This window comes from Niallia oryzisoli (assembly GCF_043641075.1).
In the GTDB taxonomy this organism is placed as follows: domain Bacteria; phylum Bacillota; class Bacilli; order Bacillales; family Cytobacillaceae; genus Bacillus_BD; species Bacillus_BD oryzisoli_A.
Window position 1 is genome coordinate 1180883 of sequence record NZ_JBHZRC010000001.1, and the last position, 57671, is coordinate 1238553.

Consider the following 57671-nt stretch of genomic DNA (forward strand, 5'->3'; position numbering starts at 1 on the left):
ACCGCCAGGCCCTTCTTCCGCCGGTTGGAAAATAAATAATAGGTCATCCTTGATTGGATGATGGACAAAGTGCGTCAAGGTACCAAGTGCAATCGTCATATGGAAATCGTGACCGCAAGCATGCATCTCAGTCTCGTGCTTTGAGTGAAATTCAAGTCCTGTTTCTTCTTCAATAGGTAAGCCGTCAATATCTGTTCGATATCCAATTATTTTTTTAGGGTTTGTTCCGTTTATCCTTACAAAGATACCCGTTTCCCATTGTTTAATTTCTAATCTCTCTTTTGGCAATGTTTGAAGATACGACAGGAGGTAGGCCTGTGTTTTAAATTCTTGAAAGCCAAGCTCCGGAATTTGATGAAGATCACGGCGAATTTGAACAAAAGAACTCACTTTGACACCTTCCTTTCTCTATTTTTCGAGAGCTAAAAATTTTTTAAAGAAAGCGTGGACTCATACGGTCCACGCCTAGTCCTATATTACAGTTGACGAAGCTCTTGTTTAATTTCAGTTTTTGATTTTGTTTTCTCATCAATTTCTTTAATGACGCGTGCAGGTGTACCTGCTACCACTGTATATGGAGGGACATCATCAATGACAATTGCACCCGCTGCTACAACGGCTCCTTTCCCAACCGTAACACCTTCAAGCACAACGCAATTTGCTCCGATTACTACGTCATCCTCAACAATTACTGGCTTAGCGGAAGGCGGCTCAATGACACCTGCCAATACTGTACCAGCACCAATATGACAATTCTTCCCCACAGTTGCTCGTCCACCAAGAACTGCATTCATGTCAATCATAGTACCTTCTCCGATTACTGCTCCAATATTAATAGAAGCACCCATCATTATGACAGCATTGTTTCCAATTTCCACTTGGTCACGAATAATGGCTCCAGGCTCAATTCTTGCATTAATATTTTTCATATCTAATAATGGAATCGCAGAATTTCTTCGGTCATTTTCAATCACATAATCTTCAATTTGACTCTTATGATTTTCAATTGCTTGGCTGATTTCTTCCCATTCACCGAAAATAACACCACTGTTTCCAGTAATAAATGTCTTGCTGCTCGCGCCAAATTCAATACCTTCCAAATTACCTTTTATGTAAACTTTTACAGGTGTTGACTTTTTACTGTTTTGAATAAATGAGATGATTTCATTTGCATCCATCATTTTCATTTCCATTACCCCCAAATTTGATTATATATTGCTAAAATTTACTTTATCAAACAAAAGCATTGAAAACAAGCAAAATTAACTGTGCAACAGAATGCAGCAGATTACATAAAAATGCTGACAATCGCAGAATTCAATCACTGCGATTGTCAGCATTTATCTACGATTGAATAAACAATTGTACCCATGCCCCGTTATAGAAGCCTACGCCGATTGCATTATAGCTTGAATTGAGAATATTAGCCCGATGGCCAGTTGAATTCATCCAGGCGTTCATTACCTCTTGCGGTGACCTTTGCCCTTTTGCAATGTTTTCCCCGGCAGAGCGATAGGAAATTCCAAAAGTCTTTAACATATCGAATGGACTGCCGTAATTGGGACTAGTATGAGAAAAATAGTTGCTGTTAATCATATCCATTGCCTTTTTTTCTGCAACATTTTTAACATCCGACCGGTGCTGAAGTGGGCTTAGCCCTTGTTTTGCACGTTCCGCATTTACTAAGCGAACAACCTCTTCCTCAAAGGTTCCTACGGAAGCAGCACTCTCTTTTAAGCGGATAATACCCCCAACCTGCATATTATATGGATCCGTGTTTGGGTTTAACTGCATTAGCCTCTTATAATCTAATCCATAACGCTTTGCAATAAACCAAAACGTATCCCCCCTTGAGATCTTATAGAATTCAAACGGAGGTTCTTTAAACATGGTAATCGATTGAGCATTCGTTGTTGGCGTTATTATACTCATACTGATTAACATAGTTAGTAAAAAAGAAACAATTCTTTTCAATGTAATCATCTCCTCACCTTCATTAGTTTGAAAAAAACGAATGATATTATGAGAAGATAATTGTGGAAATCTTTAAATGGTCAAGCCTGTTTTCCCCGAGGCAATAATAAGATTAGCACAAAACTAATTAAAGCGATAATCAGCACCACACAATAAACGATATGGAGGGAATACGTTAACCCATCCTGAAGGAATTGCAGCAGGCCATCAGGAAGCCTATTTCGTTCATCTTGATTCAATAAACTATTGATGGAGTCTACCGTAAGATTGGTATTCAAATCATGGCCTTTCTCCTTGAAATAACGTAAAATTTGGCTGTTTAAAATACCTCCAAGCAGAGCTGCACCGATTGTATTCCCAAAGTTTCTCATAAATGAACTAGAAGCAGTTGCAATCCCTCTTTGCTCCCAGTCGACGGCACTTTGGATAACGACAATAAACGTTGTCGAGGTTAATCCCATCCCAATTCCAACAATGAAAGAACCGACAGCTGCCCAAATTGGACCAATATTAGGGGTTAAGGTAATAAAGAAAACACTTCCTAACACAAGTGCCAGTCCTCCTAATAGAGAAGTTTTTCTATAACCAAACTTTAGCATAAGCGAGCCGGAAAATGTGGAGGCAATCGGCCAGCCAATGGACATGGTTGTCAGTGTAAAACCTGCAATGATTGGTGACTGCTCCATTACACCTTGCACAAATGTGGGCAGGAAGCTAGAGATACCAATAAGCATGATCCCTGTTGTTAATGATGTCAAATTGGCGATTAAGATGGGACGTTCCTTCCAGATGGAAAAAGGCATAATAGGTTCTTCTGCCTTCTTTTCTTGAAAATAGAAAAAAAGAAAGGCGACAACGCTGACGATTACTAAGCTTAAAGACTCAATAGACATCCAGGACCAGCGAGTTCCTCCTTCTACCAAGACAAACATGAAACAGGAAACTGAGATCATAATTAATAAAGACCCTACATAATCAATTCGATGCCTCTTCTTTGTTATATGTTCATGTAAAAACAGCCCAACTCCAATTATGGCTAATATTCCAAGTGGAATATTAAGCCAAAAGACAAATCTCCAGCTTACATACTCAACGAGAATCCCACCCAGTGCAGGTCCAGCGATGGCTGAAATCCCCCATACACTAGAAAGATATCCTTGGATAGTCGCTCTTTCTTCTTTCGTATACATATCACCGACAATGGTTGTGGCAATTGGCGTGATAGCACCCGCTCCAAGACCTTGAATAAATCGAAAGACAATGAGCATCGTCATTGATTCAGCAAACCCACATAGAATGGAACCAATTAAAAAAACACTAATCCCGAATAGTAAAATGGGCTTCCTGCCAAATAAATCAGATAATTTACCATAAATTAAAACGGTGACAGCGTTCATTAATAAGTATGATGAAAATACCCACCCATATAAAGAAAAGCCGCCTAATTCACCAACAATAGCCGGCATTGCTGTTGATATAATTGTTCCTTCGATCGCACCTAAAAACATGGCAAGCATAATTGAGGCAAGAACAATCGGGCGATTTGTTTTCTTTCTTGACTGTCCTTTTGTCAGCGCTTTCTCCATTAAAACAACCCTTTCATTTTCTACATTTTAATGAGCTAGCTACTTATGAAATAAAACAGAGGATGTCACTTGACATCCTCCCTTAATCAATATCACGTTGAAGGCCGTCATTTAACAAATGTAGTACAGCTCTTCTTGTTAAGATTCCCTCAAACAATCCATCTTCATTTTCAATACATAAAAACGGATGGTCCACTAGTAATGCTATTGTATTTTGAATAGAAGCATCAATAGAAAGATGTGGAACATTTCTGTTCATAACCTGCTCGACCCTGCTTTGTGCCAGCTTTTCATATTCGATTCTTTCGAGCCCTAGAATCGATTCCATAATAATTGGGGTAGAAATAAGTCCATGCAGCTTATAATGAGGATCAAGGACAGGTATTGCCGTGTAGCCACTTTTTGTTAATACCAAAAGAGCATGCTCCAGACTATTTCCCACTTGAACATGAGCTACACGCTCAGAAGGAATCATTAAATCGCGGAGATTCATCTTTAAAAACTCATTACCAAGATTATTCATAGCTGAAAACTCCCATAACTTAGTAATTTCATAAATAATATTTTAACACAGTTTATAACTTTTCGCTTCCATAACACAACCATTTTGAATTAGAACCAAGAAAAACTGCAAAAAAGGAACCAGCATGGTTCCTTTTTAAGAATTATTGAATTAAATCAAAGATTTCAATTGTAATCATATCAATATTGTCAAATTGATATCTCTTTGGCTTTTCTTTATCAAAATAAACCTCCAACTCAAAGGTTTCAGTCTTCGGTTGATACGTTACTTGACATTTCCGTTCACCATTCACCTCAAAAAAACGTTGTGAAGGTTCTCCATTATTTGATGTTTCCTGCAGGTTTTTTAACCTTGAAATAATACCTTGAAGCTGTGACATGCTCCCTCTCCTTTCAACAAAGCCAAATATCTTACTACTAGGTTTCTCATTTGACTTATTTCTAAACCATAAATCTAAAGTCTAAATTTTCCTATGCGAAAATGATTTAGCCAATATAAACAGCATAAAATAAAGTGAATAGATAACACAAGTAAAAGATGAAGAAAAATCGAGTTTTTTTTACATTATTACTATAATTTGAACTTTTTTCGACATTAATTCACAAGGAAGCTTTCAGTTTATTAAAGCAATGTATCATTTTTGTACAGGAAATCATAGGTTAAATCAATAAATAAATATTCATGGGCATTGATTGGATAAGAAAACGTTCTCGTTATTTCACCGGTTTCAATATCACAATATAAATCAGACAAAAGCCCTTTTTTATCATTACGCATTCTAATCATGTTTTCCAAAAAGTAAGGCCGCCAGCTCCAATTTTTTCTCATATATTCCGGCTGCATCTCCCAATCAATACCTTTTTTCAGCATATTAGGAGATAATTGAAAACCATCCTCATCACAAATATACATTCTCAAAGCAACCTGATCTAATTCTTTTCCCAGTGCTTTCAACAGCAATTCAAAATTCATTGTTTTACGATTTTTATTTATTATTTCCTGAATCTTCGTTTGAAATCTTTCAGTAACCTGAAAGACGGATTCCAGCTTTTTCTTTTCATATATAATAAATTCGTGAAATTCTGCCTTTAGTTTATCTTTTAAAATATCTCTAGTAATAAAATTGGATATTGGTTTCTCCAGATAATAGCCTTGATAATATCTGGCTCCGTGCTGCCAAGCAAATTGAAGCTGATAAACCATTTCAATATTTTTAAATAACAATGTTGCACCAATTTTTCTTGCTAGAATGGATAAGGAATACAAGATATCCTTATAGGCAGGCGGGGGATTCATTGAACGTAACGGCATCAAATCAACCTTTACAATATCAGGCTTTAACTGACCGATTTGATCTAGAAAACTGCTTCCCTCCCCCAATTTATCAATCGCAATCTTTATCCCAAATGTTCTGTAATAATTCAGCAAATGATCCATCTCGTCCTTTGGTTCATCCATTGATATTTCTAATACGATTCGCTTTAGACTAATTCCCTTCTCTTGGAACTGCTGCAGGAATTGTAAAAAAGCTTCACCGCTGTCATGAATTAATAGATCTGCATCTCTGTTCACAAAAAGCAGTACATCCTTATCTAGTTCAGTTGCGAGCTCAAAAGCCTTTGTTAATACCGCATTATCAACTTCTAATCGATATTCATCCGGTATGCTCTTATCTTGAAAAAAGGATCCTAGACTAATTACTTGACCATTATCATTATATCTTCCAAATATTTCATAACCAATAACGCGATGTTCATCTGCACTGAATACCGGCTGAAAATAGGGAAAACAACGGTTTAAGTTGGTTAAGATATCCAATGCGTCCATATTGAACCTCCTCGTGGATAATGAACAATTATACCATACTTGTTTCCACAAGTTAGCAGCCTAAAATAAAATCATTAATAACGTAACACGTTTATGCAAAAAGCCATATATTTTCGCAAATGACTTCTAATCACTAAAATCGTTTGATAGTATAGAGTAAGGTAATTTCTATGATTGGTTGGATCACAATGTCGAAAAAAATTTCACGAAGAACGTTTATCAAAAAAACGATTGGCTCCTTATTCACTTTACTTGCGGCCGGTGCGGGCGGTTATTATTATGCTAGAGAAATAGAACCGAGATTACTTGATATCAACCGCTATACCATTAGGCATTCCCTCATTCCGAAAGGCTTTGATGACTTTAAAATTGTACAATTCAGTGATACACATCTCGGTTTCCAATATACGATTAAACAATTGGACAAATTAATTAATCGTATCAATCGATTACAGCCAGATATTGTGTTTTTCACTGGTGATTTAATGGACGAGCCCAATAAGTATCCAAATAGTGATGAAATTATTCCTATTCTAACAAAAGTTAATGCTCCTTTTGGTAAATTCGCTATTTATGGAAATCACGACCACGGAGGTTACGGTACTGATATTTACAAAAATATAATCGAGAAAAGCGGTTTTATGTTGCTGCAGAATGCAGCCTTTGAAATCAAGTTGCTTGATAACAGCATGATTCATTTAATTGGGCTTGACGATGCCATGCTTGGAAAGCCGGATTTAGCAAAAGCTACCGTAGATTTACCCTCTGACACTTATAAAATTCTCCTGGCCCATGAACCTGATATGGCTGAATTAGCAGTAACTGAAGGGATTCATTTACAACTAAGCGGGCATAGTCATGGCGGACAAGTTAAAGTTCCTTTTATCGGTGCATTGGTTACTCCTCCATACAGCGAGCTTTATTATGAGGGTTTTTACAAAATAGGAGATAAACAGAATCCTTTAACCCTATATGTTAATAGAGGTCTGGGAACAACCAGACTGCCCTTCCGATTTTTATCAAAGCCCGAGCTGACGCTATTCACATTAAAACAAGATTTATAACCAACTGGGTTAAACATGAAATCAAAGAGAGCAGCACATTTTGTGCTGCTCTCTATTCTTTATGCAATTCAAAGGGATTTGATTATTCTTCAACATCTTCGATAACATAGTTTGATTTTTCAATGAGAATGGCCTGGCTGTCAATATCAGGCTCATGCTCCTTCTTTTGAATATAGTGATAAACACCTTCACTGTCCTGCTCCCGAGCCTTTAGATTATCCGACAATTGGAGAGCAAGTAACTCCTTTAATTTTTTCTTTAATTCCTCTTCAAAAATAGGGAACAAAATTTCTACTCTTTTTTCCATATTTCTTGTCATCATATCGGCAGAGGACAAATAAATTTTTTCTTCACCGTTAGAATTGAAGTGATAAATTCTACTGTGCTCTAAAAACCTTCCTACAATACTAATCACACGAATATTCTCACTTACATCTTTAATCCCTGGTTTTAGGCAGCAGATTCCTCGAATAATCAAATCAATTTTAACCCCTGCCGAAGAGGCCTCATATAGTTTCATGATAATTTTTTTATCCGTTAATGAGTTCATTTTGGCAATTATATGTCCATTATTGAATTGTTTGTGATTTTCAATTTCCTTGTCAATTAATAGAATAAATTCCCCTCGAATATCATGCGGGGCAACAACCAAATGATGATAAACCGGTTTTTGTGTATAACCGCTTAAATAATTAAAGAAATTTGTAGCATCAATACCAAACTTACGCTTTGTGGTAATGTAACCAAAATCCGTATATATTTTCGCTGTTTGATCATTATAATTCCCCGTGCCAAGATGAACAAATCGCTCGATCAATCCCTCTTTCCTTCGCACAACCAAGGTAATTTTACTATGGGTTTTCAAATGTGTCATACCATAAATAACGTGACACCCTGCTTTCTCCAGTTTCTTTGCCCATTGGACATTATTTTCTTCATCAAATCTTGCCTTTAATTCAACTAATACCGTAACCTGCTTTCCATTTTCTGCCGCACGTTTTAATGCTTCAATGACTGGAGAGTCTCCGCTTACTCTGTATAGGGTCTGCTTGATGGCAAGCACATCTGGGTCATTAGCTGCTTCTGTTACAAAATCGAGAATCGGCTGAAATGACTCATACGGATGGTGCAGGAGCATATCATGGTCCAACGCATTTTGAAAAATATCTTTATTACTATTGATTTCTGATGAAGGTACTGGGATAAAGGGCTCATAAGTAAGATCGTCTCTTCTCGACGCAAAAACTTTATAAAATGAAAACAAGAATGTTTTATCCAATGGACCTGAAATATAATAGACATCCTCTTCAGTAATTTCTAGTTCATCCAGTAAATAAGCTAGAATTTGTCTATCTAAATGCTCTTCCTTTAGTTCGAGTCGGACAGCTGCTCCCCATTTACGCTTCTTTAATTCTTTCTCAATAACCTGCAGAAGGTCTCTTGCCCCTTCCTCGTGTATTTCCAAGTCAGCATTCCTGGTAATTCTAAATTGTGTAACAGAAAGGATACGATAGCCATGGAAAAGTTTTGCAATAAAATAACAAATAATATCTTCAAGCAGCACAAAACAAGTCGTTCCATCAATAAATGGCACCTCGATAAAACGCTCTAATAATGATGGAACTTGTACAATTGCTAGCTGCTGTTTGAGCTGATGTTCGTTATCCTTTTCCATCTCTATCGAAACTGCAAAATTAATACTTTTATTTAATAGCATTGGAAATGGCCGGTACGCGTCAACGGCCATAGGTGTTAAAACAGGAAAGATTTGCTCATCAAAAAAAAGTTCAAGATACTTTTTTTGTGCTGCAGTTAATTCATCTACTTTCAATAAATGAATATTTTCTGCTTTTAATTCATGGAGAATTTGTTTTTGAAAGGTCTCGTCCTGAAGCGTAACAAGATGATGCGCTTTTTCAGAAATCTTTTCCAGCTGTTGCATTGGTGTCATCCCAGCTTTATTCTCTGGTTTCGTGAACCCTACCTTCACTTGATCCTTTAAGCCTGCAACTCGAACCATAAAAAACTCATCTAAATTCGAACTGAAGATAGCTGAAAACTTTATTCTTTCTAACAATGGATTTCGTTTATCTAACACTTCCTGCAGCACCCGCTCGTTAAAAGCAAGCCAGCTAATCTCCCGGTTATTATAATTTGATGGATGATTAAAATGACTATTATCCAATTAACCCACACCTTTTTTGCAATATTCGACATTTATAGCATAACAAAAAATAAAAACTTTTTGTCAATTCATTGTACGATTGAATCCTTTTTGAACATAGCGTTTAATAAGCGATCATTCACACGAAATAAAGTTGATTTGTATTGCTTTACGGAGTACCTTTTCTAACTGACGTATATGTTTTTCGGTCTCATATTGTTCCACAAAAGGGTTTCTCTGACAATAAACCATTAGCTGCAATGAATCATTGGCAGTTTCTTTTAAATGAATTTTTTTTACAATACCTCTCTTTGATGCATCTAGTGCAGCAGCCAGCTTGGCTACCGCTCCAGCCAGACGGATATCCTCCATTTCCTTTTTCGTAAACCAATCTGAAAATGGAGCAAAATATTGCTTTAATAATGTTTTATTTTTAAATGAAGCGATATATGCCAGCTTCAAGCGATCTTTATGTAGTAGTCCATTAATGGATTGGTTGGCTAACAAATAAAATGTATGCTGACTGCTGGAATCATCATCAATATACTGACCGAGATAATAAAGCTCTGCCCCTCTTATCACAAAGGTTCTTAATACTCCTTTATTCTCACAAGCATAATGTGAGCACACTTCATCAAATAATGTCTCTGCAAGCCTTGCCCGATGACTTGCATGTGCTGGGTCAACTCCATAATCAATCAGTAATTCCAAGACACTGTTATTGATTATTTGGTCAGTGGTCAGCAAGACATCATCCATCTCGCTTGTTTTCATCGAAATACCGTCCCTTAATCCCTTTTTACTAAACAAAAATGAATACGATTGACTATATTCGCAAAGTCCCACAAATACTTCTAGTGCAGGAACGATAATATCCGCACGATCCTTCGAGAGTCCCTCTACCTTTTCAAGCTGTTCAACCGTCAGCTGTCCAAGATACAATTGAATCTTCTGCAAATCAGAATAACTCATAATATATTGGTGGATCCCTGCAATCGGATATTTTTTAAAGTTTTGATCAATTTGGGCGATATTCCTTGCACTACCACCAATGGCTATCACCGGAACCTGTAAATTTTTTAACCAAGGGAGCTGTGCAAAAGAAGCTTGGATAAATTCCGCAAGTCTATTTCTTTCTTCTACTGTTATAGGATTATTTTTCACAAACTGTTTTTTTAAGGAAACAACCCCAAATGGAAAGCTATGGTATTGCATTAATTTTCTACTCTCAAAATAGGTAATCTCTGTACTTCCTCCACCCATGTCAATGGTGATACCTGTGTCAATCGGAGTAGAATGTGTAACAGCATAATAACCAAAATACGCTTCCTCTTTTTCAGATAGAATTTTCATATCAAAACCTGTTCGCTCTTTAACGAGTGATTGAATCTCAGCTTGATTCTTTGACTGTCTGATCGTAGCAGTTGCAGTACAATAGACTGTCGTGACTTGGTGAAAAAATAGGATTTCTTTAAAACCCTGTAAAATATCAATAAGGAGATTAATTCCTTCCTGACGCAATTCATTTTTTGAGGTAAGAAACTGATTTAGTCTCGCAACTGTTTTAATATTTTCAGCTTCCTTATAACTACCGCTTTGACTTTTTATATAGATTACAAGGCGTATCGTATTTGAGCCAATGTCGATCACTGCCCATTTTTCCTTCATCATCCCCATTCTCCTTCCTGGTATTTTTCTATTTTAGTGCAACTGAAGTCTTTACCAAGCACATAAATATGTTAAACATAAATATATTCAATTTAACAGAAAAAAGTAACTTTTACCTCCTTCATTCATAAGAATAATCATAACCCAAATCGTGTAGGAGGAGAATGGAACCCTTGTTAAGATTCAATAAATATTCCACAGAATTACTTTATCCACCCATTTAAACTAAGCATAATTTTTCGAGAATTTATTTTCTTTTATTGCCAAAAGGGGTATAATAAACAATAATAATTTAAATTATTTTCCTTGACATTAACAATAGATATTAATCACGCTTTGCCCTCAAAATACGGAAAGGAGACATCACATTGTCCACAAATAGGGATTACTCATCAGAGCCTCAATTAAATCCAACAATTAAAAACCTCGCTCAAGCGATCTTCATTATCAATCGTCATGCAAAAACTGCCCCAAATCCAAAATTTTTATATAAGCTTAAATATACGGCACTGCACAAACTAATAAAGGAAGGCAAAGCAAAGAAGGTCGGTCTGCATTTTTCAAATAACCCTAAATATAGCCAACAGCAGTCTGACGTTTTAATTGCATGTGAAAATTACACGTTTCACTTACCTCCTTCAAAGAGTGATTTTGCAGAACTCCCACATTTAGGCAAGTTGGACAAACAGGTTAGAAATCCAAAAGCTTCACTTTCTTTAGCCCAGGCCAAAAAGATGCTATGCTCTTATACTGGTCTTAAGGAACATGAAAATAATGCAGTTCCTCCAAGAAAGAAATATAATAAGCCAATCTTTAAAAAGCTTGGCGAAAGTTATTTTTAATTTAAAAAAACTTCCATTAAGAATTTTAATGGAAGTTTTTTTATGTACCTGTCCAGTTCCAACGTCATTCGCTTTTTTTGTTTATAAAGCAAATTGATCGATCAATAGTACTAGTTCAGCTATTTCCGGTTTGCTCACTTGTGCATCTGCTCCCACAATTTGACCTTTATGACGTAAGTCATCCGTTATGAGCGATGAGAAAATAATAACAGGAAGCTTTGATAAATCACTATGTTCCTTCACTTTTTTCGTTAAATGGTGACCATCCATCTGCGGCATTTCAATATCTGTGATTACTAGCTGTACTTCTTTATCGATGACTTTACCATTTTGCACAATGTTCTCCAAATAGGTAAATGCATCCTTACCATTTTCAAAAAACTCGATATTCATATAGCCTGCTTCCTCTAGCGTATCCTGAATCAGCTTACGCAAGAGAGGCGAATCCTCTGCAACCACTAAATGTTTATTTGATCGTTCTCGTTCACCAAGCTTTTTCAATCTATTAATATTAATCCCTGTATTCGGATTAATTTCAACGACGATTTTTTCAAAATCAAGCAAAAGAATCATTTCTCCGTTAAGCTTAATCACACCAATAATTTGGCTCTCTGACCCTTGATACATTTCAGCTGGTTTTTCAATTTGTTCCCAGGATATTCGGTGTATCTGAGATACACTATGTACATGAAACACAATTTTTTGCTGGTTAAATTCAGTTACGATAAATTTGTCCTTTTCCGGTGTTTCCGATGGTGGAAACCCGATTGCTTTTGCCACATCTACAACTGGCAAAACCTCACCGCGTAATTCAATAATCCCTTGTACATGGGGATGGGCATGGGGAACTTGAGTGACAGATACCGGATTAATAATTTCTCTTACTTTTATTACGTTTATCCCAAATTTATTTGGACCAATTCCAAATTCAACAATTTCTAGTTCATTTGTACCACTTTCGAGTAAAATCCCTTTATTATTTTCCATAGTTTCAACCTACCTATCCCAATTTATTGAATTTGTTACCTTTACTATACCACGACAACAAGCTATATTTGGATAATTTTTAATACATTTCTTCACAAAAAAATACATCTGAGAAAGCCTCGAGACGTATTTTTGTGCGAATATATGTTGTTTATTTTTTTATGATCATCGTACCGGCAATTAAATCGTGCAATCCCTGTTTTTTCTCCGTTATACCTACCATAATATAACCAATAAATAAAATACCTGATAGAAAAGACATAGCTAAATATCTTCCTAAACCACGCCAGAAAGAAATTCGTTCCCCTTTAAGATCTGTTACCTTCAAACCTAGAGCTTTTTTTCCGATTGTCGCTTGCCACTTAGAAGCATGCAGACCAGCAAAATAAGCTACTGCAATGATAATACTAATGATCGAGGTGACAATAATCGCGCCGAGATAAGTTAAGAGGAAAGAAAGAGCTTCCTCATCTGTCATACCTGTCTCCATATACGCCGGGTCTGCCATGATTAAATATGTGATGTCTGAAGTTCCGAAAAAGAATAGTAAAATGAGGAAAGAAATGATACTCAATGGAATGCCAATGATGATAGAATCAATTAAATAAGCCGCAACGCGAATCCAAAATCCCCCATACTCCTTTTTTTCTATATCAGGGTATACTTCATTTGTTGTCTCCATCCCTATTACCCCCTTGAAGTTTTTATTAACTAAATTATAGCATTAATTCAGTGAATTCTTTCTATTTCGAATAATTGTTTAAGATATATTTTAAATGACTTACATTTATGAATAATTTATTCATGTTCAAAATTAAACAGGAACGCATAAAGATCTTTTCATTATTTTTTAAGTTTAGCACTGCCCTATTTCACATATAGAATATTTACGTTACAATAACATTATTGTTTAGGAGGTTAAACTTGTGGAACATTTAATAAATCGTAAAGTCAAAGAAATAGAAATTTCCGGGATTCGTAAATTCTTTAATCTGGTTGCTGGAACAGAAGGAATGATATCCTTAACAATTGGTCAGCCTGATTTTCCGACACCTACACATGTAAAAGAGGCCGGTAAAAAAGCAATTGATCATAATTTCACCTCTTATACTCATAATGCAGGCGATATTAAACTACGAAGCGCTGCTTCTCAGTATATGAAAGAAAAATATAGTCTTACTTATGATCCGGATTCAGAAGTAATCGTCACAGTTGGTGCGAGTGAAGCGATTGATATTGCATTCCGTACGATTTTGGATGAAGAATCTGAAGTCATTTTGCCAGGACCTGTCTATCCGGGCTATGAACCAATCATTAAGCTTTGCGGTGCTAAACCTGTTTATGCAGATATTCGCAAAAATGGATTTCGCTTCACTGCAGACGTGATTGAATCTTACATAACAAATCGAACAAGATGCATCGTGCTTCCTTATCCCTCCAATCCAACAGGAGTTAGTTTAAGCAAGGAAGAATTATTGAAGATAGCTGAACTGCTTGCAGAAAAAGAAATCTTTATTTTAGCTGATGAGATATACAGTGAGTTAGTATATGATCATCAGCATGTATCGATTGCTTCATTTTTAAGGGAGAAAACGATTGTCATAAACGGATTATCAAAATCACATTCCATGACTGGATGGAGAATCGGGCTGTTATTTGCACCAGAAGCCATTGCAAAACACATTCTAAAAGTTCATCAATACAATGTTACATGTGCTACTTCTATCTCACAAATGGCTGCATTAGCGGCTTTAACAGAAGGAAAAAATGATGCTTTGCCAATGAAAGAGGCCTATCTTGAACGCAGAAATTATGTTTATAACCGCTTAATTCAAATGGGTCTTGACGTCCAGAAGCCCGATGGTGCCTTTTACTTTTTCGTCAAGCTGCCAACCGACCAGGTTTCTTCTTTTGACTTTTGTCTTCAGCTGGCAAAGGAGGAGAAAGTTGCTGTTGTGCCGGGAAGTGCATTTTCAAGCTATGGAGAAGGATACTTTAGGCTGTCTTTTGCTTGTTCTAAGGAAACATTAGAGGCAGGTCTAAATAGAATCGAAGCATATATAAAAAAAGTGCAGGCTTAATGCTTGCACTTTTGTCTTTTTTCTATAAACCGCCTTTATATTTGCCGGCATTTTTTGATGCCTTTTCCTTTTTTGCTTTATCACTGTGAATCTTATTTGTATCGGTACTGCCAAATTCATGGGCAAACTCTTGATTAATTACAGCTGAGTCAAAGCCCTTTTTGTTTTTTTGCTGTGGGTCATTCTTTTTATTTTTCTTCGCCATGTTTAGAACCTCCTTGTATCATACACGATTAGTGTTGATTCCAAGGCAGCTCTTTATGCAATATTATTGCTGCCAATATTTATATAGCGCTTGTGTTCCGCTGTTTTCCTCTCCATTTTGCGCAAGTGTTTCATACATTTTTTTCGCTAAAGCAAGCCCTGGTGTCTCCATTCCCATTGCATCAGCCTCCTCAAGCGCAATTGTCATATCCTTAATAAAATGTTTGATGAAGAACCCCGGTTCAAAGTCCCCATTTATCATCCTTGGTGCCAAATTAGATAATGACCAGCTTCCTGCGGCTCCGGAGGATATGCTCTTTAATACGACATCTGGATCAAGACCAGCTTTTTCTGCATAAACAATTGCCTCAGAGACGCCAATCATATTGGAGGCGATAGCAATTTGATTACACATTTTTGTATGCTGCCCTGCACCTGCCTTTCCTTGGTAGACAATATTTGTACCTAGATGGTTAAACAGCGGCTGTAATGCTTCATATACTTCCTTTTCACCGCCAACCATGATTGAAAGTCTTGCTTCCTTTGCACCTACATCTCCGCCGGAAACAGGTGCATCTACAGCATACATGCCCTTTTCCTTTGCTGCATGATAGATTTTCTCAGCTAATGTAGGAGTTGACGTTGTCATATCAACCACATATGTATTTGATTTCCCATGTGTAACAATACCTTCTTCACCCAAATAAACCTGTTCAACATCTTGTGGATACCCAACGATTGTAAAAATAACATTCGCTTTTTTAGCTATTTCTTTTGTCGAATCCGCCCAGTCTGCCCCTTTTTGTAACAGTTCCTCCGCCTTTTCCTTTGTACGGTTGTATACGATGACAGGATAGCCTGCTGCTAAAAGGTGGCCCGCCATACTTTTACCCATTACACCTGTTCCAATAAATCCGATTATCGTATTTTCTGGTGTCAACACTTCTTTATCTCTCCTTTCAAAACTCATTTCTATTGTATCATTACTATTTAAAGGAGAGGAACATTCATGTACTCTTTTGCCCTATTCAATAAACGAACCAATTGAAAAAAACCGACTGGTATTTCAGTCGGTTGGAAATTAGATAAATTTTTTCATTACGCTATAACTATAAAGTACTATTTTTCAATAGCCGCTTTCACTGCTTCAATTACATCATTTGTTGTACTCATTTGTAGAGCCTTTTGCGCTAACTCTTCCATTTCCTTCTTAGAAAGACGTAGAATTTGAGAACGGGCTTTTAGGATAGAAGTTGCGCTCATGGAGAACTCATCAAGACCTAAACCAAGTAGTAATGGTATCGCTGTTTCATCTCCTGCCATTTCGCCGCACATTCCTGCCCATTTACCTTCCTTATGAGCTGCGTCAATAACCATCTTAACTAGTCTTAAAATAGCCGGACTATATGGTTGATAGAGGTAAGAAACCCGCTCATTCATTCTGTCTGCAGCCATTGTATATTGGATTAAGTCATTTGTTCCAATACTAAAGAAATCAACTTCTTTTGCAAATTGATCTGCCATTACAGCTGTTGAAGGAATTTCCACCATGATGCCAAGCTCGATTTTGTCTGAAACTGTAACACCTTCACTGATAAGCTTTTGCTTTTCTTCTTCTAAAATAGATTTTGCAGCCCTGAATTCATCTAAGTTGGCAATCATCGGGAACATAATTTTTAAGTTACCAAAGGAGCTAGCACGTAATAAGGCACGTAATTGAGTTCTAAAAATATCCTGTTCTTCTAGACAAAGTCGTATCGCACGGAATCCAAGGAATGGATTCATTTCCTTTGGTAAGTCTAGATATGGAAGTTCCTTATCACCGCCGATATCAAGAGTTCTTACAACAACTGGTTTTCCCTGCATTCCTTCAAGAACAGCCTTATAGGATTCAAGTTGCTCTTCCTCTGATGGAAGTTCATTTCTGCCCATATAAAGGAATTCAGTACGGTATAGGCCGATTCCCTCACCGCCATTGTTGATAACGCCTTCTAAATCATTTGGAGTTCCAATATTCGCAGCCAGCTCCACATGTTCACCATCAGCTGAAACTGTTTTTTCATGTAATAGCTTTGCCCATTCTGCTTTTTGTTCTTCGTAGCGAATCTGCTCTTGTTTATATTGTTCAATTACTTCTTCACTTGGATTAACATGAACTTCACCTTTTAAACCATCTACAATGATTACATCACCATTTTGAATATCCTTTGTTGCTGTTTTAGTTCCAACAACAGCCGGAATCTCCATTGAACGAGCCATTATGGCAGAATGTGAAGTACGTCCGCCAATATTGGTTGTAAAGGCTTTAACATATTTACGATTAAGCTGTGCTGTATCTGAAGGCGTCAAATCCTCCGCTACAATAATGGCTTCCTCTGAGATCATACTAGGATTGACGATCTTAACTCCTAATAAGTGAGAAAGCATCCGTTTTCTAACGTCACGGATATCTGCAGCTCTTTCCTTCATATATTCATTATCCATTTGTTCGAACATGGAAATAAACATATCTGTAACTTCTTTTAAAGCATGTTCTGCATTCACTTTATCAGTTTTAATTTTATCTTCAATTGGGTTAATTAATTCTGGATCATTTGCAATAAGCAAATGTGCTTCAAAAATAGCAGCCTTATCTGCACCAAGTTCTACATTTGCTTTTTCACGAATAGCTTCAAGCTCAGTCTTCGTAATGGCAATAGCATCCTGCAAACGCTTGATTTCTTGTCCTTCATCTGTAATGACTGTCTTTTCGAATGAAAGATCCGGTTCAACTAAACGGTAGGCTTTTGCAATTGCTATTCCGCTTGACGCAGCAATACCTTTTAAAAAGCTCATTATTCTGCCAACTCCTCTTTATGTAAAGTTTCTATTAACGAATTTAATGCGAATTCCTCATCCTTGCCATCAACAAAAATGGTGATATCCGCTCCTTTTCCAATCCCTAAGGACATGACACCCATAATGGATTTTAAATTGACCTTTTTCCCTTTATATTCAAGATGAATTTCGGAATCAAATTTACCCGCAGCCTGCACAAGCATTGTAGCAGGACGTGCGTGTATCCCTGTTTCAGCAATCACTTTAAATTGTTTTTCTATCATATAAAATCAATCTCCTTCTTAAAAAGATAAATTTAAGATGTCAGGGCAAATGGTTCTGTTGCTATTCTTGAATAACAAAGGGATAATCATATTCTTTTGTTACAGAGCAAACTATACACGTAATTTCCTATTTAGTATTATGCACCATACTAATTTTACTCCTGTAAAATTAATGTATCCCCTTTTATTATATTATTTAACTATACTGAACATCTCCTTGTAGTAGGATAGCATTTTCAACAAAAGCTATAAAGCTTTTTGATGCATGTTCTAATTTTCAATTATTAAACCGCTTTCATATGCTGTATAATATGGAAAAACTATAATAGCCTGTTAACTTCTCGCTTCTTCTAAATAATGATATAAAACGTCACCGCCCCTTTGCGCAATTCCTCGGAAATGTTTAAAATCATCTCGTTGCACTATAACCTGCCGGAAAGCTAGGAAATCTTCTTTCTTAACCATAAACTCACTAAGTTCTCCGTTCCTTAATCCATCTAAAATTTGAGACACTTCTTCAGCAGTCATTTGATTCACTCCATCTAGTTAAAATTAAGAAATAATCGTATGGTCATTTCGAACATCATTATCATAGAAATATAATTAAATAAAATCAATGTAAAAAGGAATAAAAATCCTTTACGAATAATAAAAAGTAAGGCAAAATAGGTAGTAAATTCGTAAATGAAGGAGAGATAACAATTTTGAGAATAGCAGAGGTTGGCAATATCATTGAATTCAAAGAAGGATTACAGGGAATTGTTGAAAAGGTAAATGAAAATTCCGTTATTGTGGACTTAACCTATATGCAAAACTTTCGAAACCTAGAATTAGATGCACGAACCGTCGTAAATCATAAAAACTATAAGATTATTAAGGAATCAGTGAGTTGATATTCAGAATTTTCGTTCAATGAAATGAAAATGTTTTCATTTTTTTTATTTACTTCGTTGACTTAATCCTCCTGCTAATTTCCGATTTATATGCAGGAGGATTGACATGATGTTCTAATAAAAATCGTGGAACAAGCCTATCAGATCTTTAGCTGTATATTCCTTGCAGATGCGATTAGGATTCCTCCCCTTTATTTGCCAATTCCTTAAATGATTTGACTTTCCCGTGAGGATTTTGATCTTGCTTTCTTACGGTCCATGCTCTTTCTTTCTCCCTTTTTGCCCTAGTCATTTTGAACTCCCCTTTATTCATATTCCAACAACGTAAAATTTCGCTGTTGTTATCACTATCATTTGCTTTTATGTCCTAATTTATCACGCAAAGGCAGCAACGAAAGAATAGTAACTCTTTCTATCCCTTTTCTACCCACACTGCGTTATTTTTGGTAAAATAATGGAGGTCAATATGAAAGGAGCCTTGATGTGAGAAAAATTACGATCGATTACCGCATCCTATTTGGTTTAATTCTTGCCCATTTTTTTATGTATATAACTTTTCAAGATAAAGCAATTTTTTGGTATATGTTCACAGCAACGATGTTAATCTTAATGAGTTATGCTATCCTTCATGAAAAATCTGATCAACAGGCATCTTTTTTAACATTCAGTGTTTATGGAATCCTCTCCGGTCTTATTCTCTTTGCGTTTTTTTGGACAGGTAATTTCCTTATTCACTTTTTTCATTTACCATTTAATCAAGAAGTTTCAAGGCTTTACTTACATTTTGCGCCAAAACAAATTTGGCACTATATTGTTCTTTTACTCTTTATTGTTCCTGGAGAAGAGCTGTTTTGGCGTGGATTTATGCAAAAAAGAATGTCCAAATTAATGAATGTAAAATACAGCGTCCTGTTAGCTTCTGTATTTTACGCGTCTATTCAAATCTATTCAGGCTATTTTATCCATATATTAGCAGCACTTTTTGCAGGATTATTTTGGGGTGCTCTCTATGCGTGGAAAAAAAGTTTATCATTGGTCGTTGTATCACATTTGACCTTTGATGTTCTTATTTTTATTCTTTTGCCATTCCGTTAATAAAAGAAGTAAGGTAACATGAAGCTGTGCCGATAAGCTTATTACACATCGGATGAAACTTTATACATACTGAGGGAGGAGCATACATATGCGTCGATTCATACAATTCTTTATGATAATAGGAGTTCTTTCACTGTTATTATCTGCTTGCGGGACATCTGGTTCGGAGAACACAACTGATACAGCAAACAATTCTGAACCGGCTAAGGAACAAGATATGCAAGTCGAAACAAATGATAACCATATTGAAAAAGATGATAAAACGAATGAGCCATCACAAAAGAATGAACTGGAGCAAAATAAAAGTGAAGCTGGAAACAATAATAACGGAATAACAGAGGATCAGCTTCCAAATGATCAGAAGCTCGTGTATACGTTAAATGGAGAGGAAAAAGAAGAAACTGCTGTGTTTACCAATAGCGAAAACCAGGATTTCTCTATTTACATTCTGCCTGCATATGAATTAACAGCAGAGGAGCCTTACAAGGATTCTCTTTTCTTAAAAGAAAATGATCATGTTTTTATGAGAATTGAACTTTTATCACCCAACACTGATATTACATCGTTAAAAGAAAATACAACAGCACAGCTTAAAGTTGTTAATGAAGATGTTAAAAACATTGCTCCACCTGCAGATGATATGCTAAAAGATGCAACAGTTCTAGAAGCCTCAAAAGACGGAGAAATCGTAACTGCCTATTTAATTAAACAAGAAGAAGCCATTGTCAAATTAACTCTATTTACAACAGAGCAGTCTGATCACCGAGATGCTCTGCTGCAAATGGCAAAAACGATTAAAGCTGGAAAAGCAGTTGAATAATAGACTCATTAACTTTAAGGGTGTCTCCTAGACACCCTTATTATGATTATCCTCCGGTTTCATCCACAATAAGATAATAAACACTAAACTGACATATCCAAATAAGGGATATAAATAGGAAAGAAGCCGACTGTACTCAATTAGACTTAACAAATATGAAACAATAAAAATGCCCGCTACAATGACCATTTTTGGGAAAGGTAAGTACTGCTTTAATTGTTTTTCCAAACCGAAAACATTTCCAATCACAGAAGTGAAAATTTCCCCATAAATAATCAAGACAAAGATCCAATGTAAACCTGGTATTAAATTTTTCATAATGATTGCCATAGGAATTTCATATGAGGAAAAATTAGGCAGCATGATTAAAGTGAAGTGCCCGGCAATTAGGATAGCTGTTAATGCAGCACCTCCTAGTATTCCTCCCCATTTAATCGTTCGTTCATCTTTTACCTCAGATGCTACAGGCACAAGTACTGCCTGGGCCAGTGATAAATTCAAAGCGGTATACAAAAATGGGGAAGCAACTGCTGACCAGCCATCCTTTACATACGGAATATATAATAATTGCTCCATGAAGTTAGGAATTCGTAATGAACATACCATTAATATCAAACTAAATAATATCATTAGCGGAACAACAAACGTATTTACCGCAAACAGGCCTTTAATTCCCACTAACATAACAAAGATTGATAAGATGATTGTTATAAGAACACCAAGTACTCTCGATAACCCAAGCTGTTCTTCAAATACAGCACCTGCCCCTGAGAGCATCACAGCACATACTCCAAGCAGCATAATTAATAATAATAAATTGATCACTTTTGCTAACGTTTTTCCAAACAAATATTCATTGAATTCTTCATAGGACACCGCGTTAATTCGTGCTGAAATCACCATTAACTTAGAACCTAAAAAGATAAGAATGTAACCTGACATCAACATACCTATTAATCCTATAAAACCGAATCTGGAGAAAAACTCCACAATTTCCCTTCCTGTTGCAAAGCCAGCTCCTACTACCGTCCCTACATAAACGGCGGCGATTTGGACAGCTGCTCCCCAATTTGTCTTCAAATGACTCCCTCCCTTCATTCACTATATGATGGAAAGGACAAACTATGCCTTCCTGAAATTGGATTGACAAAAATCCACAAATTATTATGCAAACCTCTTGAAAGTCAAAATTGGTCAGAGTATAATCAAATCATCAAAGGTCAAAGATAGTCAAAGTCAAATTGAAAGGAGAATGTTTATGCTTTGTCAAAATTGTGAGCAGCGTATCGCAAATATCAATATGAGATTAGTATTTAATGGAAAGGAAAAGCAGATGCATCTCTGCCAGACTTGCTATGAATCCCAAAAACAAAAAATCGCCGCGAACTTTAGCCCATTCCATGGACTAAAAGGATTTAATGAAATGCCAATCGATGATTTATTTTCTACTATTCATCAGCAGCAAAACCCAAATCATCAAGACTTTCAGTTACATTCCTCTAATCATTCAGCAGGTGGGTTTCTGGATCAATTTGGGCGTAATTTAAATCAAATGGCGAAAGCAGGATTAATTGACCCTGTTATTGGCCGGGATGAAGAAATTGCTCGAGTGATTGAGATTCTCAACCGTCGTAATAAAAATAACCCAGTTCTAATAGGAGAACCAGGGGTAGGAAAAACAGCAATTGCCGAAGGACTTGCCTTACAGATTGAAGAGGGCTCGGTTCCCGCAAAATTAAAAAACAAACAAGTCTATTTATTAGATGTTGCATCATTAGTAGCAAATACAGGCATTCGTGGTCAATTTGAAGAACGAATGAAGCAGCTAATCAATGATTTACAAAAACGTAAGAATATCATTCTATTCATTGACGAAATTCACTTACTTGTTGGTGCCGGGTCTGCAGAAGGCTCAATGGATGCAGGGAATATCTTAAAACCAGCTCTTGCCCGCGGGGAACTGCAGGTTGTTGGCGCAACAACGTTAAAGGAATATCGTCAAATTGAAAAGGATGCCGCTCTGGAACGCAGATTCCAGCCCGTACAAGTAGCTGAACCATCTGTTGAAGCAGCAATCGAAATTTTAACTGGTCTGCAATCGAAATATGAGGCGTTCCATAACGTAGCCTATACAAAGGAGACATTAGAGGCATGTGTCAAGCTATCACATCGCTATATCCAGGATCGATTCCTACCAGATAAAGCCATAGACCTGCTTGATGAGGCTGGATCGAAGCTGAACCTAGCTTCAAGCTACACTTCTACAGAAGAAATTGATAATCGATTAAAGGAAATTGCAATTGAAAAAGATGCTGTCTTAAAAGCAGAAGAATATGAAAAAGCAGCCAAGCTTCGTGAAGAAGAGAAACAACTGGAAAAAGCCTTGAACACATCGAATCATCATGACCGTCCAATCGTAGATGTTCACCACATTCAAGAAATAATTGAAAAGAAAACAGGGATTCCAGTTGGAAAATTACAGGCAGATGAGCAGGTTAGAATAAAGGAACTACAGCAGAACCTCGCTGCAAAAGTCATTGGTCAAGAGGAAGCTGTAGAAAAAGTAGCTAAAGCAATAAGACGCAGCCGGGCAGGACTAAAATCTAAACACCGCCCAATTGGATCATTTCTTTTTGTTGGACCGACTGGTGTCGGAAAAACAGAACTAACCAAAACATTAGCTGAGGAATTATTCGGCACCCAGGATGCCATGATTAGACTTGATATGAGCGAATATATGGAGAAACATAGTGTTGCTAAAATTATTGGTTCACCTCCTGGATATGTCGGTCATGAAGAAGCAGGGCAGCTGACTGAAAAAGTACGTCGTAATCCTTACTCCATTATACTCTTGGATGAAATTGAAAAGGCACATCCGGATGTACTTCATATGTTCCTGCAAATTCTCGAGGATGGTCGTTTAACTGACAGCCAAGGCAGAACAGTTAGCTTTAATGAGTCCGTCATTATTATGACAAGTAATGCCGGAGTCGGCGACAGAATGATCGAAGTTGGTTTTAACAATAATAGCGCATTAAAGGAATCAACTATTTTACAATCACTTGGTGATTACTTTAAACCTGAATTTTTAAATCGGTTTGATAGTATTATTGAATTTAAGTCATTAGAGAAGACACATCTTCTGCAAATTGTTGACATCATGCTTGAAGAATTAAATGATAGCTTAAAGGAACAGCAATATACACTAACTGTCAAAAATGATGTAAAAGAAAAACTGGTTGAACTTGGCTACCATAAGACCTTTGGTGCCCGTCCTTTAAGACGTGTAATTCAAGACAAATTAGAAGATAAAATTGCAGATTATATTTTAGAAAGTCCATCAAAAGCTGAACTGGAAGCTCTGCTTCTGGATGATCAAATTGTCATTAAAGAAAAATAACCTTTTAGAACAAGAAAGGAGTCACAGCTCGTGACTCCTTTTTAGTTCTCCATCAGTACTCTTTTAAAGACAGCCCTATTTTTTTCATTAAGGTTATGGCAGTTTCCTGCTCTTCACTTGTAAGTACAGACATAATTCGTTCGATCTCATTTCGATGTGATGGAAAAACCTGCTCAATTAGTTTTTTTCCTTGATCCGTAATGCGAGCAAACGTAACTCTTCTATCCTCTGCGCAAGCAACCCGAGTAATATAATCCTTTTTCTCCAATTTATCAATTACATACGTCATGCTTCCACTTGCCAGCAATATTTTTCCGCCAATCTGCTGTAATGGCTGATCGCCTTTGTGATACAGCAATTCTAACACTGCAAATTCAGTCGGATTTAATCCATACCGTTGAATTCGTTTATTTACATGTTCATTTACTGCGCGATATGCCCGCGACAGAACAATAAATAGTTTTAATGATTGATCATTTTCAGTTCCCATAGTGTAACCTATCCTTTTATTATAGTAATAGTAATAAATAAAGTATAAAGTATAAACAGAAAATAGTCCCACTCTTTAAAACTTAATTATAAAAAAATGACTATTCCATGTCAATTTATCCTGAAAGTATATTAGAAAAGTGTAACTATTAATTCTCCTATCGATACTTCGTTATTATTTTGATATAATACCAAAAGTACAACATTGGAGCCTACAGTATATGAAAAAAAGAAGCATTCTAACTATATTATACATCATGATTGTGTTACTGCCTCTTATTTCTACAACCTTTTATTATTCAAATGAGGTTAAAGAAAAAGATAAAACGGAAAGAATTCAGCATGCAAAATGGGTTGCAGATATTCATGAAAAACATTGGAATTCGCTAATTAGTGAGTCTGTTACAATCATGGATATGCTGTCTGTTACTGCAACATCCATACGCGAGATGCCTAATCAAATGGAAGGCATCCTATACGAAACAAATGAAACAGACCCACGGTATAGCGGGATTTATTTATTAGATTCAAATGGCAATGCATTAGCCGGGAACACATTACTGTTAAAGGATAAAAGCCTATCGTCCCAAACCTATATACAAGAGGTTATTCGTACGAAAGATACCATTATTTCTGACCAAAGTGAAAAGTTATCAAATGGACAGGATGTGGTTGGTATTGCCAAGCCCGTTCTAGATGAGAATCAGAAGCTTATTTTTATCATTGTTGCCTATTTAAACACTGACAACATTCAAAATGTGACTGAAATGTTAACACCTGATGATCAATTCTTCATTACAAATTCAGCCAATAAAACGATAATGTTTGTAAATGGTAATGGAAATAGTATGAAGAATCATGAGCACTATTCCCTTCCCATTGAAAGAATTCCTTGGAAAATTAATGTCATTATCCAGGATGCCGACAAACAGGCCCTTCGCTGGAAAATCATTAATTTTTCCCTAGTAATCTTTATTCTAGTCCATATTGTATACTTTTTAACCTATCATTTTCTATTGCAAAGACAAACAGCACAGCAAAAAAAGGAAAATGACCTTCATAAGCTTGAATTAGTTGGGACATTTGCCGCAAGTATTGCACATGAAATTCGTAATCCACTGACAGGAATCAAGGGGCTTGTCCAATTACTAAGTGAAAAATATACTTCGGAAAAAGATCAAACCTATTTTACCGTAATCGATCAAGAAATTAATCGTATTAATGAAATCGTTAGTGAATTTTTGATTTTAGGGAAGCCATCTGTCGTAAAAACCGATTCCATTAATGTAAATGAAATTCTGTTAGATTTAATGCCTCTCATTCATTATGAAGCGAAAAGGCATCATCATGAATGTGAATTTACTATTCCGGATTATCCAATTTTCGTTACATGTTCAAAAGATCAAATGAAACAGGTTATGCTTAATATTAGTAAGAATGCTATTGAGTCCATGAAAACAGATGGAAAATTAACCATTAACCTTGAGCTTATAACCAATGAATGTCATCTTTCAATTATAGATAACGGAATTGGTATTTCACCAAAAGAAATGAAAAAGTTATTTAAACCATTCTATACATCAAAGGAAACTGGAACCGGCCTCGGACTTGTTGTCTGCAAAAGAATCATTGATTCATTTGGAGGCACAATTACCATTGACAGTAAGATAAATAAAGGGACAACGGTTACCATTTCACTTCCTGTGACAGAAGAACATGACCTTCCTATTATGGATGGTAATTGATCCCTATGGCGGATGCTTTAAAAAGGTATCAGACAAGACGCAGATTACTCGCCTTGTCTGATACCTTTTTTTTCCTAGCATGCAATAAATAGTATATAATGTTCTTTAACTTAATTAGTTTCCTATTTTCATAACGTATCAGTAGAGGAGGTATATCTTTTTGAATCAATCGGCATCTACATCTCTCGCTCAAACGGTAAGTCAGTCGAAAACAACCTATAATATATTGGTGATTATGGGCCTTTGCCATTTATTGAATGATTCCATACAGTCGGTAATCCCGGCGATGTTTCCAGTTTTGGGAAAATCAATGGATCTTAGTTTTACTCAGCTTGGCTTTATTGCCTTTTCGTTAAATATCGTCTCTTCCATCATGCAGCCCTTTATTGGTGCCATTGCAGACAAAAAACCGCTCCCCTATGCACTGCCCATTGGTATGTTTTCAACCTTAGGAGGTGTACTTGGTCTTGCATTTGCTCCTAATTACAGTATGGTGCTACTTTCTGTCCTTTTTATCGGACTTGGATCAGCAATTTTTCACCCGGAGGGATCGCGTGTTGCTTATTTAGCTGCAGGTCCTCGAAGAGGCTTAGCTCAATCGATATATCAAGTTGGGGGTAACTCCGGCCAGGCATTAGCTCCACTAATTACGGCCTTGATACTTGTTCCATATGGTCAGATAGGTGCTGCCTGGTTTACAATTGTTGCTGCTGCTGCAGTAGGTTTGTTAAGTTATATTGCCATATGGTATTCTCGGAAACTAAAGGCGATTAATTTCATTGAAAAATCAGCGGGGACAGCAGGCAGACAGGAGTCAACATCAGTCTCAAGAAAGCTGATATTTTCCGTTGTCCTTATTTTATTTTTAATTTTTGCAAGGTCCTGGTATGTAGCGGGCATTACAAATTTCTATACATTTTTTGCGATAGAGAAATACTCTTTGACCATTCAACAGGCACAAATGTATTTGTTCGCCTTTCTCATTGCGGGTGCACTCGGTACTTTCTTCGGTGGCCCAATGGCCGATCGGTTAGGCAAACGAAATGTCATTATTGCATCCATTCTTGGTTCAGCACCACTTTCAATTTTGATTCCCTATGTCCCTTCTTCGATTGCCTTTATTTTACTATTGGTTACTGGGTTTATTTTGATGTCGAGCTTCTCCGTAACCGTTGTATATGCCCAAGAATTAGTTCCAGGGAAAATCGGTACGATGGCTGGTCTGACAGTCGGGCTTGCCTTTGGAATGGGAGCTATTGGTTCAATCGCACTTGGCGTCATTGCAGATCATTTTGGACTTCTCACAACATTAACCATTACTGGCTTTTTACCATTACTGGGCGGTCTTGCATTTCTTTTACCGGCTGATAAGAAAGCTGCAAGTAATGCTTAATAGATAAATGTAAAAACAAAAAGAGCCGAAGAAGGAGGATCATCCGCTTCGGCTCTTTAAAATTCGATCATTGTATTCACTGCTTCGTTATTTTTACAAATAGCTCTTCTTTCTCACTATCACTGAAAAGTCTTTCTCCCATTGGAAATAACACATTTTCTTCCTTCATAAAATGGGAGATTAAAAGGGAATGAGCCTCGCTGACAAGCATAGAATGTGAAAGTATTTCCTCATCAGTTGCTCCTCTAACAGCTCTTGTTAGAAAAGCTTGAATCAAAGCCTTGGCCTGCTCATGCTCATATTCCATCACTGCAATTGGTCCACCGCTTTTTCCGATATAACTCTCAAGCATTGGAAAAAGAACATTCTCTTCTTTCTCTGAGTGTGTTTCCAGTTCCTTATAAAAGGCAGTGACCTTTCCTGTTAATGCAGCAAACGTTTCCGCTTTCTCATCTTGCTTATCCAGTAATTGAACCATTTGTAGCAGTTCATTTAATTGCTCCCTAAGGACAACATGCTCCTCCAATAGCTTTTCAAAGCCCCTGCTAAACTCAACCGGCCCATTTCCCATTAATGAACTCATACACCCTTCCATAATGTTTCCCCTTTCAGTACAGCAGTTTTCATGCTTCAGCATGTAATAAAATATACACAATTTGATTAACTCTGGTAGTGATAACTATCACACAAAAATTGCCTTCCTGTCGAAACTTTTTTTCTCTAAAAAAAATGTCTAATATTGCGATTCTATTTACAATATTGAAAATTATTGCAATAATTCAACAAGGGTAGTTTACAAAAATGAAAAATAGAAGAATTGTTGGGGCAGGAGGAAGTTCGTTGCAAGACAAGAAAAAGACAATATTAACTGAAATTCAAAAGAAACGAGAAAAGATGATAGATTTAGCCCAAAAAAAAGGTCTAACTAATAATGACACAATAAAATGCAGCCAAGAATTAGATCAGTTGATTTACCAATATCAATCTTCTTTTCGCAAAAATCGGCGGCAAAGAGGTGAAATAAAAAGTAAAAGAACGATAAAATATATGCTGCTATGGTCAAAGATAGCAGTTACCTCATAACCTATAAAGAATTCCCCCACTTTTACATTTCATCCAAAAAAAGTCGAGAATTGATGTACTGACTCATCAAATTCTCGACTTTTTTAATTTACTTTACTACAATAGTGGACTTTCGTGTTTGGCCTTAAGAATCTGCCATCTTCTTTCAATTTCCGCTTCAAAGTCTTGTAGTAAATGTTTATTTTCTTCCTTTAACATATGCTTAGTCTTACCCATAAACGCTAGCCAATCGGACACTGGAATCCGTTTCTTCTTGGCTTCTGGATCATACGTAATGGTTGTTTCTCCCTGCTCTACCTCATAGAGAGGGAAGAAACATGAATTCACTGCTGCTCCAACAATTTTTTCTCCATCGCGGTCGTTTGACTTCCAATTTAATGGACATGCGATCAGAATTTTCCCATAAACAGTACCCACATTTTTTGCATACCATTGTGCTTTTGCTGCTTTTTTCACTAAATCCTGCGGGAATGCTTCTGTTCCAGTAAAAACATAAGGAATATTCGTAGCAGCCATGATCTGCGCAGTGTCCTTATGATGGAATTTCTTCCCTTTTTGTGCACGGCCCACATTTGTTGTACTTGTCATATGACCTAATGGTGTTGAATAGGACATTTGCGATCCGGTATTCATGTAACCTTCGTTATCATACTCAAGCATGATTAGATGGTGGCCGCGCAATGCTGTTCCGATCGCAGAGCCCATACCAATATCCATTCCGCCATCACCTGTAATCATAACGAAAGTAGCATCCTCGGATACTTCAATTTCTCCGCGCCGCTTCATTTCAAGAAAGGCATCGACAGTACCAGACAGTGTGGCAGCACCGTTTTGGAAAAGATTGTGGATCATCGTTTGCTTATGTGATGTATAAGGATATGCTGTTGTCGTTACATAGGCACAGCCTGTTTGATAAAGAACAACTACATCCCCTTCAATTCCTTTAAAGAACAATTCTAGTCCACCAAAGATACCGCAGCCTGGACAAGCTCCGTGTCCTGAACCAAGGCGTTTTGGTTTTTCTGTTAAAGCACGCAACGGTGGAATCTTCACTTTTAGTTTATGTGTCTCCGGATCCGGTGTTACGTCAATCAATCCAGAATTATACACATCACCATGCTGTGGTTCGATAACAGGCTTTAACACTTTTTCAGGATCACCAGGTACAACTCCAAAGTAATCAAATGGTTTTTCAGCATATCCCTTTTCAACCGCTTCTAATGTCATTTCAAAGAACTTTTCAGCATCATCAGCGTAGAAGTCTGTTCCACCAAGGCCAAAAACTCTGCTTAAGACAATCGTCTGGTTCTCGCGATCTGATTGAAGAGCCGATTTAATTTCATGTGTTAAATTGGCTCCGTTTGCACCAAATGAATCTGCGCGCTCACCAACCAGCAATCCCTTTACATTCTTTAAGGCTGTACGAATTTCATTAGCCGGGAATGGACGAAGAATATTTGGACTAATGACACCTGCTTTTATCCCTTGAGCACGTAATTTATCAACGACATCCTTTGCAGACTCTGCAGCCGAATTTAGCAGAAATAATGCCACTTCTGCGTCATCCATTTTATATAAATCAAGAACAGGATATTCTCTTCCTGATAATTTTGCGTACTCAGCTGCGACTTCCTTGAATACTTCACCGGCTGCATAGAGTGCCTCAGATTGTTGGAAACGGTTGTTCATCAAGTCTTTGCCGTCCATATGTGCGCCGATTGTTACAGGCAGTTTCGGATTACGGGCAAAGTTATACTCTACAGGACACTCCCCAACAAAATCCTGTACCACTTTACGATCAGAAAAATAATTCACCTTACGTTTTTGGTGTGATGTCCAAAAACCGTCATAGGCAACAATTACCGGAAGTCGTACTTTTGAATGCTCGGCAATTTTCAAGGCCATGATATTCATATCATATACAGCCTGAGGTGTCTTTGCTGTTAAAATGACCCAGCCAGTATTTAATCCAAAATACAAATCAGAATGGTCACCACGAATATCAAGTGGACCGCTCACTGCCCTTGTCACGAGATTCAATACCATTGGAAACCTTGTCCCAGATTGCACGGGCAGCTGTTCAATCATATATAAAAATCCATTTGCACTTGTTGCATTAAACACACGTGCACCTGTCACCGCAGCACCATAACAAATTCCTGCAGAACCATGCTCACCATCTGCAGCAATTAATTGGATGTCATGCTCTCCTCTAGCCTTCATTTGGTCTAAATACTGAGCTACTTCTGTTGAGGGTGTAATTGGAAAATACCCCATAATGTGATAATTAATTTGTGCAGCTGCCATTGCAGCCATTTCATTTCCAGATTCAAACGTTGTTGTTTGATCAGCATATGAAATCACTTTTAATTCTTCTTCTTTAATAGCCATTACATTACCCCCCCAGTTACATATGGAAAGTTATGCTTTACGCGATTTTCTTCTGCATAACCAATGGTTTCACGTAAATCCTTCAATGCCGTTGTCGGACATGCCTCTACACATTTCAAGCAGCCTTTGCAATATTGATAGTCAATCCCCTTAAGGAACATTTGTTTTCGGCCGCGCTTATCCTCACCAGCTTCCCATACAAAGCAAAAATCAGGACAAACGGTATCACATTGAGCACAATGAATACATTCTTCGCGATTATATTGTGGTAAAAAGCCTTGTCTTGAACCGCTTAAATCCTTCAGAATACTGTTTCCCTGAGCGGTAATGGTTCCGCCAATCTCCTGGGTGTTATAGCCAAGTAGTGACAATGGCCGGGAAAATGCTTTACTTTCAGCATCCTCTGGTATTTCCAGCGTTTTAAATCTCACCTCATTATAGCCTCTATCAAATGTTCGAATATTTGGCTCCACTAAATGAGGATATTTCTTTTCAAAGGTTTTACGGATAACCATACGCATATCATCCGGGTTTAGAAAGTCACAGATTTTAAACAATGCACCAAGCATAGCAGTGTTTACCTTTGTTTTTTCCTCAACTGCAATTCCTAAGGCATCGACGATTGCCAATGTACCATATTCCAATTTTAAATCTTTTTTTACATCATCAAATTCTCTTGTTGTATTAACCAAAACAATTCCATCAGGAGTCAATCCACTGACAACATCTACTGTTTTATACAGAGCTTCGTGGAAAACCCCAACAACATGCGGTTCTTCAATCGGGCTGTGTGCGCGAATTTCTACATCTGCATCACAATAACGAACAAAGCTTTTAACCGGCGACCCTTTTTTTTCAGAACCATAGGAAGCAAAGTTAGAGCCGTTTAATCCAAGGCCGAGTACTCCAGCCTCTGCGAGCATCTTTCCAGCCAAATTCGCACCCAATCCCCCAATGGATTCTAAGCGAATTTCGAAAAATCCTAAATCATTCTTTTTTGGTAAAATAGACATTATTTTTCCCCTCCCATTGGCAATAACAGTCCATTCATATTGATTTGATTCTGCCTTAGCAAAAGACTTATACAAAAACAGTTTCCTGTAATTTACTAGAAAGCTATTTTCGAAGATAACGAATGGTTTAATCTACCAAGATTTATTTTAAGTGAAATTTTTTTTGTTAGCTGTGACAAATATCAATCATTTTTCAAAAATAATAATGTATGTCCCTTTATTTTTTTGTAAAATGTTTAATGGCAGGAGAGTTTACTACAATTTTATTATTCATTGACATAGGAATTATTATCATATGACAATTATTAGAGGAGTTTATAATTTTGTTACAAATGGCTGTTTTTATAGTTTTTTTCTCTGTTGTATGAGAGAATTTGTTTAGTTTTTTTCATTTATAACATGGATGGATTACTATTTTTTTGTCTTATTGGCTAATATGAATGATGGTTAGAAATTACATTTGGAGTTTACCTAAATGGGGGATTCGTATACTATATGAAACAGCGTGAATTTTATTTTGATAATGCAAAGTTTATTTTGATCGTCTTTGTCGTATTCGGCCACCTGCTTAGAACATTTATCGAAGAAAACGAGATTATCTATTCGCTGTACAAAGTGATTTACACATTCCATATGCCAGCCTTTATCTTAGTTTCCGGATTCTTCGCTAAAGGATTTAGAAAAAAAGGGTATGTAATAAAAATAGCAAAAAAGCTGATATTGCCATATCTCGTTTTTCAAACGATATATTCCTTGTTTTACTATTTTCTCTATCAGGAACCAGAGTTAACCATTAATCCACTTGATCCGCATTGGTCATTATGGTTTTTAATCAGCTTGTTTTTCTGGAATGTCATGCTGTATGGATTTACTAGATTTCATTGGATGTATTCTTTATCTATCACCATAATTATAGCGTTATTAATTGGTTTTGCTGATTCTGTTTCCAATTATCTAAGTCTGTCAAGAACTTTTGTGTTCTTCCCATTGTTTTTACTTGGTTACTATTTAAAAAAGGAACACTTTTATCTGTTATTACAAGGTAAATTAAAATTAACCGCCTGTATTGTTTTTTTCATTGTCTTTACAGGTTTTTACCTTTTTCCAGAATTGGAGTATGAATGGTTATTAGGTTCAAAACCATATTCCGAACTGGGCGTTGATTCCATTACCGCTATGTTTATTCGACTTTGTGTTTATCTTTTAAGTATGATTATGGTAGCTAGTTTTTTTGCTCTTGTTCCAACTAAACGCTATTTTTTCACAAATCTCGGCAGGAACTCGCTTTATGTGTATTTATTACATGGTTTCTTTATCCGCTTATTCCGGGTAAGTGATGTAAAAGATTACTTTACGGATGGCGAAAGCTTTTTGCTTCTTGCTGGCATTTCGATCATATTGACATTTCTTCTTTCCAGTAAAACCATTACATCTTTTGCACAGCCGCTTATTGAGCTAAAAACATCAAAAACAAAAGAGCTGCTAAAGGAGTTTTGGTGGATTATCAAGTTTTATCGAAATAAAATCTTGAATCACCATTAAGAAGAAGATCGTAAAAAGCTCTTCCGATTGTTCGGATGAGCTTTTTATTGTGCTGAAGGAAAAGACATTCTAACCAAATTTCGTTTTTCTTTGATTATCAGATACAATAGTAATACAGATTTTTTTGAAGGAGATAAAGGGTATGAAAATTATATGTGCTACGTTAAACGCTAAGTATATCCATACAAATTTAGCCATTCGTTATTTAAAGGCCTATGCACAGCCTGAGTATGATGTGGAATTGGCCGAATATACAATAAAAGATCCAATCATGAATATCGTAACGGATCTTATCCGTAAAAAGCCTGATGTAATTGGATTTAGCTGTTATATTTGGAATATTGAAGAGACCATTAAAGTAATGAGAATGATAAAAAAAATTAATCCGTCTATTACCATTATGGCCGGAGGTCCTGAGGTTTCATACGATGTTCAGGAATGGATGGAAGCTGTCCCTGAATTTGATTTCATTGTGATCGGAGAAGGCGAGGAAACCTTTAAATCACTGCTTGGTGAATTAAAGGGAACCAATCAATTTGAAACGGTCCCAGGTATCGCCTACCGATTGCATGGACAGATACAGATGAACCATCCGCTTCATAAGCTTGATTTACGTGAATTACCTTCACCCTATCGATTTGAAGAGGATATTCCCCATCTTAGTAAACGGGTAACCTATATTGAAACTAGCCGGGGCTGTCCGTTTAGCTGTCAATTCTGCTTGTCATCCATTGAAGTGGGTGTTCGCTATTTTGATCGCGAAAAAATTAAAGATGATATCCGATATTTAATGAAGCATGGTGCGAGAACATTAAAATTTGTTGACCGTACCTTCAATATAAGTAGAAGCTATGCAATGGATATGTTCCAATTCTTAATTGATGAGCATTTGCCAGGAACGGTTTTTCAATTTGAAATTACCGCCGATATTATGCGTCCGGAAGTCATTGAGTTTTTAAATGAAGAAGCCCCTCCAAATCTTTTCCGTTTTGAGATAGGTGTTCAATCAACAAATGATTATACAAATGAACTAGTCAAGCGGAAACAAAATTTTGATAAGCTCGCAAGAACTGTTACCCTTGTCAAGGAAGGTGGAAAAATTGATCAGCATTTAGACTTAATTGCCGGCTTACCTGAAGAAGACTATCAATCATTTAGAAAAACATTTAATGATGTGTTCGCCTTTCGTCCGGAGGAATTGCAGCTTGGCTTTTTAAAAATGCTGCGTGGTACAGGGTTACGGATTCGGGCAGAAGAATACCAATATATCTATAGTGATCATTCTCCATATGAAATACTTGGAAATCGCGTCCTTCCCTTTGATGACATTATCCGTATCAAGCAGGTAGAAGATGTACTTGAAAAGTATTGGAACGATCATCGAATGGATTATACTGTGGAATATCTTGTTAACACCGTTTTTCCTTCGCCATTTGATTTTTTCCAAGACTTTGGAAGTTATTGGGAAGCACAAGGATGGTCAAAGATCGGGCACCAATTAGAGGATTTATTTAAAAGACTTGATGAATTTCTTCAATCATATGGAGTAAAGGATAAAGAAATTATCTATGACTTAATGAAGTACGATTATCTTGCCAAGCATAAATATAAACCGCGAAAACCATGGTGGGAGCCTACCCTCACAAAAAATGAAAGATCTGCTTTTTATCAGACAATTATCGATGATCCTTCCCTACTCTCGAACCTGGAGCTCGAAGAAAAGGATTTGTTCAAGCATACGATATTAGAGCCCATTTCATTTAATATCGACCAATATATACGCAATGGGACGATTGATCGTCAACCGCATATGTTATTCGTTTATTTTGATCCAAAGGACAATATACCGACACTTATTTCATTAAAAAACCATTCTGCTTCATTATCAAATTAATCAAAAAAGAGGGTGCACATTGCACCCTCTTTTTTGAGATTATCTTATTTTCGGTCCTTTAGCTTACCTTTATTTGTCATAAATGGAATTTCGTATTGTTTACTTGCATTCATATCACCAAACTCCATTCCAAACTCCACATTTGATGATGTGTTTCCTTGTTGTTTCTGGGTTGACTTTTTAATCGGTGTCACGATTAGCCTCTCCCCTCACGGCCTTGCTTTGAATTGCGATTTGCCCCTTTAATTGGACTTTCACCATGACTAAACTCAGCAGAAAACTCTGTTTCTTGACGATTTTCTCTCGGTGTCTTGCTGTGTTTTACAGCTGCATTAAATTCCGCTTTTCGTTTTGCCACTTTTATATCCTCCTAATGGTTTGTCATGCTACGTTAATGAATCACAGAGAACGTAACGACAAGCATATTTTCTGCTCATGCAGAGGATTTCATGCAATTTGAGTGCTTCCTATTTTTTCAGTACATAAAAGTGGACGAACAGTTGAAAATAATGAAAAAAGGATGAGCATATTGAAGAAAAAACAACGAATCGATATTGATAATACACTGCCGCATCAAATTAACGCCCCAAGTTTCAAAAATACCGGAATGGAGATGCAGGCTCCATTTGTAAATTCCTTTGGCGTTACGATTGGGGATAGTAAGTATCTTTCCAAAAACTCACCTTTAGAAAATTGGAGTGTTGAGACAGATCCTGCAGTCATGTCCGGAAGTGAATGGGTGCATCCAACGAATGATATCGGCTGGAATACTCCCGAAAATGTAATGCTTCTTGAAAACCTAAAGCCCCCAAAGGCTAGCCCCTTTATGCATCCAACAATTGATGTGAGCCGGGATGCGGATTAAGCAAATAAAAATGTTAGAAGGCCTGCAAACAGGCCTTCTAACATTTTTATCATGAAAAAACAAATTGAATTCTTTTCCCTTGATCATCCCATATTATTTTAGCAGCAAACTCCTTTTCCTTTCCTTTAAACCCTTCAATGACCTCGGTAGTCCCTTCAACAAGAAGCTTTTTTACCTGTTTTTGTGTAATAGATTTCCCCTTAATTTTTTTTGAAATGGTAAATTGACAGCCTGTTTTTTGATAATTAGAACAGCCATAGAAACTCCCCTTATCGATAACATTTCCACCACAAAGCTTACAGGTACCTAATTTAGTGGGAGCCGATTTCTTAAATTGTTTTGGCACAAAGGATTCTGTTGTTTCATCATCAAAGCTCCACTCATTTGATTCCTTAACCGTAATCGAAATAAGATGAGTAATCATCTTATTTGTTAACTCCATAAACTGCTTTGGCGAAGCAGCACCCTCTGATATTTCCTTCAGCCTTTGTTCCCACTTTGCGGTCATCGACGGAGATGCTAATATTTCATTTCCAACAGCAGTAATTAGTATTTTTGCTTTTGCTGTTGCATAGACAAGATTTTTTTTAACCTCTATATACTTGCGATCCTTCAGCATCGTAATAATTCCAGCCCTTGTTGCTTCCGTCCCCAGCCCTTCCGTTTTCATCAAGATCTTTTCAAGCTCTTTATCATTATCATCCATGTGTTTACCGGCTGTTTTCATCAGGGTAATTAATTGACCTTCTGTGTAACGCTTTGGCGGCTGTGTTTTACTTTCTTTGACTGTTACTTTAGCAACAGAACCTTTTGCTCCCTTTTCTAATATAGGGAGCACCGGATCTTTTTCCTTATCATTAGAGGGAATCACCTTTCTCCATCCCTCCTGGAGCTGAACCTTTCCTTTTGAAATAAAGACTGCTCGTCCATCAACAAGTGTAGTAACAGTTGTATATTCTATAATTGATTTTTCGTAATGAGCAGCAATTAGACTTTTTACAATGATATCATACAATTTTTGTTCATCTGCACTTAATGAGTGAAGTACTGGAACTTGTTCAGTTGGTATGATCGCATAGTGATCTGTTACCTTTTTTTCATTAACAAAACGCTTATTCGTAAGGATGGACGCATTTGGCAGCGGGAAGTAGTCTGTATACTGCGGGATACCAGCGATTTTGTTCAATATGTCCGGAAACATTTCTGCTTCGCCCTCTGTTACGTATCGGGAGTCTGAACGAGGATACGATACAATTCCTTTTTGATACAGCTTTTGTAATGTATCCAGGGTTTTTTTAGGCGGAAATTTAAACAAACGATTCGCATCAGCCTGCAGAGCAGATAAATTGTACAAAAGTGGAGGCAGATAGTCTTTACTATCCGCTTGTATATCGACAACCTCTGCCGGTTTCTGCTCACAAAAACGGGCAATTTTTTCCGCCATTTCCTGTTGATTAATTCTTGATTCACCGTCCTGCTCCCATTTCCCCTTATATTTCTTTCCGTCTATTTTAAAATCGGCTAATACCTCCCAAAACGGTTCAGAAACAAATTCTTCGATTTCCCGCTCACGTTTAACAATCAGTGCGAGGGTCGGTGTCTGTACTCTACCCACCGAAAATACATCTGAAAACCCTTTTTGCTGGAGTAAGAGACTGTATAATCTGGATGCGTTCATGCCTACAACCCAATCTGCACATGCCCTTGTATACGCTTCATAGTATAGATTTCTTGTATCAGATTCAGATAATAATGACTGAAAGCCTTCTTTTATGGATTTGGGTGTTAGCGATGAAATCCATAGTCTTTTCATCGGAATCCGTGCTTTTGTTAAACGGAGGATATTTCTCACAATTAATTCACCTTCACGTCCCGCATCTCCTGCATGAATAACTTCAGTAATTTCTGGATTGGAAATCAGGCTTTTGATAATAGTAAATTGCTTTATTTTATCCTTCGTTACCTCATATTGAAATTGATCAGGTATCATCGGAAGCGTAGAAAGTGACCATTTTTTCCATTCTGATACATATTTTTCTGGATTAACTAACTGACATAAATGTCCTACTGCCCATGTAACGTAAGCACCGTTTTGAAAGATGTCGTTTGGAAAAATTTCAATAAACCCGGTATGCTTTTTATGTTTAAAAACAGAAGCCAAGGTTGATCCTTGGTCGGGCTTTTCAGCAATAATTAACTTCATAATTTAGTATGCTCCTTTATAAAGCAGTGTTGTAAAGGCGAGCAAATATTATTTTATACACTAAACCATTCGTACGTAAAGGCTAAGGTTTATTTACATGAGGAAAAGGAAGATTGTCCTAAGAGAAGAATAATGCAGCTCTTGTAATCTACATGGGGGTTTATTATATTAACATTCTATCAGTCTTTTTAAAAATTTGCATATAGAAATATATTGAATTAAATGGCCTCTCTCCGTTCTCGATTCTATTGGAGATTATGGAAAATATGCATGTAAACCTTGACTGAAAGCGTTTATTCATGTATATTATAATCATCATTAATCAGAATATATTTCCGCTATCACTAGATTTAGCCATTATATTTTGTGCAAATGATAATATTTATTTTTTTAGACGCTCGCTCGTCTTGAAAGGCTTAGGAGGAAATGTAAACATGCAAAACGGTAAAGTAAAATGGTTTAATAACGAAAAAGGTTTCGGTTTTATCGAAGTTGAAGGCGGAGATGATGTATTCGTACACTTCACAGCTATTCAAGGTGACGGCTTCAAATCTTTAGAAGAAGGCCAAGAAGTTTCTTTTGAAATCGTTGAAGGAAACCGTGGACCTCAAGCTTCCAACGTTGTAAAACTGTAATTATATATAATTTTAAATTTATGAGGCTGACGTTTATCGTCAGCCTTTTTTATCAACTTACTTTTCCTGAGTAAGCTGCTCACCGCACTGCTTAATTTTTAGGCCTACAGTGCACGTTGAAATACAGAAGCGATGAGCAAAGTTCCTCCCCCTATCCTTTCGATTCTGCTTATATAAAAAACAACCATTGCAGTAGTTGTTCATTATGGATTCGACTTCATTAATGATTTTCTTTCTCTCCATTTATCCATCACCCTTCGTTATTTCCCGTTAGATTAATTGCATTTTACTAAATATAGCTTTCCCTTCCAACGCCTGCGAGGCAAGCTTATCTGCTTCCTTATTTTCATTCCTAGGTATCGACTGGTAGCGAGGCTTTAATCCTAAGGATTTTATTTTCTCTTCAATCCGGTCCAGCCAGCGATTTAAATTATCTTCATAGCAAGGCCACTCGCCCTCGAGCTGTTTTAATACGCCTTGAGAATCCCCCTTAAAATCACATGGAACCTGGTGAACGCCAAGTTCTTCTAATAAATTTAGCGCATAGTAAAGCGCTGCATATTCTGCTTCATTATTTGAATCCATTTCATCAATCAGTTCATTTGCACGTAAACGGAATTTCTTCTTTCCTTGCCTAAAGTAAACGACTGCTCCAAGACCTGCCTGTGAAGTACTAATGTTAAAGCCGCCGTCAAAATATACCATTACTTCATGTGGATCTTCTTCAATTTCAACCGTTAGTTTCTTCATTTCCTTTAAGCTCCAGGATTGACCCATTTCGTCAAAAAAGGAAAGTTCACTTGCTTTCCCTGATTTTTCAATTTCCTCTCCTCCGGAAATGGCTGCCTCAGCATCAATCCAATCAGACGTAAAATAAATCCCTTCGCTACCTTTTAATTTGTACGTCCATTCTATTTTGTACTTCATAATGAATTCATCCCTTCTACTGATTCTGGCGTCCTTGTCCATTACGGTAATTTTTTCGGCGTTATGTATGAGTTCATCAATGAACCTTGTTCTTTCATGATATTGTTATTTAGTTTATACTTTCTTCATCAAGTAAATGCCATAAAAGGTGAATTTTTCATTATTATTGGCTGAACGGGGGTTAATTATGATAGAAGCTTATTTTGATGGTGCAAGTGCGGGTAATCCTGGCCCAAGTGGTGCAGGTGTTTTTATTAATGCGAACGGTCAGGTTGAACGCTTCTGTATTCCATTACCGGAAATGAGTAATCATGAAGCAGAATTTCATGCATTTATCGCTGCATTGGAAATTTGCCTCGAAAAAGGATATAAAACAGTGTCGTTCCGTACTGACTCTGAGCTCGTCAATCGAGCCATCGAAAAGGAATTTGTCAAAAATAAAGCGTATGCACCATTATTCGAAAAGGCTCTTTCCCTTACAAATCAATTTGATTTATTTTTTCTAAAATGGATACCTAGCCGTGAAAACAAAAATGCTGATGAATTAGCAAGAAAAGCAATTCAACAGGCAAAATAACAGGTTATTTTCAAGGAAAAGACGTGCCCATTTTGGCACGTCTTTTTTTATTGTGTGATGATATGTTGAGGGTTTATTCCCCTCGTTTATTGCTTGCTACATTAAATAGCCATTAATTCCCGTTCTTTAATGAAACGAATAGCAGCTCCGCGTGTACTGATCTTATTTTTTACAAGCATTTCCAACAAGGAAATATAGTAACTGCCATCAAATTCCTTTTGAGCTTTTAATGTCAACTCAATCGCAGTGTTTGTCAGCTCATCTGTTGCTTTTGTATATTGTTTTCCGAAGTGGATGAAGCCAATTGCATCCTCTCGCAATTGAAATCCTTTACTTTCAAGAAAATCGACATATTGTGCTACTGTTTTCAAATTGTACCCATCCCTCTCCCTAACATTTTCCCATTACCATATTACTTCAAATTCAGACAAATTTCTATCTTTTTTTTGATAATATATGTCCTAATGTTCCCGTTATCACACCCAGAATCGCTCCCCCTATTACTTCCTCTGGTTGATGGCCAAGCATTTCTTTCAATTTTTTCGGTGTTTTTTCTTCAAACTTTACCGATTTATCTTTGTTAACTTTTTCTATTAATTCCTCCATATCATTTACTTTTAACGTTAATTCACCCGTTTGGCGACGGATGCCTTGTGCATCATACATAACGATTAACCCATAAATCATGGATAGGGCAAAGTCAATCGTTGGAACCCCCCGATTTAAGGCAATATACGTTGTCAGCGATGAAACGCCAGCGGAGTGAGAGCTTGGCATTCCCCCAGTTTGCAAAAATAAATCAGGTTTCCATTTCCTTGTTTTCACATAATGAATCGGAATCTTCAAGCCTTGCGCCAGGCCAATACTAAATAACGCTATATAAACCCCTTTATTCATGAAAATCTCACCTCACTTCTATTAGTGTGAAGTTTGGAGAGTGGATTTATTCTTGTTGGAAATAATAGTATTGGAGGTGAATGAGATGGGCCAAAAAAAGCATTCAAACAGAGGCACAAAGGCACCTGGGGTAAACCCACAAGGATATGGACAGGATGCTGAATTTGCTGAAGAACCAAAAAGCCAGCTGGAAAACAGAGCGAAAAAGTCAAACACGAAAATTTAAAGTCATAAATAGCATAAGATGAGCCAGCATAGCGCTGGAGCTAGACATGAAAAAAGACAGACCCTAAAAGTCTGTCTTTCCTTTACCTTATCTTAATTCGCAATTTCATTTTCGAAATCGATAAAACGATGAAGCCCCTTCATTTCTACTTCGTTAAATTTAGCCCGAACCTTTTCTTCATCGAGAGTAAACCTTGCACTGTCAAATTCATAGTTGATTGGGACATCACATTTGATTTCAGCCAGCTTTTTGCTTAAATACAGCATGTCTAGATCGTTCTCTATCTTCGTTTTCTGAGCCTTTGTTAATTGATGTAAATTCGCTACGACACCGTCTACATGTCCATATTGCTGCAGCAGCTTCAAAGCTGTTTTTTCACCAATTCCTTTTACACCTGGATAATTATCACTAGGATCACCCATAAATGCCTTTAAATCAATCATTTGTTTCGGATTAATTCCCTTTTCAGCAAAAAACGTATCTTTATTATGAACCAGATAGTTTCCAAAGCCCTTCTTTAATAAAATAACCGAAATATGATCATCAATCAGCTGTAGTATATCCTGGTCACCAGTAAGAATATAAACATTCGCCTCAGCTTTTGCCTGAGTGGCAATTGTCCCGATACAGTCATCCGCTTCAAATCCCTCCAGTCCAATGTTTGGAACATCGAAGGCCTCTACCACTTCTTTTACGAGATCAAATTGAGGAATTAACTCAACAGGTGCTTCGGAACGATTTCCCTTATAATCATTAAACATCTCATTGCGGAATGTTTTGCTTCCCATATCCCAGCATACAATTACATGACTTGGTTTAAATGATGACACCGCCGTAAAAAAGTGCTTTACAAAACCATTGACTGCATTAGTGGGAATGCCCTTTGAATTAATCATAAACTGTCCTGTTACAGCTGTTGCAAAAAATGCACGAAACAAAAGTGCCATCCCGTCGACTAGCATTAATGAGGGTTTATTATTAGCTTTATGCAATGCTTTCACACTCCCTATCCTATCACTCAAACGTAAACATTATTATAGCATTTTTATGTATAAAATGTGCTGGTAATCATCTGATAGTTTGGCTGAAAGAGGTAATACACTATTAGAATGCAGAAAAAAAAGTGTCAAATCAAACGGATAGACACTTTTTCATCATGTTATACGAGTACCTTCGAGCTTTTCTCCATAATAACCGTATCGACAATATTCCCATCCTTATTAATGATGGTTTCTTCCTTTGCAATATCAAAATCATTTGAATGATAAAAATGAATATTATGTGGGGTATCCTTACGAACCCGGCATACTATTTTATTTTTTTGATTCTCACGAGCATATACTAACAGCCATTCAATCATCTTCTTAGCTAATCCCTTTCCCCTTGCTTCAGGAATGACCGATAGTCTGAAGAAATACAATGAAGTTTCATCCATTTCTTTAAACCGAACAGATCCAGCTGGTTGTCCATTTAAATAGCCAAGAACTGCCTGTTCACTCCCCTCATGAATAGATTTCCTTAACGTTGATAATTTTTCATTCATAGCACTAGAGGGTGTATCATATTTGCTATACTCCCTAAATGCATCCAGCATGATTTGATAGACATAGTCAATTTCTTGTTCATTTATTGCCAATTTAATCTCAAAATCCATACTTCTAGTGGCTCCTCTATCTCTTTGATCACAAACATAAAAGCTCCCAAATCCATTGATTAAGTTCATTTTCTATCGATTTCCCTTTTGATAAACTATGGGAATGTTCAAGTAATAGTTGCTTTTCCTGCTCCATCCTGACGGTTATTTCTTCTGCATCAGCAGCGGAAATAATCTCTCCTCGCATCTTTGCTCTCAATAGTTTTTGATAAAAAGAAACAGTTAGAGAGTCTTTTGAAGATATTGCATCAAAAGAACTATACAGAGCATCTTCCGGTACCTTTTGCTCTACAATAATTGCTTTTGAAAGGAGAAAGGCTCGAACAGCTTGGATTAACTGCTTCTGTTTTTTTTCCGTAAATGCCTTATCATGAATGTCCTTCAAATTCCGAGTCATTAAATAAATATAATGATGTAACAACGAAAGAAGTGAATAGCTTTCCCTAATATACCTTCGCAGCCTAATAGAAAAGTGCTGGCGATCTCGATACAGGATAGGAGAAAATGCCCATTCACACAGACCAGGATTCGACTTTTGCAGTAAATGAAATGCCTTATACAGGTCCCAGCCTTGAGCATCATAAGGCGCAGGAATGTCAATCGTTTCCTGCGCCTTTCTTAATGATAAATAACTTTTAACATCACGGTGCTTATAAATGAAACGGACATCATAATCAGAATGATTAGTGGCACCGCCCCATGCCCGGCTGCCAGTTTCCGAGGCGAAGAGAATCTCAATTCCGTACGCTTCTTCCAGTTCCCTTAACCAAGATTCAATCATTTCCTCCACCTCTTTTGTTTCAGACAGTTCAGACAAAGAGTTTCCTATTGTAAAACAAATTAGCACCGCTAAGAATCAAACCTTTATATTTTGGGCATTGATCAATAATTTTTGTTCAATTGCTCGAAGTTCGTCAATTGGTATTTCATTTGATATCGAAGCTAATACTCCTTGATAGTATTCTTCAACCTGTTCCATTACATACTCAATCAAACGTTGAAACTCTGATTCAAGCTGTTCACCATAATGTTGTTTTAACCGATCCTTGCCTTCTGCTAAATAATCATCAGCAGGCTGCTGCAGGTTCGCTTCTAATTCTTCCCCTAACAGCTTCCGTTCATTTTTTTCAAAAAATGACTTTGGATTTTTAAAATAGGCTAATGCTGTCTTAAAGCGCTGAGGGTCGAGTGATACAAACGCTGTTTCAAAATCAATCCCTTCTAATCGGTTCATTTCATAGGAGCTGAAGGAAAGCTCTGAATTATGCTCTTGTATTGCCGAAATGACTGAGCGCTCAGACTGCGAAAGGTTCTTGCGAATGAAAGCTTCAATCCGTAATGTTGTCGCTCGCAGCTCTTGAGCAAAATCATAGCCGAAATCTTCCAGAAATCCATCAAGTGCTGTTTGAAGCGCCTTTTTTAGGTTTCTTCCATCATCCTTTATAAGTGCGGGATTAAAAGCTTCCTTCAAAAAGTCACTGAACCTCAAAAATACACGCTGCTTAATATAAAAGACAAGCTCGTCTGCTTCCTGTGCCAATCGTTTCTGTAAAAATGCTGTCTGCTGCGATTGAACTAATTCTCTTATTTGAGTTTGTTCTGTTTCAAGCTGGATTCGTTTTTGGGCCTTTGTATCCTGATCTTCCTCCGCTGAATGAATAAAGCTTTGCAGCTGTGTTAAAGCCCGCTCCATTTCTAATTTTGCTGAATTAACTGCTATCCCTCTTAAATCATGCTCGATAAAGGAATAAAAGCGTTCTTCAAATAAACGTATACCTGATTGCTCTGTTATGCGTCCTGCCATTTTCTCTTTTAGACTCATTAGACTTGAGACAGGATATAAATGCGGCTGTCTGATTCCATATGTCACAAGCTGATCTTCCACATAGTCAAGTACTGCATTCATTTCTTCTTCATCATGCGCTAAGTCAATAGCATTCACAATGAAAAACATCTTATCGAGGGCGAACGTGTCTTTCACACGACCTAGCTGAATCAAAAATTCACGATCAGCTTTCGAGAAGGCATGATTGTAATAAGTGACAAACAAAATCGCATCAGAATTTTTGATATATTCAAAAGCAACACCTGTATGACGGGCATTAATCGAATCAGCTCCAGGAGTATCTACTAATGTAATCCCTTTTTTAGTTAATTCACATTCAAAATAAACCTCGATCCACTCTACTAAGCAGGATTGTTCTTCATTTGCAACAAACCCCGAAAAATTAGCCAAATCCGTAAGAATTGTCTCACCAAGCTGGTTCTGGTAAGCACCAATACCACGAACAAATGCTTGTAAAAAGGCTAAATGCATTTTCTCATAGGCATCAACATCATTATTATTTCCAATCACTGTCTGTGCTGATGTAACAGCCGTTTGAAGCGTTTCGGCATGCATACCAAATGCTGCTAGCGAACGGTTCACATCATCCATTAATGTTTTAAGAGCTTTTAACTTTACAAGCACTGTACCATGAGGATGCTCGGAGTCAACCGGCATAATTTTGTTAATTGCCGCTGTTGTTGGGTTTGGTGAAACAGGTAGCAGCTTCTCACCTAATAGCGCATTGGCAAAGGAAGATTTCCCTGCACTGAAAGCACCAAACAACGCAACTGTGAATGACTGGTTCTCAAGTCTTTCAGCTTTTTGACCAAGTTCTTCAGCCAGCTTTTTAAAGCCCGGTATTCCCTTTACTTGGTCTGCTGCAAACCTTAAGCTTGGAATAAGGGATTCTAATTCAGTCAAATTGGTCTGTTGACTGGAAACAACCGAACGAATCGAACGAGATTTTTTCTCTTTTTCAACATCTTTCTGTTTCGTTTCCTCACTGCTTGTTATAATTACCTCTGCTTCTTCGGTATTATCTATCGCCAATACCTTTATAAGCTCTTTATACTCTTCTTGATTAAAATGTCCTGTTAATACCTGTTCCATTTGAATATTAGCAAGCAGCTGATTTTCTTCAAGCGCAGCAATATCTTTATAGGCATTAAAATAAGCTGTAAGAGAGGTTAAATTCTCTTCAAGCTTCCGCTTCTGAATAGCCTGCTTCTCCTGCAATCGAGACAAAAGGCTAGATCTGAATGGCGCTAGCTGCTCCTTTGTTATCCTTTTTATTTCATTTGTAATATCCCTCGTATATGTTAACACATAGTCACCTGATAATCGGGCACCTGCTTTAACGGTCGAAACAAGAAGATCCTTATCAAACTCAACCTTGAAATTTTGAACAGCTGAAAGGAGCTCTTCATCTTCAATTTCATTTTCTTTTATATTTTTTACAAACAATTCCTTCATATGCCAATCAATTTGTGCAGTTACTTTCTCGGAAAAATCCGCAAAGAAACGGTCAAGTCTAAGGCTTCGTTCCTGCTCTGTTTTCTGTTTAGAAAATAACAAACCAACTTTGAATTCCGGCTGTCTTGCAGCAAGATATTGCTCCGCTAAATCACGGGTTTGGAATGGCATAACATATGCATTATCTAGTACACTGTCAATCTCATCATATAGCTTTTTTTCCTTTTGATTAAGAGAAGTACTTAATTCATTCAGCTGGTTTTGGAGCTCTGCAACACGTTCCGGAAGACTGTTCCTTTCTTCCTCTGTCAGCTGCGCTAAAACATCATTATTCCTGCGGATAGCTTCCTCGTCTTTTGCTGTTAAAAATAAGCGATGTTCTTCGCTTAATTTCATTAATGATTGGAAAACAGATTCAGGAAGAGAATCAAGACGACGACTAACCTTTTCTTCAATAAACTTTCTTAATGCAGGAAATTGATTATGCGGATGGTCCGTTTTCTTTAAAGATGTATAGAAGATTCTAGCCGGTTTCACACCCCATGAGGCAAACGAATTCTTCACACTTTCTTGAAATTCTGTGAAACTCAATTCCTCATCACGATGCTTATCAATCTGGTTAATCACTAAATATACTTCTTTACCTGCTTCCGTCAGCTCCTTGGTAAAAAGGAAATTCAATTCGCTCTGAACATGATTATAATCCATCACATAAAAGACCAAGTCAGCCAAATGTAATGCGGACTCAGTTGCAATCCGGTGTGCATCATCAGTCGAATCAATTCCAGGTGTATCCATAATGATGGTATCCTTCGGGATTGATGTTTTTGAATAGCTAATTTCAATCGACTGAATTTGATCTCCATCCTTGCAATACGATTTTACTTTTTCATAATCGTATGGTGCAGGATAAATAATCGGCCGGTCTTCCTTGAAGAAAACCTTTGCATAATCATCACCAGACTTTATTTTTACAAGATTGGCACTTGTAGGAATCGGGCTTGAAGGCAGAATGTTCTCCCCCATAATCCGGTTAATCATGCTTGATTTTCCCGCAGAGAAGTGTCCGCAAAAAGCAATAGAATACTCCTGTTTTTCAAGCTTAAGAGCTAAATCCTTTGCGCGCTCAGCCGACTGAACATTTTCTTGTTTATCAAACATTTCATACAACGCAGCGATTTGTCCCCTTAACAGAGCTGCGTCTCTTTGTATCTCAGTTTTAATCATGAATGACTACCCCTTATTTTTTCAATATACTAACTATTTTAAACGATTTTACGTTTATTTCCTACTAAAAAAAGCAGTTTCCTCTTATAATAAGCGGTATTTAATCAATTGACCCATTTTAGTCTATTATATGATATGTGTAGAAATGACAAATAAAGCCGAGTTTCTATTTAAGAATACTCGGCTTTATCAGTAGTTTCTGGTAATCATAGATTAATCCCTTCTTTACAGCTTGTCTGAAAACGTTTTCCAAACACAGTAAAAAATAGAAGCTATTTTTGAATTGGATGCGGCTTTGAAACATTATTTAGCACATGCTTTAATACAAAAGAGTAAACACCAACAGTTACTGCTATACAAACGGCTGTCATCCATTAACACCATCCTCGTAGTGATAATAACTCTCATTTACAATTAAATCATATCATGAATGATAATCCTTTTCAATACGAAATTAAAAAAGGACTAGACTTTGTTGGGATTTTTTGGACTTAATCTCCATTTAAGCCCAGTGGAAATAGGGTATTCTGTATGTTCGTGTAAGGCCTTTTCCTCCATTGGAATTCGAACCGCAAGAATGAATCCATTCAAAACGCTAAAGACGATTGCGGTTAAATACGCTTGGTACATGCATGGAATAATCATAAATTCCATGATCACCACCAAATAATTAGGATGTTTTAAGAATCGGTACGGGCCTTTTTCAACGATAGGAGCCTCAGGCAGTATGATAATTTTTGTATTCCAGCATTTCCCTAATGAAGCTATCGCCCAAACTCTAAGGAATTGCGTGAGAAAGAATAGACTTAGAAAAAAAGGCCAAACGGGAGACAATTCTGCATGACGTGCTTGTACCTCTATGAAAAATACAACAAAAAACATTGCATGCAGACAAACAATGATCCGATAATGCTCTTGTCCAAATTCCTTTGCCCCTCTGTTTTTCATCCACCATTCATTTCGTTTCGCTACAACTAGCTCGACAAGGCGCTGCATTATAAGAAAAGTAAAAAATAGATAAAAGGATGACAAGTTTACTCCCACCTTAATAATAATAATTCTGAACTAAACCCAGGCCCTAAAGCCGTACAAAGGCCCCATTCACCGGTACATGCTTCTTGTAAATATCCTTTTAAGACTAAAAGAACAGTTGCTGATGAGATATTCCCATAGTTTTTTAGCACTTCAAAGCTGATATCAATCGTGGACTCCTTCAGCTGTAATGCTTTCACATACGCATCTAATACCTTCTTCCCTCCCGGATGAGCAATAAAATGGTCAATTTGTTCCATCGTAAGCTCTTGTTCGTACAAAAATTGCCCAACGATTGGCTTTAACCACTTTTCCACAATGCTTGGTATGTTCTTTGAAAAAACAACATACAAACCATCATTCTTCACTTCCCAGCCCATTACATCAAGAGAATTACGCATGGTTGTTGACTCGGTGGCAAGAATTTTGGGAATCGACGGCAAGGAACAAATCATCTTTGTCTCTACTTTATCCCCTGTTACGAGTACACAGACTACCCCATCACCAAACAATGACGTTCCGATCAAGTTGCTTTTCGACAAATCATTTCGTTGGAAAGTTAAACTGCATAGCTCAATCGCCAATACCAGTACTTTTGCATCAGGATAAGCTCTACAGTATTCAAACGCACGTGATAATCCCGCCGCCCCACCGGCACAGCCTAATCCCCAAATTGGAATTCTTTTCGTCTTTTCTGAAAATGGCAGCACATTCATAATACGTGCATCAATGCTCGGGGTTGCAATGCCTGTGCTGGTTATAAGGAAGATGGCATCAATTTCCTCATACGCTACTTGCCTTTTTAAGAACAAATGATTATGTAAACAATTTGTTATCGCTCTAGAACCAAGTTCAATGGCAGATTCAATAAAAGCATCGTTTTTCTCAACAAACGTATGCTCCTGCTGATACCAGTCCAACTCTTTCACGAAATGCCTTTTCTGCACCTGCCCATGTGGGAAGGCATGTAACAATCGTTCAATATCATGAAACCTCTGAGAAAAAAGTTGACGCGAAAAGTGCATCACTTGTTCCTGCTGTAAAGTATTTGACGGAAAAGCATCTCCAATGGACAGAATGGCCGGCATTTTGTTTGCTCCTATCATTTGGTATATGCTAATAATTTCTCCATTAATGGCATTTATATACTATATCGACGGTACATTTGGTGGCGAACGATACGAAGACATAAAAAAATTCCCCGCATAAAAACGCAGGGAATTAAAGTTTTGAAGGATATTAAAATGTTGTGCACTTACAATATCTAGTATAAATGAATTCAGAGCGTTCATCACTCAACAATTATTTCCATTTCATTCGCCTTACTGGAACAGATATATTTTTTTACTAAAATAGTAATATTTCCTTAAAAAGTACATTTCTTCCCAAAAAAGTTATGTTAAAATTATGATTAATTGATTGAATGCTGGGGGAATGAAGAATGCCGTTGACGAAGCTTGCAACCGATATTTTACAAGGAACCATTGAATCCGTTAAAGAAATACTTCCATTTGAGATATCAATGGAGAAACCGTCATTGTTTACGCAGCCATACACACAACATTGTATTGGTGTACTGATTGGCATGACTGGTGATGTTAGAGGTCGATTGATCATTGATGGAAATGAGGAAACACTCGGGAAAATCGGTGAAGGTATGTTCGGTATGATGGTTGAAGGAGAAATGCTGGAGTCCTTTGCAGGTGAACTTGGTAATATGATTGCTGGAACATTATCCACATTTATCTCACAACAGGGCCTTGAGATGGACATTACACCCCCGACTGTTCTTGTCGGACAAGCGAAAATATACGGTTTTGAAAAAGCATTCCGCTTACCCATTACGGTTAAAGGTGCCGGAACGATTATTATCCTATTAATGATTGAACAAGAATTAGATCTTTAAATGAATACAGCATCCATTATTTTTTCACAATAAAAACCCTCTAATTCAAATTTTATTTTTAAATTAGAGGGTTTTTATAATACTATCATTTTACTCGTTAACAATCATTTTCGTAACATTGGTTTCCTTCATCTTAATTTTTGCTGGTTTCTTTCCTTTTAATTCATTAAAAACAATATTCATAATAATAGCTGTTAGACTCCCTGCGACAATTCCGTTTTCAGTGAGAATACGGATGCTGTCAGGCATTTGAGCAAATAATCCTGGAACTGCTGTAACCCCAAGTCCCAGCCCTACAGAGCAGGCAATAATCAGTAGGTTTTCCTGCGAGGAAAAGTCAACCTTACTTAGCATTTTTATTCCATTCGCAAGAACCATCCCAAACATTGCTATCATGGCACCACCTAAAACGGCTGCTGGTATAACTGTTGTAAGTGCCCCAATTTTTGGAAGAAGACCGAGTCCCATTAACATGAAACTCATCACAATGATCACTTTTTTCTCTTTTACACCTGTTAGCTGCAGGAGACCTACATTCTGAGAAAACGTTGTATATGGAAATGAATTAAATAAGCCGCCAAGAATAATGGCCATTCCTTCTGCGCGATAGCCTTTTGCTAAATCATTTTCTTTAATCTCTTTTTCACATATATCTCCAAGAGCGAAATAAACACCTGTTGCTTCCACAAGCCCCACTAATGCCACTAAAATCATCGTAATAATAGAGGATAATTCAAAGGTCGGCATGCCGAAGTAAAATGGTTGAATCATATGAAACCAAGAAGCTTCCCCAACCGCAGCAAAATCAACTTTTCCCATAAAATACGCTGCTACCGTACCTACTATAATTCCGATTAAAATACTAATTGAGCGGATAAAGCCAGTGAAAAAACGATTAATGACAATGATGACTAATAAGGTTCCAAATGCCAAACCAATATTTGATAAGCTTCCGAAGTCAGGGCTTCCCTGCCCGCCTGCAACGTTATTCATAGCTACCGGAATAAGCGTAATTCCAATAATCGTCACAACACAGCCTGTCACAACTGGTGGAAAAAATCTGACCAATCTGCCGAATGATTTAGCCACAATGACCACAAACAATCCTGAAACGATAATGGACCCGTAGATAGCCGAAACGCCATGCTGGGTACCGATTGAAATAATAGGTGCTACAGCAGTGAAGGTACAACCCAGCACGACCGGCAGACCGATGCCGAAAAAGCGATTGCTCATAACCTGTAGCAGGGTTGCTATCCCACACATAAATATATCAATTGAAACCAGATAGGTTAGTTGTTCTACTGTCAACCCGATAGCTCCACCGATAATTAAGGGCACTACGACTGCGCCAGCATACATCGCCAATACATGTTGAATACCTAATGAAGCTAATCTTAATGGATGCTGTTTCATTTCATGACCTCCGACGTTTTCTCCGAAACAAATAAGACTTTGCCTTCTTCTAAAGAGGCAATTCTAGCCAATGATTCTACATGAAATCCTTTATCGCGCAAATGCTGTCCGCCTTCCTGAAATGCTTTTTCAATGACAATTCCGATCCCGGCAATAGTTGCCTTTGCCTGCTGTACAATATCAATTAAGCCGATTGCAGCCTGCCCATTCGCAAGGAAATCATCAATAATCAAAACTTGATCATTTTCAGTTATATATTTTTGTGATACAGAAATTTCATTTGTTTCATTTTTTGTAAAGGAGCGGACGGTTGAGGTTAATAAATCATTGATTAAGGTCATTGATTTTCTTTTTCTAGCAAAAATAACCGGAACATTTAATTGCAATCCCGTCATCACTGCAGGCGCTATTCCAGATGATTCAATTGTTAAAATCTTTGTTATTCCTTTATTTGCAAACCTCTGTGAAAATTCCTTTCCAATTTCAAGCATTAGCTCAGGGTCAATCTGGTGATTCAAAAATGAGTCTACCTTTAGGACCGTATTTGATAACACAATCCCTTCCTGTTCAATTTTCTTCTTTAATAACTCCATCCTTATGTTTCCCTCCTCTTTGGTGTACGGGAAGATACTTAAGCGATAGACAACACAAAAAAGCCTGAAGTCCATTGCATCACATCCCAAAATAAAAATGAGTGAAGCAATGTCTTCAGGCATTCGGCGCAAAAGTAAGAAAAATCCGAATCATATTCATGACGACCATTGCTCACCCATAGTCAGACTATTTACGGTAGTCTGGTAGAAACTTACAGGCCATATTCCTGTGATTATATGAGTGACAACTATTAAACTAGTAACAATTATAACACCATTTTTTCATAATTCAAGATAAAGTACGAATTATTTCATAAATTTAATTATTAATGTTCGTGTTTCTTTTCAGATTAATCCTCATTTGTATCACTTCCTAACCCAACTGAAAAAAATTAACTTATGTTCCCATCATTCTTATTTTCACAATTCATTCACATTTCCCTTTATTCAAAGTGATATAAATCACCTATAAATCAGTTTTATACCATAGACATAGTGTTAATGTAATGAATGAACATTTTGTGAACCGTGTAAAACAATGTAGAATTTTCCCAATAGTCGAGTATTATGAATTTGTAATCATTAATCATTTTCCACTTTTCCGAAAGGAGGGACTAAAACAGATGGCACTTCATCAAATAGACACAAAAACTTCAAAAACGAAAGTTGAGGACAACTCTACTTTAAAAGGAACTTTAGCTTCTGTTTTCTTATTAGGTTTCTTTCTTGTTTCAGTATGGGTAAGCGTTTACTTTTTATTTCTAGATCGTTTTTAAGAAATTGGGGGTGGGATGAATATGCATATGCATAAGTTCGAAAAAGCTTGGCTCACATTTGGGATCGGTGCACTGCTTGTCTTCTTGACAGTCTTGGGGGTTAGTGCATTCTATATGGGGAACCAGCCGCCAAGCTGTCTAGTTACTATTGATCCTGAAAAAGTGGATACAACGAAGCCTTTTAATGAGCCCGGGCTTAAAAAGGTTGAGGGAAAAGATTGGGATTATGAGTTAGTCTTTGTTGCATCAGCCTTTTCATTTAATCCTGCATCAGTTGAAGTACCATATGGTGCAAAAGTGAAAATTATGGCCACTACAAAGGATGTTGTTCATGGCTTTCAAGTTGCCGGAACAAATATTAATATGATGCTTGAACCTGGTTTTATTAGCGAATATACCACTACATTTGATAAAGCAGGAGAATACTTAATCCTATGTAATGAGTATTGCGGGGTTGGACATCACATGATGACATCGAAAATTGAGGTGGTTAAAAAATGATAAGTCCTTCTATCTTAAATAATCCTACTGCACTGATAAAAATTGATCGTCGTGATGGTAAATTGGCTATGGCCCATTTTTATGTGGCTTTTACAGCCTTGTTAATAGGAGGGCTTGCCGGATTATTGCAGGTACTTGTCCGGACAGGAAAGCTTGAATTACCAGCGCCTATTACTTACTACCAGATTCTTACCGTTCATGGTGTTGTTCTTGGCCTAGTATTAACAACATTCTTTATTCAAGGATTTATGATGGCAGCTGTAAGTCGGACTGCTGGAACATTTTCCAACGGCCAACGACGTGCTGGATGGATTGGTTATTGGATCATGACAATTGGAACTGTCATGGCAGCTGCAATGGTATTGCTTAATAAGGCGTCTGTATTATATACATTCTACGCACCGTTAAAAGCTCACTTTTTATTTTATTTCGGTTTAACATTGGTTGTTATTGGCAGCTGGATAGGCGGAGGAGCCATTATTATGGCTTATCGCAAATGGAAAAAAGCGAATCCAGGCCAGCCAAGTCCATTGTTAACGTTTATGTCTTTTGTCAATACAATCATGTGGATGGTGGCAACTCTTGGAGTCGCTGCATCCATGATCACGCAATTATTACCATGGTCATTAGGTTTGATTGATACAGTCAATATTCTCGTAACAAGAACACTTTTCTGGTATTTCGGTCACCCGCTTGTATACTTTTGGCTGCTTCCTGCTTATATGGCTTGGTATGTAATCATTCCAAAAGTAATTGGAGCAAAAATATTCTCTGATTCATTAGCTCGGATGTCCTTTATCTTATTCTTATTATTCTCGATCCCGGTTGGATTCCACCATCAATTGATGGAGCCCGGAATTGACCCAGCTTGGAAGTTTTTGCAGGTAATCTTAACGTTTTTAGTTGTCATTCCATCTTTAATGACCGCTTTCTCATTATTCGCGACCTTTGAAAAGCATGGACGTTCAATGGGAGCAAAAAGTCTGTTTGGCTGGTTAAAAATGCTTCCGTGGGGTGATGCACGCTTTACCGTTCCGTTCATAGGCATGCTTGCTTTTATCCCAGCAGGTGCAGGCGGTCTTGTTAATGCATCACACCAAATGAACCAGGTTGTTCATAATACCATTTGGGTAACAGGTCACTTTCATTTGACATTGGCAACAGCGGTTGTTTTAACCTTCTTCGGCATTTCTTACTGGCTTGTTCCACATATTACAGGCCGTACATTAACAAAATCGATAAACAAACTAGCGATTATCCAAGGGGTAACTTGGGCAATTGGTATGACATTTATGTCATCCGCTATGCACGCAGCAGGTCTCCTCGGTGCACCTCGCCGTTCAGCCTTCTCTGAATATGGCGGTGCAGCACAGGCAGCTGAATGGATTCCTTATCAGATTGCACAGGCTGTTGGAGGTTCGATTCTATTTATCTCGATTATTCTTATGCTTTATATTTTTATCAACCTTGCCTTTTTTGCACCAAAAGGAGAACAGGAATTTCCTGTCGCTGAGGTTGACATTGATGCAGAAAGAACACCACTTGTATTTGAAAACTGGAAATTATGGCTTGGTATTACGGCATTGCTAATTATCTTTGCTTATACCATTCCGTTTATCGATATGATTCAAAACTCGCCACCAGGATCAAAAGGCTATAAGCTGTGGTAAGAACTTTGACTATTTAGAAAAGAACTCTGCTTTTAGGCAGAGTTCTTTTTGCTATTCCCTTAAGCCTCGTCTAATTGATATACTTGACTGTATTTCTCTGTCAGATATTTAATTAAATAATTTGCATTTAGGCCTTCACCGGTGACTTCATGCAATAGTTCAAGAGGCTCCTTCAGTTTTCCGAATTGGTGAATTTTCAAAGTTAACCATTCTTTAATCGGCAATAGATTCCCCTGCTCTAATAATTGATCGAAATGAGGTAGATCCTTCAGCATAGCCTGTTTAAACTGTGCCGCATACATATATCCCAGTGCATACGAAGGGAAGTAACCAAAGCTACCGCCTGCCCAATGTACATCCTGAAGCACCCCTTCACCGTTATTTGCCGGACGTACACCTAAATATTCTTCATATTTGGCATTCCATATCTCTGGGAGATCCTTCACTTCTATTTCATTATTAAATAATCCTTTTTCAATTTCATAACGAATCATAATGTGCAGAGGATATGTCAATTCATCCGCTTCAATGCGGATCAGAGATGGTTTTGACTCATTTATGGCTCGATAAAAAGCGTTAACATCAACATCAGCAAACTGCCCACTACTATATTCCTTTAGTGACGGGTAATTCTTTTTCCAGAAGGAAAGATTACGTCCGACAAAATTCTCATAAAATAGCGATTGTGACTCATGTATTCCCATGGATGTGCCCGTACATAACGGCGTCCCCATTAAATCAGGAGAAATATTTTGTTCATAGAGAGCATGACCTCCCTCATGAATCGTACCAAAAACTGCCATTCGAAAATCAGCTTCATCATATCTTGTGGTAATTCTGACATCACTTCTATTTAGACCTGTAGCAAACGGATGCACGGTTTCATCAAGACGGCCTGCATCAAAGTTATAGCCCATTTGTGAGAGAATTTCGATACTAAAGAGGCGCTGTTTCTCTTTTGGAAACGACTGAAATAGAAAGTTGGTTTCAGGATTATGTTTAGAGCGTGCAATCCTTTGAACGAGCGGTACAATTTCTGCTCTTAAATCAGCGAATACCCGATCCAATACCTCCACTGTCATCCCTGGTTCATATAAATCGAGAAGGGTATTATAAGGATGTCCATTAAAGCCCCAATAGGTGATAAACCTTTTATTTTTTTCAACGATTTTCTCTAAATATGGCTGAAACAATTTGAAATCCGATTTTTCCCTTGCTTCTTCCCAAACTGATTCTGCTTGCGACAGTAGAATGACATATTCTTTATATTCATCTGCAGGGATTTTACGGTTATGGTCATATTCCTTTTTGCATTCTTTTACTAATTTCTTTGTTTTTTCTGAAATGACCGCTTGCGCTGCTTCAGTAGATAAGCTTTCTATGTATGAGGCCATTTCTTCCGATATAGACAGCTGGTAGACTTCAGAGGACAGAATTCCGATTACTTCTGAGCGCTGCTGCACCCCTTGCTTTGGAGCTCCTGTGC

General features: G+C 37.2%; 58 protein-coding genes and 1 riboswitch (2 of these 59 running past the window's edge). Of the genes, 20 read left to right on the forward strand and 38 right to left on the reverse strand.

Annotated elements, in window-relative coordinates; translation table 11 throughout:
• The 7 genes from ACHUFV_RS06000 to ACHUFV_RS06030 all read right to left on the reverse strand — a co-directional run.
• On the reverse strand, nucleotides 1–390 hold the 5' portion of the coding sequence (locus tag ACHUFV_RS06000) for an N-acetyldiaminopimelate deacetylase (RefSeq protein ID WP_394232682.1). The gene continues 732 nt to the left of window position 1, outside the view; only the first 390 of its 1122 coding nucleotides appear in the window; it begins with the start codon at nucleotides 388–390; the stop codon falls past the left edge of the window.
• A gap of 86 nt (nucleotides 391–476) precedes the next feature.
• Nucleotides 477–1187 carry a 2,3,4,5-tetrahydropyridine-2,6-dicarboxylate N-acetyltransferase gene (dapD, locus tag ACHUFV_RS06005; protein WP_394232683.1) on the reverse strand — a complete coding sequence of 237 codons (711 nt, stop codon included), beginning with the start codon at nucleotides 1185–1187 and terminating at the stop codon, nucleotides 477–479.
• A gap of 157 nt (nucleotides 1188–1344) precedes the next feature.
• Nucleotides 1345–1932, reverse strand: coding sequence for a CAP domain-containing protein (locus ACHUFV_RS06010; RefSeq protein WP_394232684.1), 588 nt, complete (start codon nucleotides 1930–1932; stop codon nucleotides 1345–1347).
• Between the two features lie 122 nt (nucleotides 1933–2054).
• A complete protein-coding gene (locus ACHUFV_RS06015) occupies nucleotides 2055–3560 on the reverse strand; it encodes an MDR family MFS transporter (RefSeq protein ID WP_394232685.1) in 1506 nt (501 codons plus the stop codon).
• Between the two features lie 82 nt (nucleotides 3561–3642).
• Nucleotides 3643–4083 (reverse strand): cyclic-di-AMP-binding protein CbpB, encoded by a 441-nt coding sequence (gene cbpB / locus ACHUFV_RS06020; RefSeq protein WP_394232686.1) that lies wholly within the window; start codon nucleotides 4081–4083, stop codon nucleotides 3643–3645.
• A gap of 142 nt (nucleotides 4084–4225) precedes the next feature.
• Nucleotides 4226–4462 carry a YkuJ family protein gene (locus tag ACHUFV_RS06025; protein WP_394232687.1) on the reverse strand — a complete coding sequence of 79 codons (237 nt, stop codon included), beginning with the start codon at nucleotides 4460–4462 and terminating at the stop codon, nucleotides 4226–4228.
• A gap of 242 nt (nucleotides 4463–4704) precedes the next feature.
• Entirely contained in the window at nucleotides 4705–5910 is a 1206-nt protein-coding gene (locus ACHUFV_RS06030) for an EAL domain-containing protein (RefSeq protein ID WP_394232688.1), read from the reverse strand.
• Nucleotides 5911–6098: 188 nt separating this feature from the next.
• Between ACHUFV_RS06030 and ACHUFV_RS06035 the strand changes: the two genes are divergently transcribed.
• Nucleotides 6099–6974 carry a metallophosphoesterase gene (locus ACHUFV_RS06035; RefSeq protein ID WP_394232689.1) on the forward strand — a complete coding sequence of 292 codons (876 nt, stop codon included), beginning with the start codon at nucleotides 6099–6101 and terminating at the stop codon, nucleotides 6972–6974.
• Nucleotides 6975–7056: 82 nt separating this feature from the next.
• On the opposite strand, the gene ACHUFV_RS06040 is transcribed toward ACHUFV_RS06035, so the two are convergent.
• The gene (locus ACHUFV_RS06040) at nucleotides 7057–9159 is read right to left on the reverse strand and encodes an RNA degradosome polyphosphate kinase (RefSeq protein WP_394232690.1); all 2103 of its coding nucleotides are present in this window, start codon (nucleotides 9157–9159) and stop codon (nucleotides 7057–7059) included.
• 114 nt (nucleotides 9160–9273) lie between these two features.
• A complete protein-coding gene (locus ACHUFV_RS06045) occupies nucleotides 9274–10806 on the reverse strand; it encodes a Ppx/GppA phosphatase family protein (protein ID WP_394232691.1) in 1533 nt (510 codons plus the stop codon).
• A gap of 368 nt (nucleotides 10807–11174) precedes the next feature.
• Between ACHUFV_RS06045 and ACHUFV_RS06050 the strand changes: the two genes are divergently transcribed.
• Nucleotides 11175–11648 (forward strand): YkyB family protein, encoded by a 474-nt coding sequence (locus tag ACHUFV_RS06050; protein WP_394232692.1) that lies wholly within the window; start codon nucleotides 11175–11177, stop codon nucleotides 11646–11648.
• Nucleotides 11649–11729: 81 nt separating this feature from the next.
• Here ACHUFV_RS06050 and ACHUFV_RS06055 read toward each other — a convergent pair whose 3' ends face one another.
• Nucleotides 11730–12635, reverse strand: a complete 906-nt coding sequence (locus ACHUFV_RS06055; protein ID WP_394232693.1) for a chemotaxis protein — start codon at nucleotides 12633–12635, stop codon at nucleotides 11730–11732.
• A gap of 151 nt (nucleotides 12636–12786) precedes the next feature.
• Nucleotides 12787–13317, reverse strand: coding sequence for an RDD family protein (locus ACHUFV_RS06060; protein WP_394232694.1), 531 nt, complete (start codon nucleotides 13315–13317; stop codon nucleotides 12787–12789).
• Between the two features lie 244 nt (nucleotides 13318–13561).
• Between ACHUFV_RS06060 and ACHUFV_RS06065 the strand changes: the two genes are divergently transcribed.
• The gene (locus ACHUFV_RS06065) at nucleotides 13562–14716 is read left to right on the forward strand and encodes an aminotransferase A (RefSeq protein ID WP_394232695.1); all 1155 of its coding nucleotides are present in this window, start codon (nucleotides 13562–13564) and stop codon (nucleotides 14714–14716) included.
• A 22-nt stretch (nucleotides 14717–14738) separates the two neighbouring features.
• Here the strand turns inward: ACHUFV_RS06065 and ACHUFV_RS06070 are convergent, their stop codons facing one another.
• The 5 genes from ACHUFV_RS06070 to ACHUFV_RS06090 all read right to left on the reverse strand — a co-directional run bounded on the left by ACHUFV_RS06070 (nucleotide 14739) and on the right by ACHUFV_RS06090 (nucleotide 18549).
• Nucleotides 14739–14921, reverse strand: coding sequence for a hypothetical protein (locus ACHUFV_RS06070; protein WP_394232696.1), 183 nt, complete (start codon nucleotides 14919–14921; stop codon nucleotides 14739–14741).
• Between the two features lie 63 nt (nucleotides 14922–14984).
• Nucleotides 14985–15890 (reverse strand): NAD(P)-dependent oxidoreductase, encoded by a 906-nt coding sequence (locus tag ACHUFV_RS06075; protein ID WP_394232697.1) that lies wholly within the window; start codon nucleotides 15888–15890, stop codon nucleotides 14985–14987.
• 149 nt (nucleotides 15891–16039) lie between these two features.
• Nucleotides 16040–17755 (reverse strand): phosphoenolpyruvate--protein phosphotransferase, encoded by a 1716-nt coding sequence (gene ptsP, locus ACHUFV_RS06080; protein WP_394232698.1) that lies wholly within the window; start codon nucleotides 17753–17755, stop codon nucleotides 16040–16042.
• Entirely contained in the window at nucleotides 17755–18021 is a 267-nt protein-coding gene (locus ACHUFV_RS06085; RefSeq protein ID WP_394232699.1) for a phosphocarrier protein HPr, read from the reverse strand. The genes ptsP and ACHUFV_RS06085 overlap by 1 nt, the downstream gene beginning before the upstream one ends.
• A 333-nt stretch (nucleotides 18022–18354) precedes the next feature.
• Nucleotides 18355–18549: a hypothetical protein gene (locus ACHUFV_RS06090; RefSeq protein WP_394232700.1), complete on the reverse strand. Its 195-nt coding sequence runs from the start codon at nucleotides 18547–18549 to the stop codon at nucleotides 18355–18357.
• Between the two features lie 176 nt (nucleotides 18550–18725).
• Between ACHUFV_RS06090 and ACHUFV_RS06095 the strand changes: the two genes are divergently transcribed.
• The gene (locus ACHUFV_RS06095; RefSeq protein ID WP_394232701.1) at nucleotides 18726–18914 is read left to right on the forward strand and encodes a YkvS family protein; all 189 of its coding nucleotides are present in this window, start codon (nucleotides 18726–18728) and stop codon (nucleotides 18912–18914) included.
• Between the two features lie 175 nt (nucleotides 18915–19089).
• On the opposite strand, the gene ACHUFV_RS06100 is transcribed toward ACHUFV_RS06095, so the two are convergent.
• Nucleotides 19090–19206: a DUF6254 family protein gene (locus ACHUFV_RS06100; RefSeq protein WP_394232702.1), complete on the reverse strand. Its 117-nt coding sequence runs from the start codon at nucleotides 19204–19206 to the stop codon at nucleotides 19090–19092.
• Between the two features lie 191 nt (nucleotides 19207–19397).
• On the opposite strand from ACHUFV_RS06100, the gene ACHUFV_RS06105 reads away from it, so the two are divergent.
• Together ACHUFV_RS06105 and ACHUFV_RS06110 are read left to right on the forward strand one after the other, a co-directional pair.
• Nucleotides 19398–20009, forward strand: a complete 612-nt coding sequence (locus tag ACHUFV_RS06105; protein WP_394232703.1) for a CPBP family intramembrane glutamic endopeptidase — start codon at nucleotides 19398–19400, stop codon at nucleotides 20007–20009.
• 88 nt (nucleotides 20010–20097) lie between these two features.
• Complete coding sequence (locus ACHUFV_RS06110; RefSeq protein WP_394232704.1) at nucleotides 20098–20829, forward strand: hypothetical protein; 732 nt, start codon at nucleotides 20098–20100, stop codon at nucleotides 20827–20829.
• Between the two features lie 27 nt (nucleotides 20830–20856).
• Here the strand turns inward: ACHUFV_RS06110 and ACHUFV_RS06115 are convergent, their stop codons facing one another.
• Nucleotides 20857–21909 (reverse strand): YkvI family membrane protein, encoded by a 1053-nt coding sequence (locus ACHUFV_RS06115; protein ID WP_394232705.1) that lies wholly within the window; start codon nucleotides 21907–21909, stop codon nucleotides 20857–20859.
• Between the two features lie 178 nt (nucleotides 21910–22087).
• On the opposite strand from ACHUFV_RS06115, the gene ACHUFV_RS06120 reads away from it, so the two are divergent.
• The gene (locus ACHUFV_RS06120) at nucleotides 22088–24229 is read left to right on the forward strand and encodes an ATP-dependent Clp protease ATP-binding subunit (protein WP_394232706.1); all 2142 of its coding nucleotides are present in this window, start codon (nucleotides 22088–22090) and stop codon (nucleotides 24227–24229) included.
• 52 nt (nucleotides 24230–24281) lie between these two features.
• Here the strand turns inward: ACHUFV_RS06120 and ACHUFV_RS06125 are convergent, their stop codons facing one another.
• Entirely contained in the window at nucleotides 24282–24719 is a 438-nt protein-coding gene (locus ACHUFV_RS06125; protein WP_394232707.1) for a MarR family winged helix-turn-helix transcriptional regulator, read from the reverse strand.
• Between the two features lie 220 nt (nucleotides 24720–24939).
• Between ACHUFV_RS06125 and ACHUFV_RS06130 the strand changes: the two genes are divergently transcribed.
• Both ACHUFV_RS06130 and ACHUFV_RS06135 read left to right on the forward strand, forming a co-directional pair.
• The gene (locus ACHUFV_RS06130) at nucleotides 24940–26463 is read left to right on the forward strand and encodes an ATP-binding protein (protein ID WP_394232708.1); all 1524 of its coding nucleotides are present in this window, start codon (nucleotides 24940–24942) and stop codon (nucleotides 26461–26463) included.
• A 160-nt stretch (nucleotides 26464–26623) separates the two neighbouring features.
• Nucleotides 26624–27856, forward strand: coding sequence for an MFS transporter (locus tag ACHUFV_RS06135; RefSeq protein ID WP_394232709.1), 1233 nt, complete (start codon nucleotides 26624–26626; stop codon nucleotides 27854–27856).
• 76 nt (nucleotides 27857–27932) lie between these two features.
• Here the strand turns inward: ACHUFV_RS06135 and ACHUFV_RS06140 are convergent, their stop codons facing one another.
• The gene (locus ACHUFV_RS06140) at nucleotides 27933–28439 is read right to left on the reverse strand and encodes a hemerythrin domain-containing protein (protein WP_394232710.1); all 507 of its coding nucleotides are present in this window, start codon (nucleotides 28437–28439) and stop codon (nucleotides 27933–27935) included.
• A gap of 218 nt (nucleotides 28440–28657) precedes the next feature.
• On the opposite strand from ACHUFV_RS06140, the gene ACHUFV_RS06145 reads away from it, so the two are divergent.
• Entirely contained in the window at nucleotides 28658–28939 is a 282-nt protein-coding gene (locus ACHUFV_RS06145; protein ID WP_394232711.1) for an aspartyl-phosphate phosphatase Spo0E family protein, read from the forward strand.
• A 96-nt stretch (nucleotides 28940–29035) separates the two neighbouring features.
• On the opposite strand, the gene ACHUFV_RS06150 is transcribed toward ACHUFV_RS06145, so the two are convergent.
• Together ACHUFV_RS06150 and ACHUFV_RS06155 are read right to left on the reverse strand one after the other, a co-directional pair.
• A complete protein-coding gene (locus tag ACHUFV_RS06150; RefSeq protein ID WP_394232712.1) occupies nucleotides 29036–31330 on the reverse strand; it encodes a thiamine pyrophosphate-dependent enzyme in 2295 nt (764 codons plus the stop codon).
• Entirely contained in the window at nucleotides 31330–32343 is a 1014-nt protein-coding gene (locus tag ACHUFV_RS06155; protein ID WP_394232713.1) for a 2-oxoacid:acceptor oxidoreductase family protein, read from the reverse strand. The genes ACHUFV_RS06150 and ACHUFV_RS06155 overlap by 1 nt, the downstream gene beginning before the upstream one ends.
• Nucleotides 32344–32838: 495 nt before the next feature.
• Here ACHUFV_RS06155 and ACHUFV_RS06160 point away from each other — a divergent pair, with 495 nt between their 5' ends.
• The gene (locus ACHUFV_RS06160) at nucleotides 32839–33885 is read left to right on the forward strand and encodes an acyltransferase family protein (protein WP_394232714.1); all 1047 of its coding nucleotides are present in this window, start codon (nucleotides 32839–32841) and stop codon (nucleotides 33883–33885) included.
• A 142-nt stretch (nucleotides 33886–34027) separates the two neighbouring features.
• Entirely contained in the window at nucleotides 34028–35779 is a 1752-nt protein-coding gene (locus ACHUFV_RS06165; RefSeq protein WP_394232715.1) for a B12-binding domain-containing radical SAM protein, read from the forward strand.
• 44 nt (nucleotides 35780–35823) lie between these two features.
• Here the strand turns inward: ACHUFV_RS06165 and ACHUFV_RS06170 are convergent, their stop codons facing one another.
• Nucleotides 35824–35973 carry a hypothetical protein gene (locus ACHUFV_RS06170; protein ID WP_394232716.1) on the reverse strand — a complete coding sequence of 50 codons (150 nt, stop codon included), beginning with the start codon at nucleotides 35971–35973 and terminating at the stop codon, nucleotides 35824–35826.
• A 2-nt stretch (nucleotides 35974–35975) separates the two neighbouring features.
• A complete protein-coding gene (locus ACHUFV_RS06175) occupies nucleotides 35976–36137 on the reverse strand; it encodes a hypothetical protein (RefSeq protein ID WP_394232717.1) in 162 nt (53 codons plus the stop codon).
• Nucleotides 36138–36299: 162 nt separating this feature from the next.
• On the opposite strand from ACHUFV_RS06175, the gene ACHUFV_RS06180 reads away from it, so the two are divergent.
• Nucleotides 36300–36644 carry a DUF3905 domain-containing protein gene (locus ACHUFV_RS06180; RefSeq protein ID WP_394232718.1) on the forward strand — a complete coding sequence of 115 codons (345 nt, stop codon included), beginning with the start codon at nucleotides 36300–36302 and terminating at the stop codon, nucleotides 36642–36644.
• Between the two features lie 49 nt (nucleotides 36645–36693).
• Here the strand turns inward: ACHUFV_RS06180 and ACHUFV_RS06185 are convergent, their stop codons facing one another.
• Nucleotides 36694–38847 carry a DNA topoisomerase III gene (locus ACHUFV_RS06185; protein ID WP_394232719.1) on the reverse strand — a complete coding sequence of 718 codons (2154 nt, stop codon included), beginning with the start codon at nucleotides 38845–38847 and terminating at the stop codon, nucleotides 36694–36696.
• A gap of 434 nt (nucleotides 38848–39281) precedes the next feature.
• Between ACHUFV_RS06185 and cspD the strand changes: the two genes are divergently transcribed.
• Nucleotides 39282–39482 carry a cold-shock protein CspD gene (cspD, locus tag ACHUFV_RS06190; RefSeq protein WP_019155915.1) on the forward strand — a complete coding sequence of 67 codons (201 nt, stop codon included), beginning with the start codon at nucleotides 39282–39284 and terminating at the stop codon, nucleotides 39480–39482.
• A 57-nt stretch (nucleotides 39483–39539) separates the two neighbouring features.
• Here cspD and ACHUFV_RS06195 read toward each other — a convergent pair whose 3' ends face one another.
• Together ACHUFV_RS06195 and ACHUFV_RS06200 are read right to left on the reverse strand one after the other, a co-directional pair.
• Nucleotides 39540–39725: a zinc-finger domain-containing protein gene (locus ACHUFV_RS06195; protein ID WP_394232720.1), complete on the reverse strand. Its 186-nt coding sequence runs from the start codon at nucleotides 39723–39725 to the stop codon at nucleotides 39540–39542.
• Between the two features lie 27 nt (nucleotides 39726–39752).
• The gene (locus ACHUFV_RS06200; RefSeq protein WP_394232721.1) at nucleotides 39753–40409 is read right to left on the reverse strand and encodes a ribonuclease H family protein; all 657 of its coding nucleotides are present in this window, start codon (nucleotides 40407–40409) and stop codon (nucleotides 39753–39755) included.
• A gap of 187 nt (nucleotides 40410–40596) precedes the next feature.
• Here ACHUFV_RS06200 and ACHUFV_RS06205 point away from each other — a divergent pair, with 187 nt between their 5' ends.
• Nucleotides 40597–40986 carry a reverse transcriptase-like protein gene (locus ACHUFV_RS06205; protein ID WP_394232722.1) on the forward strand — a complete coding sequence of 130 codons (390 nt, stop codon included), beginning with the start codon at nucleotides 40597–40599 and terminating at the stop codon, nucleotides 40984–40986.
• A gap of 101 nt (nucleotides 40987–41087) precedes the next feature.
• Here ACHUFV_RS06205 and ACHUFV_RS06210 read toward each other — a convergent pair whose 3' ends face one another.
• Together ACHUFV_RS06210 and ACHUFV_RS06215 are read right to left on the reverse strand one after the other, a co-directional pair.
• Nucleotides 41088–41357, reverse strand: a complete 270-nt coding sequence (locus ACHUFV_RS06210; protein ID WP_394232723.1) for a DUF6123 family protein — start codon at nucleotides 41355–41357, stop codon at nucleotides 41088–41090.
• A gap of 64 nt (nucleotides 41358–41421) precedes the next feature.
• Nucleotides 41422–41883, reverse strand: a complete 462-nt coding sequence (locus ACHUFV_RS06215; RefSeq protein WP_394232724.1) for a divergent PAP2 family protein — start codon at nucleotides 41881–41883, stop codon at nucleotides 41422–41424.
• 85 nt (nucleotides 41884–41968) lie between these two features.
• Between ACHUFV_RS06215 and sspL the strand changes: the two genes are divergently transcribed.
• A complete protein-coding gene (gene sspL, locus ACHUFV_RS06220; RefSeq protein WP_150439720.1) occupies nucleotides 41969–42109 on the forward strand; it encodes a small, acid-soluble spore protein L in 141 nt (46 codons plus the stop codon).
• Between the two features lie 92 nt (nucleotides 42110–42201).
• On the opposite strand, the gene ACHUFV_RS06225 is transcribed toward sspL, so the two are convergent.
• From ACHUFV_RS06225 to ACHUFV_RS06250, 6 genes are all read right to left on the reverse strand, one after another.
• Nucleotides 42202–43071 carry a 5'-3' exonuclease gene (locus ACHUFV_RS06225; protein WP_394233402.1) on the reverse strand — a complete coding sequence of 290 codons (870 nt, stop codon included), beginning with the start codon at nucleotides 43069–43071 and terminating at the stop codon, nucleotides 42202–42204.
• A gap of 197 nt (nucleotides 43072–43268) precedes the next feature.
• Nucleotides 43269–43763: a GNAT family N-acetyltransferase gene (locus tag ACHUFV_RS06230; protein WP_394232725.1), complete on the reverse strand. Its 495-nt coding sequence runs from the start codon at nucleotides 43761–43763 to the stop codon at nucleotides 43269–43271.
• Between the two features lie 28 nt (nucleotides 43764–43791).
• Nucleotides 43792–44544, reverse strand: a complete 753-nt coding sequence (locus ACHUFV_RS06235; RefSeq protein WP_394232726.1) for a DNA polymerase beta superfamily protein — start codon at nucleotides 44542–44544, stop codon at nucleotides 43792–43794.
• A 75-nt stretch (nucleotides 44545–44619) separates the two neighbouring features.
• A complete protein-coding gene (locus ACHUFV_RS06240) occupies nucleotides 44620–48291 on the reverse strand; it encodes a dynamin family protein (protein ID WP_394232727.1) in 3672 nt (1223 codons plus the stop codon).
• A 465-nt stretch (nucleotides 48292–48756) separates the two neighbouring features.
• On the reverse strand, nucleotides 48757–49323 hold the full coding sequence (locus ACHUFV_RS06245; protein ID WP_394232728.1) for an isoprenylcysteine carboxyl methyltransferase family protein: 567 nt from the start codon (nucleotides 49321–49323) through the stop codon (nucleotides 48757–48759).
• A gap of 2 nt (nucleotides 49324–49325) precedes the next feature.
• Nucleotides 49326–50411, reverse strand: a complete 1086-nt coding sequence (locus ACHUFV_RS06250) for a type III polyketide synthase (protein ID WP_394232729.1) — start codon at nucleotides 50409–50411, stop codon at nucleotides 49326–49328.
• A 353-nt stretch (nucleotides 50412–50764) separates the two neighbouring features.
• Between ACHUFV_RS06250 and ACHUFV_RS06255 the strand changes: the two genes are divergently transcribed.
• On the forward strand, nucleotides 50765–51229 hold the full coding sequence (locus ACHUFV_RS06255; RefSeq protein WP_394232730.1) for a chemotaxis protein CheX: 465 nt from the start codon (nucleotides 50765–50767) through the stop codon (nucleotides 51227–51229).
• A gap of 90 nt (nucleotides 51230–51319) precedes the next feature.
• Here ACHUFV_RS06255 and ACHUFV_RS06260 read toward each other — a convergent pair whose 3' ends face one another.
• Together ACHUFV_RS06260 and ACHUFV_RS06265 are read right to left on the reverse strand one after the other, a co-directional pair.
• The gene (locus ACHUFV_RS06260; RefSeq protein ID WP_394232731.1) at nucleotides 51320–52645 is read right to left on the reverse strand and encodes a nucleobase:cation symporter-2 family protein; all 1326 of its coding nucleotides are present in this window, start codon (nucleotides 52643–52645) and stop codon (nucleotides 51320–51322) included.
• Nucleotides 52642–53238 (reverse strand): xanthine phosphoribosyltransferase, encoded by a 597-nt coding sequence (locus ACHUFV_RS06265; protein WP_394232732.1) that lies wholly within the window; start codon nucleotides 53236–53238, stop codon nucleotides 52642–52644. Before ACHUFV_RS06265 ends, ACHUFV_RS06260 begins: the two co-directional genes overlap by 4 nt.
• A 159-nt stretch (nucleotides 53239–53397) precedes the next feature.
• Nucleotides 53398–53499, reverse strand: a riboswitch (purine riboswitch).
• A 362-nt stretch (nucleotides 53500–53861) separates the two neighbouring features.
• Here ACHUFV_RS06265 and ACHUFV_RS06270 point away from each other — a divergent pair.
• Genes ACHUFV_RS06270 through ACHUFV_RS06280 form a run of 3 tightly spaced genes read left to right on the forward strand, consistent with a single transcriptional unit; the run spans nucleotide 53862 to nucleotide 56185 of the window.
• The gene (locus ACHUFV_RS06270) at nucleotides 53862–54014 is read left to right on the forward strand and encodes a cytochrome c oxidase subunit 2A (protein WP_394232733.1); all 153 of its coding nucleotides are present in this window, start codon (nucleotides 53862–53864) and stop codon (nucleotides 54012–54014) included.
• 21 nt (nucleotides 54015–54035) lie between these two features.
• A complete protein-coding gene (locus ACHUFV_RS06275; protein WP_394232734.1) occupies nucleotides 54036–54515 on the forward strand; it encodes a cytochrome c oxidase subunit II in 480 nt (159 codons plus the stop codon).
• Nucleotides 54512–56185, forward strand: a complete 1674-nt coding sequence (locus tag ACHUFV_RS06280; protein WP_394232735.1) for a b(o/a)3-type cytochrome-c oxidase subunit 1 — start codon at nucleotides 54512–54514, stop codon at nucleotides 56183–56185. Before ACHUFV_RS06275 ends, ACHUFV_RS06280 begins: the two co-directional genes overlap by 4 nt.
• A 59-nt stretch (nucleotides 56186–56244) precedes the next feature.
• Here the strand turns inward: ACHUFV_RS06280 and ACHUFV_RS06285 are convergent, their stop codons facing one another.
• Nucleotides 56245–57671, reverse strand: partial view of a carboxypeptidase M32 gene (locus tag ACHUFV_RS06285; protein WP_394232736.1) — the 3' portion only. Its footprint extends 100 nt past the window's final position; the window shows 1427 of its 1527 coding nt (coding positions 101–1527); its start codon lies off the right edge, out of view — the gene reads right to left on this strand; its stop codon occupies nucleotides 56245–56247.

Bases quoted from the DNA above. Each gene is read 5' to 3' on its own strand.
- dapD (WP_394232683.1), bottom strand. From the start codon at position 1,187: ATGAAAATGATGGATGCAAATGAAATCATCTCATTTATTCAAAACAGT.
- ACHUFV_RS06010 (WP_394232684.1), bottom strand. From the start codon at position 1,932: ATGAGTATAATAACGCCAACAACGAATGCTCAATCGATTACCATGTTT.
- ACHUFV_RS06015 (WP_394232685.1), bottom strand. From the start codon at position 3,560: ATGGAGAAAGCGCTGACAAAAGGACAGTCAAGAAAGAAAACAAATCGC.
- cbpB (WP_394232686.1), bottom strand. From the start codon at position 4,083: ATGAATAATCTTGGTAATGAGTTTTTAAAGATGAATCTCCGCGATTTA.
- ACHUFV_RS06025 (WP_394232687.1), bottom strand. From the start codon at position 4,462: ATGTCACAGCTTCAAGGTATTATTTCAAGGTTAAAAAACCTGCAGGAA.
- ACHUFV_RS06030 (WP_394232688.1), bottom strand. From the start codon at position 5,910: ATGGACGCATTGGATATCTTAACCAACTTAAACCGTTGTTTTCCCTAT.
- ACHUFV_RS06035 (WP_394232689.1), top strand. From the start codon at position 6,099: ATGTCGAAAAAAATTTCACGAAGAACGTTTATCAAAAAAACGATTGGC.
- ACHUFV_RS06045 (WP_394232691.1), bottom strand. From the start codon at position 10,806: ATGAAGGAAAAATGGGCAGTGATCGACATTGGCTCAAATACGATACGC.
- ACHUFV_RS06055 (WP_394232693.1), bottom strand. From the start codon at position 12,635: ATGGAAAATAATAAAGGGATTTTACTCGAAAGTGGTACAAATGAACTA.
- ACHUFV_RS06060 (WP_394232694.1), bottom strand. From the start codon at position 13,317: ATGGAGACAACAAATGAAGTATACCCTGATATAGAAAAAAAGGAGTAT.
- ACHUFV_RS06070 (WP_394232696.1), bottom strand. From the start codon at position 14,921: ATGGCGAAGAAAAATAAAAAGAATGACCCACAGCAAAAAAACAAAAAG.
- ACHUFV_RS06075 (WP_394232697.1), bottom strand. From the start codon at position 15,890: ATGAGTTTTGAAAGGAGAGATAAAGAAGTGTTGACACCAGAAAATACG.
- ptsP (WP_394232698.1), bottom strand. From the start codon at position 17,755: ATGAGCTTTTTAAAAGGTATTGCTGCGTCAAGCGGAATAGCAATTGCA.
- ACHUFV_RS06085 (WP_394232699.1), bottom strand. From the start codon at position 18,021: ATGATAGAAAAACAATTTAAAGTGATTGCTGAAACAGGGATACACGCA.
- ACHUFV_RS06090 (WP_394232700.1), bottom strand. From the start codon at position 18,549: ATGACTGCTGAAGAAGTGTCTCAAATTTTAGATGGATTAAGGAACGGA.
- ACHUFV_RS06100 (WP_394232702.1), bottom strand. From the start codon at position 19,206: ATGACTAGGGCAAAAAGGGAGAAAGAAAGAGCATGGACCGTAAGAAAG.
- ACHUFV_RS06110 (WP_394232704.1), top strand. From the start codon at position 20,098: ATGCGTCGATTCATACAATTCTTTATGATAATAGGAGTTCTTTCACTG.
- ACHUFV_RS06120 (WP_394232706.1), top strand. From the start codon at position 22,088: ATGCTTTGTCAAAATTGTGAGCAGCGTATCGCAAATATCAATATGAGA.
- ACHUFV_RS06125 (WP_394232707.1), bottom strand. From the start codon at position 24,719: ATGGGAACTGAAAATGATCAATCATTAAAACTATTTATTGTTCTGTCG.
- ACHUFV_RS06130 (WP_394232708.1), top strand. From the start codon at position 24,940: ATGAAAAAAAGAAGCATTCTAACTATATTATACATCATGATTGTGTTA.
- ACHUFV_RS06140 (WP_394232710.1), bottom strand. From the start codon at position 28,439: ATGAGTTCATTAATGGGAAATGGGCCGGTTGAGTTTAGCAGGGGCTTT.
- ACHUFV_RS06145 (WP_394232711.1), top strand. From the start codon at position 28,658: ATGAAAAATAGAAGAATTGTTGGGGCAGGAGGAAGTTCGTTGCAAGAC.
- ACHUFV_RS06150 (WP_394232712.1), bottom strand. From the start codon at position 31,330: ATGGCTATTAAAGAAGAAGAATTAAAAGTGATTTCATATGCTGATCAA.
- ACHUFV_RS06155 (WP_394232713.1), bottom strand. From the start codon at position 32,343: ATGTCTATTTTACCAAAAAAGAATGATTTAGGATTTTTCGAAATTCGC.
- ACHUFV_RS06160 (WP_394232714.1), top strand. From the start codon at position 32,839: ATGAAACAGCGTGAATTTTATTTTGATAATGCAAAGTTTATTTTGATC.
- ACHUFV_RS06165 (WP_394232715.1), top strand. From the start codon at position 34,028: ATGAAAATTATATGTGCTACGTTAAACGCTAAGTATATCCATACAAAT.
- ACHUFV_RS06180 (WP_394232718.1), top strand. From the start codon at position 36,300: ATGAGCATATTGAAGAAAAAACAACGAATCGATATTGATAATACACTG.
- ACHUFV_RS06185 (WP_394232719.1), bottom strand. From the start codon at position 38,847: ATGAAGTTAATTATTGCTGAAAAGCCCGACCAAGGATCAACCTTGGCT.
- cspD (WP_019155915.1), top strand. From the start codon at position 39,282: ATGCAAAACGGTAAAGTAAAATGGTTTAATAACGAAAAAGGTTTCGGT.
- ACHUFV_RS06195 (WP_394232720.1), bottom strand. From the start codon at position 39,725: ATGGAGAGAAAGAAAATCATTAATGAAGTCGAATCCATAATGAACAAC.
- ACHUFV_RS06200 (WP_394232721.1), bottom strand. From the start codon at position 40,409: ATGAAGTACAAAATAGAATGGACGTACAAATTAAAAGGTAGCGAAGGG.
- ACHUFV_RS06205 (WP_394232722.1), top strand. From the start codon at position 40,597: ATGATAGAAGCTTATTTTGATGGTGCAAGTGCGGGTAATCCTGGCCCA.
- ACHUFV_RS06215 (WP_394232724.1), bottom strand. From the start codon at position 41,883: ATGAATAAAGGGGTTTATATAGCGTTATTTAGTATTGGCCTGGCGCAA.
- sspL (WP_150439720.1), top strand. From the start codon at position 41,969: ATGGGCCAAAAAAAGCATTCAAACAGAGGCACAAAGGCACCTGGGGTA.
- ACHUFV_RS06225 (WP_394233402.1), bottom strand. From the start codon at position 43,071: ATGCTAGTCGACGGGATGGCACTTTTGTTTCGTGCATTTTTTGCAACA.
- ACHUFV_RS06230 (WP_394232725.1), bottom strand. From the start codon at position 43,763: ATGGATTTTGAGATTAAATTGGCAATAAATGAACAAGAAATTGACTAT.
- ACHUFV_RS06235 (WP_394232726.1), bottom strand. From the start codon at position 44,544: ATGATTGAATCTTGGTTAAGGGAACTGGAAGAAGCGTACGGAATTGAG.
- ACHUFV_RS06240 (WP_394232727.1), bottom strand. From the start codon at position 48,291: ATGATTAAAACTGAGATACAAAGAGACGCAGCTCTGTTAAGGGGACAA.
- ACHUFV_RS06250 (WP_394232729.1), bottom strand. From the start codon at position 50,411: ATGCCGGCCATTCTGTCCATTGGAGATGCTTTTCCGTCAAATACTTTA.
- ACHUFV_RS06255 (WP_394232730.1), top strand. From the start codon at position 50,765: ATGCCGTTGACGAAGCTTGCAACCGATATTTTACAAGGAACCATTGAA.
- ACHUFV_RS06260 (WP_394232731.1), bottom strand. From the start codon at position 52,645: ATGAAACAGCATCCATTAAGATTAGCTTCATTAGGTATTCAACATGTA.
- ACHUFV_RS06265 (WP_394232732.1), bottom strand. From the start codon at position 53,238: ATGGAGTTATTAAAGAAGAAAATTGAACAGGAAGGGATTGTGTTATCA.
- ACHUFV_RS06270 (WP_394232733.1), top strand. From the start codon at position 53,862: ATGGCACTTCATCAAATAGACACAAAAACTTCAAAAACGAAAGTTGAG.
- ACHUFV_RS06275 (WP_394232734.1), top strand. From the start codon at position 54,036: ATGCATATGCATAAGTTCGAAAAAGCTTGGCTCACATTTGGGATCGGT.
- ACHUFV_RS06280 (WP_394232735.1), top strand. From the start codon at position 54,512: ATGATAAGTCCTTCTATCTTAAATAATCCTACTGCACTGATAAAAATT.